This is a genomic window from Nocardia sp. MDA0666 (genome assembly GCF_003023875.1).
GTDB lineage: Bacteria > Actinomycetota > Actinomycetes > Mycobacteriales > Mycobacteriaceae > Nocardia > Nocardia aobensis.
The window spans coordinates 1-57,671 of the sequence record NZ_PYHT01000003.1; the positions used below are offsets into that span (position 1 = coordinate 1).

At 66.1% G+C, this 57,671-nt stretch carries 50 protein-coding genes and 1 tRNA gene (1 of these 51 running past the window's edge); 36 read left to right on the forward strand and 15 right to left on the reverse strand.

What is annotated here, in order from left to right:
• The first annotated feature begins 196 nt into the window (after positions 1-196).
• From ssd to C8258_RS06350, 7 genes are all read left to right on the forward strand, one after another.
• A complete protein-coding gene (gene ssd, locus C8258_RS06320; RefSeq protein ID WP_106954386.1) occupies positions 197-1,282 on the forward strand; it encodes a septum site-determining protein Ssd in 1,086 nt (361 codons plus the stop codon).
• Positions 1,279-2,466 carry a TadA family conjugal transfer-associated ATPase gene (locus tag C8258_RS06325; RefSeq protein WP_106954387.1) on the forward strand — a complete coding sequence of 396 codons (1,188 nt, stop codon included), beginning with the start codon at positions 1,279-1,281 and terminating at the stop codon, positions 2,464-2,466. The genes ssd and C8258_RS06325 overlap by 4 nt, the downstream gene beginning before the upstream one ends.
• Positions 2,467-2,600: 134 nt before the next feature.
• Positions 2,601-3,254 carry a type II secretion system F family protein gene (locus C8258_RS06330; protein ID WP_369974724.1) on the forward strand — a complete coding sequence of 218 codons (654 nt, stop codon included), beginning with the start codon at positions 2,601-2,603 and terminating at the stop codon, positions 3,252-3,254.
• A complete protein-coding gene (locus tag C8258_RS06335; RefSeq protein ID WP_106954389.1) occupies positions 3,251-3,847 on the forward strand; it encodes a type II secretion system F family protein in 597 nt (198 codons plus the stop codon). Before C8258_RS06330 ends, C8258_RS06335 begins: the two co-directional genes overlap by 4 nt.
• 57 nt (positions 3,848-3,904) lie before the next feature.
• The gene (locus tag C8258_RS06340; protein WP_062962155.1) at positions 3,905-4,117 is read left to right on the forward strand and encodes a DUF4244 domain-containing protein; all 213 of its coding nucleotides are present in this window, start codon (positions 3,905-3,907) and stop codon (positions 4,115-4,117) included.
• Positions 4,114-4,461, forward strand: a complete 348-nt coding sequence (locus tag C8258_RS06345; protein ID WP_106954390.1) for a TadE family type IV pilus minor pilin — start codon at positions 4,114-4,116, stop codon at positions 4,459-4,461. Before C8258_RS06340 ends, C8258_RS06345 begins: the two co-directional genes overlap by 4 nt.
• Complete coding sequence (locus C8258_RS06350; RefSeq protein WP_369974713.1) at positions 4,458-4,868, forward strand: Rv3654c family TadE-like protein; 411 nt, start codon at positions 4,458-4,460, stop codon at positions 4,866-4,868. Before C8258_RS06345 ends, C8258_RS06350 begins: the two co-directional genes overlap by 4 nt.
• 354 nt (positions 4,869-5,222) lie before the next feature.
• On the opposite strand, the gene C8258_RS06355 is transcribed toward C8258_RS06350, so the two are convergent.
• Positions 5,223-7,598: a DEAD/DEAH box helicase gene (locus C8258_RS06355; RefSeq protein ID WP_106954391.1), complete on the reverse strand. Its 2,376-nt coding sequence runs from the start codon at positions 7,596-7,598 to the stop codon at positions 5,223-5,225.
• A 435-nt stretch (positions 7,599-8,033) separates the two neighbouring features.
• Here C8258_RS06355 and C8258_RS06360 point away from each other — a divergent pair, with 435 nt between their 5' ends.
• The 5 genes from C8258_RS06360 to C8258_RS06380 all read left to right on the forward strand — a co-directional run bounded on the left by C8258_RS06360 (position 8,034) and on the right by C8258_RS06380 (position 13,621).
• Complete coding sequence (locus C8258_RS06360) at positions 8,034-8,240, forward strand: cold-shock protein (protein ID WP_011206895.1); 207 nt, start codon at positions 8,034-8,036, stop codon at positions 8,238-8,240.
• A gap of 438 nt (positions 8,241-8,678) precedes the next feature.
• Positions 8,679-11,534, forward strand: a complete 2,856-nt coding sequence (gene topA / locus C8258_RS06365) for a type I DNA topoisomerase (protein ID WP_063007037.1) — start codon at positions 8,679-8,681, stop codon at positions 11,532-11,534.
• An 85-nt stretch (positions 11,535-11,619) separates the two neighbouring features.
• Positions 11,620-12,831 (forward strand): DNA polymerase III subunit delta', encoded by a 1,212-nt coding sequence (locus C8258_RS06370; protein WP_106954392.1) that lies wholly within the window; start codon positions 11,620-11,622, stop codon positions 12,829-12,831.
• Positions 12,832-12,930: 99 nt separating this feature from the next.
• On the forward strand, positions 12,931-13,488 hold the full coding sequence (locus C8258_RS06375; RefSeq protein WP_233224912.1) for a YdeI family protein: 558 nt from the start codon (positions 12,931-12,933) through the stop codon (positions 13,486-13,488).
• 57 nt (positions 13,489-13,545) lie between these two features.
• A tRNA-Thr gene (locus C8258_RS06380) sits at positions 13,546-13,621 on the forward strand.
• Between the two features lie 95 nt (positions 13,622-13,716).
• On the opposite strand, the gene xerC is transcribed toward C8258_RS06380, so the two are convergent.
• Positions 13,717-15,015, reverse strand: coding sequence for a tyrosine recombinase XerC (gene xerC / locus C8258_RS06385; RefSeq protein ID WP_233224936.1), 1,299 nt, complete (start codon positions 15,013-15,015; stop codon positions 13,717-13,719).
• 1,026 nt (positions 15,016-16,041) lie between these two features.
• The gene (locus C8258_RS06390; protein WP_158271229.1) at positions 16,042-17,247 is read right to left on the reverse strand and encodes a helix-turn-helix transcriptional regulator; all 1,206 of its coding nucleotides are present in this window, start codon (positions 17,245-17,247) and stop codon (positions 16,042-16,044) included.
• A gap of 393 nt (positions 17,248-17,640) precedes the next feature.
• On the opposite strand from C8258_RS06390, the gene C8258_RS32530 reads away from it, so the two are divergent.
• A complete protein-coding gene (locus C8258_RS32530; protein ID WP_158271231.1) occupies positions 17,641-17,802 on the forward strand; it encodes a hypothetical protein in 162 nt (53 codons plus the stop codon).
• 212 nt (positions 17,803-18,014) lie between these two features.
• Here the strand turns inward: C8258_RS32530 and C8258_RS06395 are convergent, their stop codons facing one another.
• On the reverse strand, positions 18,015-18,902 hold the full coding sequence (locus tag C8258_RS06395; protein WP_233224913.1) for a glycosyltransferase family 2 protein: 888 nt from the start codon (positions 18,900-18,902) through the stop codon (positions 18,015-18,017).
• A gap of 513 nt (positions 18,903-19,415) precedes the next feature.
• Between C8258_RS06395 and C8258_RS06400 the strand changes: the two genes are divergently transcribed.
• On the forward strand, positions 19,416-20,678 hold the full coding sequence (locus C8258_RS06400; RefSeq protein ID WP_233224914.1) for a cytochrome P450: 1,263 nt from the start codon (positions 19,416-19,418) through the stop codon (positions 20,676-20,678).
• Positions 20,679-20,756: 78 nt separating this feature from the next.
• Here C8258_RS06400 and C8258_RS06405 read toward each other — a convergent pair whose 3' ends face one another.
• Together C8258_RS06405 and C8258_RS06410 are read right to left on the reverse strand one after the other, a co-directional pair.
• Positions 20,757-22,271: an NAD(P)/FAD-dependent oxidoreductase gene (locus C8258_RS06405; protein ID WP_106954395.1), complete on the reverse strand. Its 1,515-nt coding sequence runs from the start codon at positions 22,269-22,271 to the stop codon at positions 20,757-20,759.
• Positions 22,272-22,322: 51 nt separating this feature from the next.
• The gene (locus C8258_RS06410) at positions 22,323-23,411 is read right to left on the reverse strand and encodes an alpha/beta fold hydrolase (RefSeq protein ID WP_233224915.1); all 1,089 of its coding nucleotides are present in this window, start codon (positions 23,409-23,411) and stop codon (positions 22,323-22,325) included.
• Positions 23,412-23,687: 276 nt separating this feature from the next.
• Here C8258_RS06410 and C8258_RS06415 point away from each other — a divergent pair, with 276 nt between their 5' ends.
• The 3 genes from C8258_RS06415 to C8258_RS06425 are packed head-to-tail and all read left to right on the forward strand — an operon-like array spanning position 23,688 to position 26,508.
• Positions 23,688-24,686 carry an oxygenase MpaB family protein gene (locus C8258_RS06415; RefSeq protein WP_106954396.1) on the forward strand — a complete coding sequence of 333 codons (999 nt, stop codon included), beginning with the start codon at positions 23,688-23,690 and terminating at the stop codon, positions 24,684-24,686.
• Positions 24,686-25,744, forward strand: a complete 1,059-nt coding sequence (locus tag C8258_RS06420; RefSeq protein ID WP_106954397.1) for an MCE family protein — start codon at positions 24,686-24,688, stop codon at positions 25,742-25,744. The genes C8258_RS06415 and C8258_RS06420 overlap by 1 nt, the downstream gene beginning before the upstream one ends.
• Before the next feature lie 44 nt (positions 25,745-25,788).
• Positions 25,789-26,508, forward strand: a complete 720-nt coding sequence (locus tag C8258_RS06425) for a TetR/AcrR family transcriptional regulator (RefSeq protein WP_146161174.1) — start codon at positions 25,789-25,791, stop codon at positions 26,506-26,508.
• Between the two features lie 181 nt (positions 26,509-26,689).
• On the opposite strand, the gene C8258_RS06430 is transcribed toward C8258_RS06425, so the two are convergent.
• The 3 genes from C8258_RS06430 to C8258_RS06440 all read right to left on the reverse strand — a co-directional run bounded on the left by C8258_RS06430 (position 26,690) and on the right by C8258_RS06440 (position 29,740).
• Positions 26,690-27,385, reverse strand: coding sequence for an alpha/beta hydrolase (locus C8258_RS06430; RefSeq protein ID WP_106954586.1), 696 nt, complete (start codon positions 27,383-27,385; stop codon positions 26,690-26,692).
• A gap of 286 nt (positions 27,386-27,671) precedes the next feature.
• Complete coding sequence (locus C8258_RS06435; protein WP_233224916.1) at positions 27,672-28,367, reverse strand: hypothetical protein; 696 nt, start codon at positions 28,365-28,367, stop codon at positions 27,672-27,674.
• 50 nt (positions 28,368-28,417) lie between these two features.
• The gene (locus C8258_RS06440) at positions 28,418-29,740 is read right to left on the reverse strand and encodes an MFS transporter (RefSeq protein ID WP_106954399.1); all 1,323 of its coding nucleotides are present in this window, start codon (positions 29,738-29,740) and stop codon (positions 28,418-28,420) included.
• Positions 29,741-30,128: 388 nt separating this feature from the next.
• Between C8258_RS06440 and C8258_RS06445 the strand changes: the two genes are divergently transcribed.
• The 11 genes from C8258_RS06445 (at position 30,129) to C8258_RS06495 (ending at position 40,980) form a co-directional block, all read left to right on the forward strand.
• Positions 30,129-30,845, forward strand: a complete 717-nt coding sequence (locus C8258_RS06445; protein ID WP_233224917.1) for a sulfite exporter TauE/SafE family protein — start codon at positions 30,129-30,131, stop codon at positions 30,843-30,845.
• 223 nt (positions 30,846-31,068) lie between these two features.
• Positions 31,069-31,872: an SDR family NAD(P)-dependent oxidoreductase gene (locus tag C8258_RS06450; RefSeq protein ID WP_106954588.1), complete on the forward strand. Its 804-nt coding sequence runs from the start codon at positions 31,069-31,071 to the stop codon at positions 31,870-31,872.
• Positions 31,873-31,906: 34 nt separating this feature from the next.
• Positions 31,907-33,064 (forward strand): acyl-CoA dehydrogenase family protein, encoded by a 1,158-nt coding sequence (locus C8258_RS06455; protein WP_106954401.1) that lies wholly within the window; start codon positions 31,907-31,909, stop codon positions 33,062-33,064.
• Between the two features lie 37 nt (positions 33,065-33,101).
• On the forward strand, positions 33,102-34,265 hold the full coding sequence (locus tag C8258_RS06460) for an acetyl-CoA C-acyltransferase (protein WP_106954402.1): 1,164 nt from the start codon (positions 33,102-33,104) through the stop codon (positions 34,263-34,265).
• 38 nt (positions 34,266-34,303) lie between these two features.
• Positions 34,304-35,494 (forward strand): lipid-transfer protein, encoded by a 1,191-nt coding sequence (locus tag C8258_RS06465; RefSeq protein ID WP_106954403.1) that lies wholly within the window; start codon positions 34,304-34,306, stop codon positions 35,492-35,494.
• Between the two features lie 60 nt (positions 35,495-35,554).
• Positions 35,555-36,457: an SDR family NAD(P)-dependent oxidoreductase gene (locus tag C8258_RS06470; protein ID WP_106954589.1), complete on the forward strand. Its 903-nt coding sequence runs from the start codon at positions 35,555-35,557 to the stop codon at positions 36,455-36,457.
• Positions 36,454-36,876, forward strand: a complete 423-nt coding sequence (locus C8258_RS06475; protein WP_106954404.1) for a MaoC family dehydratase N-terminal domain-containing protein — start codon at positions 36,454-36,456, stop codon at positions 36,874-36,876. The genes C8258_RS06470 and C8258_RS06475 overlap by 4 nt, the downstream gene beginning before the upstream one ends.
• Positions 36,873-37,289, forward strand: coding sequence for a MaoC/PaaZ C-terminal domain-containing protein (locus C8258_RS06480; protein WP_106954405.1), 417 nt, complete (start codon positions 36,873-36,875; stop codon positions 37,287-37,289). Before C8258_RS06475 ends, C8258_RS06480 begins: the two co-directional genes overlap by 4 nt.
• Before the next feature lie 69 nt (positions 37,290-37,358).
• A complete protein-coding gene (locus C8258_RS06485; protein WP_106954406.1) occupies positions 37,359-38,870 on the forward strand; it encodes a long-chain fatty acid--CoA ligase in 1,512 nt (503 codons plus the stop codon).
• Positions 38,871-38,911: 41 nt separating this feature from the next.
• Positions 38,912-40,075 (forward strand): acyl-CoA dehydrogenase family protein, encoded by a 1,164-nt coding sequence (locus C8258_RS06490; protein WP_106954407.1) that lies wholly within the window; start codon positions 38,912-38,914, stop codon positions 40,073-40,075.
• 2 nt (positions 40,076-40,077) lie between these two features.
• On the forward strand, positions 40,078-40,980 hold the full coding sequence (locus tag C8258_RS06495; protein ID WP_106954408.1) for an acyl-CoA thioesterase II: 903 nt from the start codon (positions 40,078-40,080) through the stop codon (positions 40,978-40,980).
• A 29-nt stretch (positions 40,981-41,009) separates the two neighbouring features.
• Here C8258_RS06495 and C8258_RS06500 read toward each other — a convergent pair whose 3' ends face one another.
• On the reverse strand, positions 41,010-42,203 hold the full coding sequence (locus C8258_RS06500) for a TetR/AcrR family transcriptional regulator (protein ID WP_106954409.1): 1,194 nt from the start codon (positions 42,201-42,203) through the stop codon (positions 41,010-41,012).
• A gap of 314 nt (positions 42,204-42,517) precedes the next feature.
• On the opposite strand from C8258_RS06500, the gene C8258_RS06505 reads away from it, so the two are divergent.
• The 5 genes from C8258_RS06505 (at position 42,518) to C8258_RS32825 (ending at position 50,962) form a co-directional block, all read left to right on the forward strand.
• Positions 42,518-44,857 carry an arylsulfatase gene (locus tag C8258_RS06505; RefSeq protein WP_106954410.1) on the forward strand — a complete coding sequence of 780 codons (2,340 nt, stop codon included), beginning with the start codon at positions 42,518-42,520 and terminating at the stop codon, positions 44,855-44,857.
• Positions 44,858-44,950: 93 nt separating this feature from the next.
• Positions 44,951-45,346, forward strand: coding sequence for a hypothetical protein (locus C8258_RS32210; RefSeq protein ID WP_146161175.1), 396 nt, complete (start codon positions 44,951-44,953; stop codon positions 45,344-45,346).
• Positions 45,347-45,508: 162 nt separating this feature from the next.
• On the forward strand, positions 45,509-48,019 hold the full coding sequence (locus tag C8258_RS06510; protein WP_146161176.1) for an FHA domain-containing protein: 2,511 nt from the start codon (positions 45,509-45,511) through the stop codon (positions 48,017-48,019).
• A 215-nt stretch (positions 48,020-48,234) separates the two neighbouring features.
• Complete coding sequence (locus C8258_RS06515) at positions 48,235-50,640, forward strand: serine/threonine-protein kinase (RefSeq protein WP_106954590.1); 2,406 nt, start codon at positions 48,235-48,237, stop codon at positions 50,638-50,640.
• Positions 50,641-50,806: 166 nt separating this feature from the next.
• On the forward strand, positions 50,807-50,962 hold the full coding sequence (locus tag C8258_RS32825; protein ID WP_086006819.1) for a DUF6131 family protein: 156 nt from the start codon (positions 50,807-50,809) through the stop codon (positions 50,960-50,962).
• 96 nt (positions 50,963-51,058) lie between these two features.
• Here C8258_RS32825 and C8258_RS06525 read toward each other — a convergent pair whose 3' ends face one another.
• The 3 genes from C8258_RS06525 to C8258_RS06535 all read right to left on the reverse strand — a co-directional run bounded on the left by C8258_RS06525 (position 51,059) and on the right by C8258_RS06535 (position 54,945).
• Positions 51,059-51,910, reverse strand: coding sequence for an alpha/beta fold hydrolase (locus tag C8258_RS06525; RefSeq protein ID WP_106954412.1), 852 nt, complete (start codon positions 51,908-51,910; stop codon positions 51,059-51,061).
• A 42-nt stretch (positions 51,911-51,952) separates the two neighbouring features.
• A complete protein-coding gene (locus tag C8258_RS06530) occupies positions 51,953-52,810 on the reverse strand; it encodes a cyclopropane mycolic acid synthase family methyltransferase (RefSeq protein WP_106954413.1) in 858 nt (285 codons plus the stop codon).
• 176 nt (positions 52,811-52,986) lie between these two features.
• Positions 52,987-54,945: a heavy metal translocating P-type ATPase gene (locus C8258_RS06535; RefSeq protein ID WP_304598372.1), complete on the reverse strand. Its 1,959-nt coding sequence runs from the start codon at positions 54,943-54,945 to the stop codon at positions 52,987-52,989.
• 94 nt (positions 54,946-55,039) lie between these two features.
• Here C8258_RS06535 and C8258_RS06540 point away from each other — a divergent pair, with 94 nt between their 5' ends.
• Together C8258_RS06540 and C8258_RS06545 are read left to right on the forward strand one after the other, a co-directional pair.
• A complete protein-coding gene (locus tag C8258_RS06540; RefSeq protein ID WP_106954414.1) occupies positions 55,040-55,402 on the forward strand; it encodes a metalloregulator ArsR/SmtB family transcription factor in 363 nt (120 codons plus the stop codon).
• A 266-nt stretch (positions 55,403-55,668) separates the two neighbouring features.
• Positions 55,669-56,013, forward strand: a complete 345-nt coding sequence (locus tag C8258_RS06545) for a YrdB family protein (protein ID WP_106954415.1) — start codon at positions 55,669-55,671, stop codon at positions 56,011-56,013.
• A 61-nt stretch (positions 56,014-56,074) separates the two neighbouring features.
• Here C8258_RS06545 and C8258_RS06550 read toward each other — a convergent pair whose 3' ends face one another.
• Both C8258_RS06550 and C8258_RS06555 read right to left on the reverse strand, forming a co-directional pair.
• The gene (locus tag C8258_RS06550; protein WP_106954416.1) at positions 56,075-56,590 is read right to left on the reverse strand and encodes a L,D-transpeptidase; all 516 of its coding nucleotides are present in this window, start codon (positions 56,588-56,590) and stop codon (positions 56,075-56,077) included.
• Between the two features lie 171 nt (positions 56,591-56,761).
• Entirely contained in the window at positions 56,762-57,550 is a 789-nt protein-coding gene (locus C8258_RS06555; RefSeq protein WP_106954417.1) for an SDR family oxidoreductase, read from the reverse strand.
• Positions 57,551-57,648: 98 nt separating this feature from the next.
• Here C8258_RS06555 and C8258_RS06560 point away from each other — a divergent pair, with 98 nt between their 5' ends.
• Positions 57,649-57,671: the beginning of a TetR family transcriptional regulator gene (locus C8258_RS06560; protein WP_146161177.1), read on the forward strand. Its footprint extends 601 nt past the window's final position; only the first 23 of its 624 coding nucleotides appear in the window; its start codon is at positions 57,649-57,651; its stop codon lies off the right edge, out of view.

A 57,671-nucleotide genomic window follows, 5' to 3' on the forward strand; every position in this document is an offset into this window, starting at 1 on the left:
GGTCTCGTGGGCTCGGAGATGTGTATAAGAGACAGCCGACGGCCCCAGCCTCCTCCCCCCCCGGCTGGGGCCGTCCTCTATTTCCGGACCGTTCAGCTGTTACTCGGCGTGCAGTGTTTATCCACAGCCCGCGAGTTGTCCACATTCGGCGTTCGGACCCTGGTTCGCCCGGCCGAACCGGGTGAGGCTGGCGGACATGAATTCCGTTGCAGCAGTTCCTCCTCCGGCGCTGGTGTCGGTAGGCGACCTCCGGTTGCGCGACGAAGTGCGTCGCATCGCGGCCGCCGCCGACCGCGGCCTGGACGAACGCTCGATGCCCGTCGGCAGGCATGCCTGGGCCGCGGCAGCGCTGGTGATCATCGACCTCGCGGCGGCGCGTACCTGCGCCGACGCCGGATATCCGCGCCGCTCGGGCGTGGTGCTGGTCGGCGCCGGTGAACCGGATCTCGACCATTGGCAGGCCGCCGCGGCGGTCGGCGCCGAGCAGGTCATCGCGCTGCCGGGCAACACCGAGACGCTGATCGAGGCCTTCGCCGCCTTTGCCTGGCGCGATCCCGGCGACGGACTCGTCCTGGCCGTCGTCGGCGCAGGGGGCGGTGCCGGGGCCTCGGTCTTCGCCGCGGCACTGGCCTTGACGGCTGCGGCCCGGCGGTTCCGGCCGCAGATCCTGCTCGTCGACGGCGACCCGCTCGGCGGCGGCATCGATCTGCTGCTGGGTATCGAGTCGGTGCCGGGACTGCGCTGGCCCGACCTCTCCGTCGAGGACGGCCGAGTGGCCGCGCAAGCCCTGCACGACGCACTACCCGCCGCGGCACCGGGACTCGGTGTCCTGGCGTGCAGCAGACCGGCCGGTTCCGGACCGGACGACATCGGCACCGGTGCGGCCCGCGCCGTCGTCGAGGCCGGCCGCGGCGCCGGTGATCTGGTGGTGTGCGATATCTCCGGCAGCAGGGGCCCACATACCGCTCATCTCCTCGACGCCGCCGATCTCGTCGTCTTCGTGGCGCCGGCCCGGTTGCGCGCGGTGGCTGCCGCGGGGGCCGTCGTCGCGGATGTTCGTCGTCGAAATCCCAACCAGGCCTTGGTCGTTCGAGGACCGGCGCCCGGCGGGCTGCGCGGACGAGACATCGCGGAGGCATTGGGGCTGCCGCTGCTGGCCGCCATGCGCGCTCAACCCGGGCTCGCGGGCACTCTGGAACGCGGCGGCCTGACGCTCGGCCGCGGCCCGCTGTTCGCCGGGGCGGAGTCGGTGCTGTCCGCACTGCCGGACGGTGCTCGATGAGCGGCGTGGTGAGCACCGAACTCCTCGACCGGGTGCGGGAGCGACTGGCCGCCCAGCCCGGTGAACACGATCCGGCACGTCTGGCCGCCGCCATCCGAGCCGAAGCCGGCCGCGTCCTCGGCGATACGGACCTGCTGCGCGCACTGCGTCTGCTGCAGACGGAGATGACCGGCGCCGGCGCGCTGGAACCGCTGCTGCATGATGCCCTGGTCTCCGATGTGCTGGTGACCGCACCCGATGCGGTGTGGATCGACCGCGGGAGCGGTCTGGAACGCACCTCGATCCGCTTCCCGGACGAAGCGGCGGTCCGGCGGCTGGCTCAGCGCCTGGCGCTCGCCGCCGGTCGCAGGCTCGACGACGCGCAACCATGGGTCGACGGGCGGTTGCCGGAATACGAGCGAGCGCCCGGCGAGAGCTTCGGAGTCCGGTTGCACGCGGTCCTCGCGCCCATCGCGCAGGGCGGAACGTGTATCTCACTGCGTGTCCTGCGTCCGGTCGGGCACAGCCTGCGCGGGCTGACCACCTCCGGCACGCTGACGCCGGAGTCGGAACGGCTGCTGGAGAAGATCATTCGCGCGCGGCTCGCGTTTCTGGTCGTCGGCGGCACCGGCGCCGGGAAGACCACGCTGCTGTCGGCTCTGCTGGCGCATGTCGACCCCACCGAGCGGATCGTGTGCGTCGAGGATGCCGCCGAACTGTCGCCGCCGCATCCGCATGTCGTCCGGCTGGTCGCGCGCATCGCCAATGTGGAGGGCATAGGTGCCATCACGGTTCGGGACCTGGTCCGGCAGGCGCTGCGAATGCGGCCGGATCGGATCGTCATCGGGGAGGTGCGCGGGGCCGAGGTGGTGGACCTGCTCACCGCGCTGAACACCGGACACGACGGGGGCGCCGGAACGGTCCATGCGAACTCGCCCCGCGAGGTGCCCGCCCGACTGGAAGCCCTTGCGGCACTGGGCGGAATGGGACGTGCGGGGCTGCACAGTCAGCTCGCCGCGGCGGTCCAGGTCGTGCTCGCCATGCGGCGCCGGTCCGACGGCGGGCGAGTCCTGCAGGAAATCGGACTGGTGACCCGTGACGGAGAGGCCGGTGTGCGCATCGAGACCGCCTGGTCGGCGGATGTCGTTGCAACACCGGCGAATACCGCCCTGCATCGGTTGCTGGACGAACGGTCCCGGCAATGACGGTAAGTCTGTTGTGCGGCGCGGGAGCCTTGCTGCTCCTGCCGACCCCGACCCGGCGGCACCGGCTGGGTGCTCTGTATGGACGGCCGACTGAGAAGCGAAATATTCGGAGCCGCTGGATCATTCGCGGCGTGATGGCTTCGGCGGTGGTGGCGGCGGTCGTCTTCGGTCCCGGGGTCGCGGGTGCGGCCGCGGTGTTCGCCACCACGTTGACCGTGCGCGCGAAGAACCGCCGCGAGGAACGCCGCCACGACGGCGAATGCCGGAAACTGCTGGACGGGCTGGAAGTGGTGGTCGGTGAACTGCGCACCGGAGCGCATCCCAGCGCTGCCGCCGCGGTCGCCGCGGCGGAGATCGGCGGAGCCGTCGGAGCGGCCTTCGCGGTGAGTGCCGCCCGGGCCCGGCTCGGTGGCTCGGCCGCGGACGGATTGCGCGGCCGCCCCTGCGCCGTCACAAGCGAACTCGATCGTGTCGCGGACGCCTGGGAGGTGGCGGAGCGGCACGGCCTGGCATTGGCCGAACTGTTGACCGCGGCCCGCGACGACCTGGCCGGGCGGATGCGATTCAGCGACCGCACGACCGCCGCGCTGGCGGGTGCGCGTGCCAGCGCCGCGGTGCTGGCCGGACTTCCGCTCCTGGGCATCGCGCTCGGACAGTTGATGGGCGCGCACCCGCTGCAGGTGCTGATGAGCCGAGGGGTCGGAACCATCGTCTTTCCCGTGGGCGCCGGACTGATCGGCGTGGGATTGCTGTGGGCGGATGCCATCACGCGGCGGGTATCGGTATGAGCGGCCTTCCGATGGCACTGCTCTGTTCCGGTGCCGCGCTGCTGGCCCTTCCGGGCCGGATCACACCGGTCGCCCGCCTCCGCGCGGCCCGCGGAGCATCACCCATGCCGCGGCAGGACCTGCGCCCGGCCGCTGGTGACCCGCTGGCGGTGGCCTCGGCCCTCGATCTGCTCGCCTCGTGTCTGCGGGCGGGTCTGCCGACCGCCACGGCGGCGCGCGCGGTGGCCCCGATCGCCCCGGAACCCTTCGCCTCGGCACTGCGCCGGGCGGCGGATCTGCTGGCGCTGGGCGCGGATCCGGTCACCGCATGGGAGCGAGCGGCCCGGGAAGCGCCCGGGGCGGAGATGTCCGCGCTCGCCCGGCTGGTGCGCCGTTCGGCCCGCTCCGGTGCGGCCCTGACCGGTGCGGTCTCCGAACTCGCCGAGAAGTGCCGCGCGGCGGTCGAGGATGCGGCCGCCGCGCGTGCGGAACGCGCGGGCGTACTCATCAGCGGCCCGCTCGGGCTGTGCTTCCTGCCGGCTTTCGTCTGTCTCGGCATCGTTCCGGTGGTCGCCGGACTGGCCGGTCGAGTACTCGGCGGTGGGTTGTGGTGACCACACGAGAGACTCGGTGCGGATCCGCCGCGCCGACCGTAGAGAAAGGGGAGACCGATGTTGGCGGCAACGCAATCGGTTGTGCGAGAACTACGTTCGCGGCTGATCCAGGTAGCGGTGACCGACGACGGGATGAGTACCGCCGAATACGCCATCGGAACGATCGCCGCGGCGGCGTTCGGGGCGGTGCTCTACACCGTGGTGACCGGCGACTCCATCGTCAACGCGCTGACCAAGATCATCGACAGGGCGCTGAACACCACCGTATGAGGTCGGCCCGCACGAGCGAGCGGGGTGCGGTCACGGTCGAGGCGGCGATCGCGCTGGCGGCGGTGGTCGTGGTCGTCGTGCTCTGCCTGGGAGCGTTGCTGGCGGCGTCGATGCAGATCCGCTGTATCGACGCCGCTCGCGAAGCGGCTCGTCTCACGGCGCGCGGCGCCGAGGCGGAAGCTCTGCCGGCGGCACAGCGGGTGGCACCGCCCGGCGCCGATATCGAGGTGCGTGCGGAGGGCGACCGGATCGTCGCCGTCGTTCGTGCGCGGGCGCCGCTGCTGCCCATGCTGCGGTTACGGGCCGAGGCGTTCGCCGTGCGTGAACCGGGAGAGCCGCGATGACCGCGGACGGACCGGCGCGGGGCGCGATGGCGCCGGCCGCGTGCCGCTGCCGCGGGTGCGACGGGGGCGCCACGGTCACCGCATGTCTGGCGCTCACCGCACTGCTGGTAGTGACGATCGTGATCGTGCAGTTCGCGGCTGTGGTGTGCGCACGCCACCTGGCGCAGAGTGCCGCCGATTCGGCGGCATTGGCCGCAGCGGATGCACTGGATTCCGGCGCCGAGGCGGCCTGTGAACAAGCGGATTCGGTGGTGCGGCGAATGCGGATGCGGCTACGTGCGTGTGCGATCCGGGATTGGGATGTGACGGTAACCATCGACGGTTCGGTGCCGCTCGCTCTTTTGGGCAAGCGATCAGTTGTGGCGGTCGCGCGAGCCGGTCCGGTGAGTGCGGGAAAACGATCATGAATACCGGACGGTTGGTGTGAGAAAGAATGGGTGACCCGAGCCACAGTATGGAGCGGTAAGTATCGTGGATTTCCCATTCGGCCGGCATTCAATTCGGCGGGCCCAATTGTGCAAGCATTCGGCGCTGCGGGATTCCGATAAATGCAGACATGTGAATGCGCACATGGCCGTTATTCGCTAGGGCAATGCGCCGGTTAACATGATCGACTTCCTCTTTATTCAGGCAGCGGGCAGTCGGCGCCGAATCCGGGGCGCGGCCCGTCGGTCCGGGAGGCGTCCACGTCTACCGACGGTGTCCGCATCGTCACGAAACGGATTCGAGCAGGTCATGGCCTGCAATGTTGGGCCCGCGGGTCAGATCGGCGCCTCGTCGGGCAGATCGGAGAGGACGGCCGTCAGCAGGGCGGCCGCGCCTTGCTTGTCCAACGGGGAATTTCCGTTGCCGCATTTCGGGGATTGGACGCACGAGGGGCAGCCCTGTGGGCACGAACAGGAGGCGATGGCCGCGCGGGTGGCCGCCAACCAGGTCCGCAAGCGGGCGAAGCCGCGCTCGGCGAATCCGGCTCCGCCGCGATGGCCGTCGTAGACGAAGACGGTGGGCAGCCCGGTATCGGGGTGCTCGGCGATGGACACGCCGCCCACATCCCACCGGTCACAGCTCGCGACCAGCGGCAACATCCCGATCGCGGCATGCTCGGCGGCGTGCAGGGCGCCGGCCACGCGGCGTGGCTCGATCCCCGCCGCGACCAGCAGTCGGGGCGTGACGGTGTAGAACACGGCCTGGGTCGGCAGCGTCTGCTCGGGCATGTCGAGTTCGATGAGGTCGAGGACCTCTCCGCTGGGAAGGGTGCGCAGATAACCGACCACCTGGCGGGTTACCCGGACTCGGGCCAGTGCGGCGGTGACGCGGCCGTATACCTGCTCGTGCGTGCGCTCGTCGATCGCGACCGAGGTGACCATCCGGGCACTGGTGGTCCAACCGGGCTGCTCGGCGTGGACGAACGCGACTCCGGCCTCGAGGTCCAGTTCGTCGACCACGTAGGTCTCGCCCTGATGTAGATGTACGGCACCGGCGTGCAGCGTCGCGGGCGCCCGCCCGGAATCCGCGCTGCCCAGCAGCCTGCCGCTGGTCGCGTCGACGATCGCGATCTGGGAGCCGATTCCGCCCCGGACATCGACGTCGTCGTGCGGATAGGCGCTCGAGGTGGGATACCAGCGGGCCGGTCCACCGCCGTTCTCCCGGCGCTTGATCAGCCCCTGCGCGGCGAGGTCGGCGGCCATGTCCCGGACGCCGAGGTCGTCCAGCTCGGCGTCGGTCAGGGGGTGTTCGCAGGCCGCGCACAGCAGATGTGGTCCGGCGACGTAGGGATTGTGCGGATCGGTGATGGTCGCCTCGACCGGCTTGTCCAGCAGGGCGTGTGGGTGATGGACGAGATAGGTGTCGAGCGGATCGTCGCGGGCCACCAGCAGCACCAGCGAGCCCTGGGTACGGCGTCCGGCCCGCCCCGCCTGCTGCCAGAACGAGGCGACGGTTCCCGGAAAACCCGCCATCACCACGGCATCCAGCCCGGCGATGTCGACGCCCAGTTCGAGTGCGGTCGTGGTGGCCGCGCCCAGCAGCGACCCGTCCGCCAGGCCGTTCTCCAATTCGCGCCGGTCCTCGGCCAGGTATCCGGCCCGGTAGGCCGCCACGCGCCCGGCCAGCGACGGATCCACCTCGGCCAGCATGCGCTGCACATCGATGGCGACGACCTCGGCGGCCCGGCGGGAGCGAACGAAGGTCAATGTCCGCGCACCCTCGACGACCAGGTCGGTCATGATCCGGGCCGCCTCCGTGGTGGCCGCCCGCCGCACCGGTGCGCCGTTCTCACCGCCGAGGTCGCCGAGCAGCGGAGGCTCCCACAGGGCGACCGTCCGCGCGCCCTGCGGCGAACCGTCATCGGTTACCGCGGTCACCGGCGCACCGATCAGCCGTTCGGCGGCCGCGGCCGGATCCGCGCTGGTCGCCGAGCACAGGACGAAGGTCGGATTCGCGCCGTAATGTGCGGCCAGCCGTCGCAGCCGGCGCAGCACCATCGCGACCTGGGACCCGAATACACCTCGATAGGCGTGGCATTCGTCGACCACCACATAGCGCAGCCGCCGCAGCATCCGAGCCCAGCGCTGGTGGGCCCGCAGGATGCCGATGTGCAGCATGTCGGGATTGGTGAACAACCACCGCGCGTTCGCCCGGACCCACTGCCTGACCTCGGGCGGAGTATCGCCGTCGTAGGTGGCCGGATGGATATCGCGCAGGCTGCCGGCATGGGTGAGCTGCGCGGCCGCGCGGAATTGATCGGCCCCGAGCGCTTTGGTCGGCGATATATACAGAGCGGTCGCTCGCGGATCCCGCCGCAGGTCGGTCAACACCGGCAGCTGATAACCCAGGGATTTGCCCGAGGCCGTCCCGGTGCACACGACGACGTGGGTGCCCTCCGCGGCCAGTTCCGCGGTGCGGATCTGATGTGTCCACGGTGCTTCGACACCGGATTTCCGCAGCGCGTCGACCACTTCCGGGGCGGCCCAGGAAGGCCATCCGCTGGTGCGCGCCGCGCGGGCCGGAAGTTCGGTCACATGGGTGATACGACTTTCCGCATCCGGCACTCCGAAAAGGACACGATTCAGCAACGATCCCCCGTAGCTGATCGTCTCGGTGCGGGCGGCGTCGGGTGTCGGGCCTTTCGGATTCATCGGACCGAGACCGTACGACGCGAAGAAAGTGTGAACCGTGTGTGCCGTGCTCGCCCGAGCTGCCAATTCACTACCGAGTAGCGACCTGCGTCACAGTCTGTTTGCCTGACGCTCGCTCGGTTATCGCTAAGCAAACCTACTTCAAGTTTGGATTTGGGCATTGTGCCCCTCACCTGCACATTCGCAAGATCATCTTTTTTGCAAATTGTCGGTAACTCGGCTGTCGAATTGCGCGCGGACATGGTTCACTAGTTCTCGGTCGCAAGCTTCTGTGTTCGAGGGAACGGATCAAAGGTCCAAACCATCAGCAGGATCGATGTTGCGAACGGTGTGCTTGAAGCTTCCTGCAGGGGGAACAGAGTACAGCGGTCGGAACGGACCCGGTGGACCAACCTAACTTGTCCGCCGTTCCGGTATGGAAAGAGAAGGAACAGAATGGCACAGGGAACTGTGAAGTGGTTCAACGCGGAGAAGGGGTTCGGCTTCATCGCGCCCGAGGACGGCTCCGCTGACGTCTTCGTCCACTACTCCGAGATTCAGGGTTCGGGCTTCCGCACCCTCGAGGAGAACCAGAAGGTCGAATTCGAGGTCGGCCAGGGCACCAAGGGCCCGCAGGCCACCGGAGTTCGCGCGCTCAGCTGAGCGAGTAACCCAACAAGGTCTGATCTCGTCCCTCACCGCGAGCACGCGGTGAGGGACGAGTCATATGCGGGGGAAGTAGACTCGATCGAAAACCGGGGCTTTTCGATCTGATCGAGTTGCCCACAAGGGGGTTTTTCTGCAGTTCGCAGCCATTTCGGTTCGGACGGTACCCACGGGGAAGTGCCGCGCAGAACAGCCGAGACTCCTGGGTCGCGGGTCCGCAGTGCGGACTCCACGACAGCGAAACACGGTATAAACGTCTCTGGCGGGAGACATTCGTCTCTCCCTCTTGCCCCAGCCGCGCGCCGCGCGCCTGCGCCGCGCGGGTCGACAGGAAAGGTGTGTTCGCCGGTGGCAACACGAGACCGCGGTGCATCGCCGACTCCCGATGCGGCTTCCGCCGGGCCCGATGCGGCCGCAGCCGGCCGGGGGCGTCCCCTGCGTCGTCTCGTCATCGTCGAGTCGCCGACCAAGGCCCGCAAGATCGCGCCCTATCTGGGCCGCGGTTATACGGTCGAGGCGTCCGTCGGCCATATCCGGGATCTTCCGCGTGGTGCCGCGGATGTGCCGGCCAAATACAAAGGCCAGTCCTGGGCTCGGCTGGGTGTCGACGTCGACCACGATTTCGAGCCGATCTATGTCGTCAGTCCGGACAAGAAGGCCAAGGTCTCGGAGCTGAAGACGCTGCTGCGCGATGCCGACGAACTCTTTCTGGCCACCGACCCCGACCGCGAGGGCGAGGCCATCGCCTGGCACCTGCTCGAGACGCTGAAGCCGAAGATTCCGGTCCGGCGCATGGTGTTCCACGAAATCACCGAGCCGGCCATTCGCGCCGCCGCGGCCGATACCCGCGAACTCGACAACGACTTGGTCGACGCCCAGGAAACCCGGCGCATCCTCGACCGCCTCTACGGCTACGAGGTCAGCCCCGTGCTGTGGAAGAAGGTCATGCCGCGGCTGTCGGCGGGCCGGGTGCAGTCGGTGGCGACCCGGATCGTCGTGCAGCGCGAGCGGGAGCGCATCGCGTTCCGTTCCGCGGAGTACTGGGACATCGCGGCGAAATTCGACGCCGGCGGCCGGGAGAGCGATGAGGCCAACCCCCGGATCTTCGGTGCGCGGCTGGTCACCGTCGACGGTTCCCGCGTCGCGGGCGGCCGGGATTTCGGATCCGACGGTCAGCTCAAGACTCGCAACGGTGTCACCGTCCTCGACGAGGCCGCGGCACGGCGGCTGGCCGCGGGGCTGGAGAAGGCCGATTTCCAGGTCACCTCGGTCGAGTCCAAGCCGTACACCCGGCGGCCTTATGCCCCCTTCATGACCTCGACGCTGCAGCAGGAGGCCGCGCGCAAACTCCGGTTCGGTTCCGAGCGCACGATGCGCGTGGCGCAGCGGCTGTACGAGAACGGCTACATCACCTATATGCGTACCGACTCCACGACGCTGTCGGAGTCGGCGATCAGCGCGGCGCGCGCGCAGGCGACCCAGCTGTACGGCCCGGAGTTCGTCCATCCGACGCCGCGGCAGTACACCCGCAAGGTCAAGAACGCGCAGGAGGCGCACGAGGCGATCCGGCCCGCCGGTGACACGTTCGCCACTCCGGGCCAGCTGCACGCCCGGCTGGATCAGGACGAATTCCGGCTCTACGAGCTGATCTGGCAGCGCACGGTCGCCTCGCAGATGGCCGACGCGCGCGGCACCACGCTGACGGTCCGGATCACCGGCCGCGCCGGCACCGGCGAGGAATGCGTGTTCTCCGCGTCCGGACGCACCATCACCTTCGCGGGCTTCCTCAAGGCCTATGTGGAAAGTGTCGACGAGGATGCGGGCGGTCAGTCCGACGATGCGGAATCGCGGCTGCCCGCGCTGACCGAGGGCCAGAACGTCAACGCCACCGAGTTGACGCCCGACGGCCACACCACCAACCCGCCCCCGCGCTACAACGAGGCCTCGTTGATCAAGGCGCTCGAGGAACTGGGTATCGGCCGCCCGTCGACCTACGCCTCGATCATCAAGACCATCCTGGACCGCGGCTACGTCTACAAACGCGGTAGTGCGCTGGTGCCGTCCTGGGTGGCGTTCGCGGTGGTCGGGCTGTTGGAGGAGTACTTCGGCCGCCTGGTCGACTTCGACTTCACCGCGGCGATGGAAGACGATCTCGACGCCATCGCCGGCGGTCGCGAGCAGCGCGGAAACTGGCTGACCAGCTTCTACTTCGGTGGTGACCACGGCGCCGAGGGGTCGGTGGCACGCTCCGGCGGTCTGAAGCGGATGGTCGGTGAGCGGCTCGACGATATCGATGCCCGTGAGGTCAACTCGATCAAGATGTTCACCGACGACCAGGACCGCGACATCGTGGTCCGGGTCGGGCGCTTCGGTCCGTATCTGGAGCGCATGGTTCAGAACCCGGACGATCCGGATGGCGATCCGGTTTCCCAGCGCGCCAATCTGCCCGACGATCTGCCGCCGGACGAGTTGACACCCGAGGTCGCGGAGAAGCTGTTCGCGACCCCGCAGGAGGGACGCTCGCTCGGTGTGGATCCCGAAACCGGGCATCGGATCGTGGCCAAGGAGGGCCGCTTCGGGCCGTACGTCACCGAAATCCTGCCCGAGCCCGAGGCCGACCTCGACGCCAAGAAAGGCGCCAAGAAGGCAGCCGCACCCAAACCGCGGACCGGCTCGCTGCTCAAGTCGATGGATCTGTCGACCATCACCCTCGAGGACGCGCTGAAACTGCTGTCGCTGCCTCGGGTGGTCGGCAAGGATCCCGAATCGGGCGACGAGATCACCGCGCAGAACGGCCGCTACGGCCCGTATCTGAAGAAGGGCACGGACTCTCGCTCGCTGGCCACCGAGGACCAGATCTTCACCGTGACCTTGGACGAGGCATTGAAGATCTACGCCGAACCCAAGCGGCGCGGACGCCAGGCGGCGAGTGCGGCGCCGCTGCGGGAGATGGGCAACGATTCCGCCACCGGCAAGCCGATGGTGATCAAGGACGGGCGGTTCGGTCCGTACGTCACCGACGGCGAAACCAATGCCAGCCTGCGCAAGGGCGACGAGGTGGAGTCGATCACCGATGAGCGGGCCTCCGAACTGCTCGCCGATCGCCGGGCCAAGGGACCGGTGAAGAAGGCGGCCAAGAAGACCGCGAAGAAGGCGCCCGCCAAGAAGACCGCGGCGAAGTCGACGGCCAAGAAGACCACCGCGGCCGCGAAGAAGACGACTGCGAAGAAGACGGCGGCCAAGAAGGCGCCCGCGAAGAAGGCCGCGGCGAAGTCGACGGCCGAGTCGTAGCGGGCGGCGTCGTTGCAGGCGCGTCGTCGTAGGCGGCTGCTCGGTGCCGGTCGGCTTGTCGGTGCGGCCGATTAGGGTGTAGCGCGTGGCAGGTGTCTTCGATCGGCTCGTGGGCCAGGACTCGGTCGAGTCCGAGTTGACCGCTGCCGCCGTGGCGGCGCGCACCGGGATCGCGTCCTCGGCGATGACGCACTCCTGGCTGTTCACCGGTCCGCCCGGATCCGGCAGATCCGTTGCGGCACTGTGCTTCGCGGCCGCACTGCAATGTACGGCCGAGGGCATGCCGGGCTGCGGTCACTGCCATGCGTGCACCACCACCATGGCCGGTACCCACGGCGATGTCCGGCGGGTGATCCCGGAGGGGCTGAGCATCGGCACCAAGGAAATGCGGGAGATCGTGCAGATCGCGGCCCGGCGTCCCAGCACCGGGCGGTGGCAGGTGGTGGTGATCGAGGATGCCGACCGATTGACCGAGGCCGCGGGCAACGTGCTGCTGAAGGTGGTCGAGGAGCCGCCCGAGCGGACCGTATTCCTGCTGTGCGCACCGTCGGTGGACCCGGAGGACATCTCGGTCACGCTGCGATCCCGCTGCCGGCATGTCCACCTGGTCACGCCGTCCGTGGACGCCATCGCGCAGGTGCTGCGCGAGCGCGACGGGCTCAGCCCGGACCAGGCGACGTGGGCGGCCTCGGTGAGCGGCGGACATGTTGGCCGCGCCCGCCGGCTCGCGACCGATGAACAGGCCCGCACCCGCCGGACCCGCGCGTTATCGCTGGTCTCGGCGGTCACTCGGCCGGCGGCCGCCTATGCGGCCGGTGACGAACTGGTCAAATCCGCCGAGGAGGAGGCCAAACAGGTCAGCGCGGAACGGGACGAGCGCGAACGCGACGAGTTGGCGACCGCGTTGGGCGCCGGCGGCACCGGGAAGGGCGCCGCCTCGGCGACCCGCGGTTCCGCGGGCGTGCTGAAGGACCTCGAGCGCCGGCAGAAATCCCGCGCGACCCGCACCAGCCGCGACGCCCTCGACCGGGCGCTGATCGATGTCGCGGGCCTGTACCGCGACGCGCTGGCCCTGCGTTTCGGCACCTCCGCCACGAATCCGTCCCCGGCGATCACCCTGACCCACCCCGACCTGTCGGATCAGATCCGCGATCTGGCCGACGAGGTGCGACCCGAGGGGCTGTTGCGTTCCATCGAGGCCGTCCTCGCCTGCCGTGAGGCCCTCGATCTGAACGTCAAGCCCCGCTTCGCCATAGCGGCGATGGTCGCGGGCCTCATCGCGGCCCGCTCCGCCTGATCGACCGGCGCGACCGACCTTTCGGCGATCTCATCGAGAAAAGTGCTCAAAAGATGAGCACTTCAGCGGGCAGGATGGAGTTCGACGAAAGGACGAACCGTGGTGCGAAATCTCCCTGCTGCCAACTGCTTTCCCGATGCCGCTGCCTGGGCCGACTGGCTCGACGGTCACCACACCGACGACGGCGCCTGGCTGATGATCGCCCGCAAGGGCTCGTCCGCACCCCTGATCACCATCGACGAGGCGGCCGAGGTGGCCCTGTGTTACGGCTGGATCGACGGTCACCGGCGCGCTCACGACGACCGCTCGTTCCTGCAGCGCTACTCGCCCCGGCGTCCCGGCAGCACCTGGTCCCAGGTGAACGTCGCGCGAGCCGATGCCCTGATCGCCGCGGGCCGGATGCGCCCACCCGGCCTCCGCGCGGTCGAGGCCGCCCGCGCCGACGGTCGCTGGGACGCCGCTTACGCGCCCCAGCGCTCGGCACCCGTTCCGCCCCAGCTGGCCGAGGCCTTGGCCGCAGATACCGCCACGGCCGATCGCTTCGCCGCTCTGGACCGAACGGCCCGCTACCGACTGGTCCTACCTCTGCTGAAGGCCAGGACCCCGACCACCAAGGCCCGCCGCCTGGCCGAGATCATGGCGACGCTGCAGCGATGACCTGCCGTTTTCGTGTTCGGTCACCGAAGACGATAGACTCGCACCGCCGAAAGGCACGCCGCCTTAGCTCAGTCGGTAGAGCGCTTCACTCGTAATGAAAAGGTCGGGGGTTCGATTCCCCCAGGCGGCTCCATAGTTTCTGGTAGAGCCGGTTTCCGGCTCCCGTAATTCGGACCCCGAGAGCCGAAGTCACAACTAATTCCCAACTAATTCGGCTGACGTCGCAGGTCAACGCGTTCCGCCGACAGCGCGATCGAGAGCATCGGCAGCAGCCTGGTGGGCACGTCCGCGCGCCATATAGCGCCGTTGGGTCATGGCCGGATCGACGTGCATCAGGACGTCCGCAGTGACCCGTGCCGATAATCCGGCATCGTCGAGGATGGTGGCCACGGCGCCACGGAAACTGTGGGCGGTGACATCGTCGGGGATGCCGAGTGCGTCCCGGACCCGTTGCCACTCGTGTCCGACGTTCTGTGGATCGCGCAGCGTCCACACTGCCGAGGGGAAGACGAGGTCGAGCACCTCCGCCGCGGGATCGGGCGGGGAAGCCAGTTTGCGGGCCGCCAGGGCGGCTCTACGGCCCTTCAACATCTCGACTGCGAACTCGGGCAACGCGATGATTCCCCGGCGGTTCTTGGGGTCGTCGTCCTTCTCGATGCGCTGAAGACCCTTACCTGTGATGCGAATAACTTTCCCGCTCGTCCGAAGTGTTCGGCGTTCGAGGTCGATGTCTGTCCACAGCAGGCCGAGGATTTGGCTACGGCGCAGGCCTGTTGCCGCGAGCAAGGTGACCCAGTCGGCGAGGTCGGCTACTTCGCAGTAGTCGGCGACGGTAGGCGGGGTGTAAGACTTCACCGGTGTCTGGCGGGTGCGTTCAGCCTTCGAAAGCTTTCGGGGACAGGGGAGTTCGGATGTGCGCACGGCGGTGAGGATGAAGCGCAGTTCCTCGACGGTGATGTCTCGGGCTCCACCGGTGCGCCCCTTGGCCTCGATGTTCTTGGCGAGTTGTGACTCGCGAACCGGGTTGACGCTCAGTGCGCCCTTGCGGACGGCGTAGCGGAACATGCCCGACAGCACGTTGCGGCCGGTGCGCATGGTGCCGGGGCCTTTGGCGGTTCCCAAATCTTTGAGGAATGCCTCGATTGATGGGGTCGTGACTTCGAGGAGTCGACGTTCGCCGAATGCGCCGTTGAACTTTTCGGCAACGTCGTCGTATCGGTCGAGAGTGGTGTCGGCTCGATCCTGTTCTACGAGGTAGTCGCGGTAGAGCTGCCAGAGTTGGCGGACGGTGGTCGACTCCGACAGTTCTCCGCCGATATCGACGCGGATCGCCGCAGCGGCCGCCAAGACTGCATCCAAGGCGCGGGCTCCGTTGCGATCGGGGATCACTCGGCCGCGCGTGTCGAGCCTCAGCGGCGATGTGCGTGTGATATCGCGGCGACGACCGGATGCATCCCTGACGAGAATTCGTGCGTGCCAATGTCCCGGGGCGATTGGCGTGAGTGTGGGTGTGCCGGGAACTCCGATCGGTCGTGGCGGCCGGCCGCGGCTCACAGCCCGGCCGCCGGTCGTCTCAGGTGTCGGTTTGTGCGTCCAATGCTCGGTCCAAGGCGTCGAGGTCCCAACGGAAGTCGCTTCCTACTCGCTTCGGCTTCGGTAGCCAGGGGTATTTGTCGCGGTTTCTGTTCCAGCGCCGCAGCACTTCCGGGTGTACATGGATGTGTTCAGCAGCTGCTTTGGTCGTCACCCAGCGTCGAACCGGCGGCGTGGGCGGGCGCGAATCAGCTGACATTACGGTCGCCCGACAATCAAGATCGGTTTCCGTGCTGACTGTTTGCTGAGAAGGGTGATCCGGCGCGGGTATGCGCGGCGTGGTCGCTGGGCATCGGAGAGGCGTCGGATCACCGCCTGCTTGCACGTGACGCACCCTGGTTTACGGTCCGCCGCATCTGAGCCGATGCGTGACCAGCCTGGCGCGGTGATGAAAAGCAACCAGTCAAACTGCGGAGCAATGGGTTCGACTCGCGTTGAGCGCACCGTCGGACCTCGCGATCCCGAGCGGGATACGGCGGTCCTCGATATGCGTTTGTGGGACATTGCACATCCTAGAATCTGAGAGTGCCGTCCCTCGCGGTTCCTTCATTGCATGTCCGGAACGCATGGTTGTCAAGGTTCGAATCGTCTCGGAATCTCGAGATGGTCCATCCCCAGCATCTGCGCGGCGTTCCGAGGTGACCTGCCTGTTGAATCCGGGATTCGGACGCCAACCCGCTGTGGGGAGCGAGAGCAGTCCGCGTTCTCCTCGGGGAGTACCGGCATGACGGGATGCAGGGTCAATGACGCGGTGTGCCAGGGGGTACCCCTGAGATTCCTTCGTTCGGCGCCGTGAAGCGCGGCTCCAGCACCGGCAAGGCCGGTGTCGGGCTCACCTGGGCGGTCCCGGTGTCGGGCATCAAAACTGGGTCTTCAACCCACCGGAATAGCGGTTATTGTGCATACAGATAGCAGCCAAGTACGTAAAAAGCGCTGCCTAGCAACGCCTTCCGTGTGTCATCACACCGAGACGACGCCGACCCTCTTGGCCAGCTTGCCCAGCTCTCCAGTGGCCAGGTCTCTGCGTGCCTCCCTCAGCATCGCGCCCACCAGCTCACGGACCGGGGACAGCCCACGGACATGCTGGGGTGCGGCGTGCTCGCCTCTGAGCAGGGCGTGGAGGGCCGAGCGGTGATCACGCTTCATGGCATAGGCCCTGCCCACCTCTACAAAGTACTGCGCGTGCCGGACTCCATTCGGCAGCTGGGTGGGGTCCAGGGTCTCCGCGATCCGCAGGGCCACCCCAGGCTCGCGCCTCTCCACTGCTGAACTCAGTTGCCAGAGCGCAACATTGGCGGGACCGAAGGTCCGGTTGCGGGCAGTGCTGTGGCCTGGCTGGGCATCATTCAGCCTGCTGGCCAGCTCCGCCGCCTCCTCCAGGTGAGGCTGTGCATCACCTCCGGCCAGGGTCTCCGCGAAGCCTGCCTGAAGCCTGGCCATGCCCACGGTCTCCAGCTCCCCACGCGTGGCCGCCTCAGGTGTCAGTCTGTCCGCTGTCCCGCTGGCGACCGAGAGGGATGCTGCCAGCGCGCCGGGGCGGGCTGCGAGAACCTGGGACTTCAGGAACTGCGCTGCGGCGACCGGCGCCAGTGAATCGGCATGGGAGGCAGCCCTTTCCGACTCCTGCACGGCAGTCCAGGCCAGTGCGTCATGGCCGCGCTGACGGAGGGCTGAGGAGACACCATAGGCGGCAGTGGCCAGCAGGTCCCATGCCTGAGTGCTGCCGCTCTCGGTGAGCCGGTAAGCATCTGTCAGCAGGTCGGGCAGGAGGGGCCCGAGGGTGGCGTAATCCCCGGCGTGCCGCAGCTGGGATGCCTGCACCACCGCTGTGGTCAGCTCCTTCAGAGTCCTGGGCCGCCTGGTGTCGGTGATGTTCCCTTGGGTCCACAACGCGGTCTCGATGGCAGGCACTGCCCGGTGGAAAGCACTGGTGGAAGGGTCGATTCGGTCATCGCTGCCCGTCAGGTCTCCCAGGGTGCAGCCCAGTGCCTGGGCCAGGGCCAGCATGGTGCGGCGCGAATCCACTGGCCTGAGCCCAGCCTCGTACTTGGCCAGCACTGACCTGCTCAGCCCTGCCCGGTCTGCCAGCACCTGCTGAGTGATGCCCCGACGTGCGCGTATCTGGCGCACTCGCTGACCGATGTAGGTCTCCTCGTCGTCGGTCATGCCGCCTACCTGCGCTTTCCCTGTCGAGTTCCCACGCCTTAAGTGCATTCTCCCCAAATGTTCCCTCAGGGAACAGGGTTCCGCCTCTCCAAGGCCAAGCTCCAGTGCAAGCCCCACCGCCGGGTGTCGATGTCCCCGGCGGTGGGTGCGACCCAAAAGGCCGGCTGAAGGGGGCGCGGTGGTGGACCCGGTGGAAGCACCTGGGCGGTATCTCCAGCACGAGGACGGTTCCTGGTCCTTCGTCGGGGACGACGGCTGGCCGGTCGCGCCAGGGGAATACCGGGCAGAGTTGAGCGCCGACACGGAGGTGCCTGCCATCCCAGCCACCGCACCCACCGTGGTGGACATCGAGCCCCTGAGCGTCCGGGACGTGGAGCAGAGGGAGTTGGAGCAGTGAGTGGGTGGATGTTCATCGGCTGGCTGGTCGTGGTGGGCCTGCCCCTGGCAGTCCTCGTGGCCGTGATCCTCTGGCCTGCGCGGATTCCCGAGGACCGCACCGTGGAGGGCATCCGGCAGCGGATCGAGGATGAGGACAAGCCCCGCCACCTCCCGTAGCTACCTGACGGAGAACATGCTGGCGGCATAGGCCAGCGGGGATGCCCAGCAGCAGCGTGACAGGGGCGACCCAGGTTTTCCAACGGTTCGGCACCTGCACGGACTCCAGCGGAGCTGACAGCCGAAACACGTTTCGCTACAACAGGTTACGACCCCGGCTACGTCAAAAGCACCCGCATCCTCGACGTGGGTCTGGACGAGCAGCCGTCCGTCTAGCGGCCCTTCATTCGCTGCAGCAGCGCGGTCCGCGCCACCGCCGCCGTCCCACGCACGACAAGCCCCGCCGCGACCAGCGGTGCGAACACGATCCAGGGTGAGCCTTGGTGGTAGTCGCAATAGAACCGCAGGGCGCTGCGGTGGTGGGAGCGAACCTTCCGGAACGGCGCGGACCGCATGCTGCCGCCCTCGCGGTGACGGATCTCAACCCTAGGGTCGAGCACGACGCGCCACCCGCCGCGGTGCATGTCGAGGGCCATCTTGGTTTCCTCGAAGTAGAGGAAGTAGCGGTCGTCGAACCCACCTACTGCTTCGAACGCTTCGCGACGAAACAGCATGCAGCACCCCGAAATCCAGTCCACGTCACTGACTTCGGTGACCGGGGCGCCGAAGTAGCGGCGCGTCGCTGGGTTGTTCGGCCAGATACCGCCCAGCAGGGCGTGTGCGATACCGACGGCCAGCGACGGGAAACGGCGCCCGCTGGGGTACGGTTCGCCGTCCAGGCGCAGGATGCGGGGGCCGATCATGCCGATCCCGTCATCGGCCTTCGCCGTCTCGATGAGCGCCGCGATCGACCCAGGTGTCAGTTTTGTGTCGGGGTTGGCGACCAGGATCCACTCCGCGGCGGTTGCCGCTGCGCCCTGATTGATCGCCGCTGCCAGCCCGACATTGCGGGTGTTGCGGATGACTCGGCCGCCGAACTCTTCGACGATTTGGGCGCTGCGGTCGGTGGAGAGATTGTCGACGGCCACCGCATCCACGGCGTAGGGCTCCACCGCAGCGGACAGGGTCTCCAGGAATCCGGGAAGATCATCTGCACTCTGGTAGGTGACCAGGGCCAAGCCGACAGTCTTGTCATCCGAGCTGGGCATGCCGGCGAACATATCACCCCGCCATCGACACGCCGGTGCGTGAAATCCCCATGCTGGTTCACGCGCTGAGCTGATCTGGGGACCTATTTCGCTGGGAGGTGCGAGCTACGGGCCGAGGTCGGCAGTGGGTGCGGGAGTCGATCTCGCGCCCAACGATGGCTCATGACAGGGATGCTCACCCTTCGGCGCGGTGTCGAAGTTGAGGTTTTCCGGGGTCATCTGACAGTCCGGAGTCCACTGCCGCATCGATGGCGGAATCCGCCGAGAAATAGCCTTTGACGTCGGGTCCGCCCGGACGAAAGCTGCGCATCGGCCGTGCGGCGTGTTATCGGACTCAGGCTTTCGGAGGTGCGGGACACAGACGCAACCTTTGTTGCTCGACTCCCAGCGCACTCTTTCGCAATCCATCCCGGCAGTGTATGAATTGGTCTGACCACTAGTGGTCAGACCAGTTTGGAGGTTCGTATGTCCTCGGCGTTGACCAGCTCGTTTCCCCAGGTCCCCTTGGTCAGTGCATTGAGCAGCGTGAACGCACTGATCCGGCCCGGGCGCACGCAGGAGGTCTTTCGGCGGTTCGGGGACCGTTTCAGCTACCGCTTTCCCGGCTTTCCGGAGATCGTCGTCACCAAGAATGGTGGTGACCTGCGCGAGGTCTTCCTCGATCGGGACAAGTCCTGGTCGTGGGGCGCGTTCTTGCGGCGATTCTCACCTCACGATGTGCTCTTCGGAGATTCCTACATCTTTTTCGACCATGCCGGTCACCAGCGGGAGCGGCGGGCCATCTCCGCGCCGTTCAACGGCAAGGCGGTCAAGTCGTACCAACAGAAGATGGTCGATGTGGTGGACCGGAACATCGACCGCTGGCCCGTCGAGACGCCAGTCTCTTTCTTCGCACTCAGCCACCGGCTCGCATCCGACGTGATGGCCGCCGTGGTCTTCGGGGTCACTGACCCGCACCGGATGACAGCCCTCGACCGAGCCCTGTCGCGTTACTTCTCGGTAGTCAACGGTGCGCAGTTCGAGGGGCTCGCGGCGCTGGGACTGTTGACCGGCGGCAAAATCATCCGGCATCCCCGGCTGTCATCGGTCGAAGGGGCGATCGACCGGATCATCCTGCAGGAGATCGCTGAGCGCCGTCAGCGTGGCTCGATCGACGAGAGCGATGTGCTGGGCCGCTATCTGGCCGAACCCAACGGCGCGTACTCCGCCCGTGATGACGAGGCGCTGGCGGCCAGCGCCCGCAAACTCATGTTCGCCGGCTACGAGACAACGGCGGCAACCCTGGCCTGGGCCGGCGCTTTTCTGTCACGGAACCCGGAGATTCTCGCCGAACTCGAGGAAACCATCGACCGCGACGACGACGAATTCCTCGAGGCGGTCGTCAACGAGGTCATGCGGCTGCGCCCAGCCGTTCCCTTGACCGGACGGCGCGCCGTACGCGATACCAAGCTGGGTGAAACTCGCATCCCCGCCGGCACGGCGCTGCTCATCCCCATCCTCGGTATACACGAGAGCGCCGACCACCAGGCGGATCCGCTCGTGTTTCGTCCCCACCGCTTCTACTTCGGTCATCAACAACCAACCGCAACCACGCTATTGCCCTTCGGCGGTGGTGTGCACAAATGCCTGGGCGGACAATTCGCACACTTCGAACTGAAGGTGCTGTTGCGTACCTTCTTACGAACGCGCACCTTCGCTGCCCAGAACACTCCGATCCCACCTCCGCGGCTACGCACCGAACTGATGGTGCCCCGTGACGGCGCGCAGGTGGTACTCCGAAAGCGCTGACGGCAACGACCGGAGCCTCCCTAGCTGAATCGCGTCCTCGCGCTTCGATTCCTGCACAGGAGCTACGAAGTCATACGCTCACCGGGATCGCCGGTCGGCGACCTGATCAGCGGGCCGGATTCGAAACTCGCTCACGGGTCGGTCGAAGGTGAGGATTCCGTCGGTGATGTCTTCTTTCAGTAGGCGGGTGCGGTCTCGGTAGTAGCTGTTGATGACCTGCCACGGTCCGTGGGTGCCTTGGCGCGGCATCATGCTGTCGCCGCGCTGGATGTAGCCGGAGGTGAGGCTTTCGCCCATCACTGAGTGCTCGCCGATGTCAGAGATTTGGGCCCGGGCCGAGAACGAGGTGTGGTTGTTGTCGCGCATGGTGTTGAGCACTCGGCAGAAGTACTCGGCGGCCAGGTCGGCTTTGAGGGTCCACGACGCGTTGGTGTATCCGAGAACGATGATGTGGTTCGGCACGCCGGAGATCACGACGCCTTTGTAGAGTGCCGTGGTTGCCAGGTCCACCTTCGTGCCGTCCACAAGGATGTCGGCACCACCGGCGACCTGGATGTTGAGACCAGTGGCGGTGACGACGATATCGGCGTCGATGTCGCGGCCGGAGGAGGTGCGTATACCGGCGGGGGTGAAGGTGGCGATGGTGTCGGTGACTATGTCGGCTCTGCCGGTCCGAAGGACTTCGAACAGGTCGCCGTCGGGGATCACGCACAGGCGTTGGTCCCATGGGTTGTAGTCCGGAGTGAAATGGCGCATGTCGATCTTATTGCCGACCTGAAGCTTGATCTGGCTGCGGATCAGTATTTTGGCCACTGTCGGAAATCTGCGCGAGAGTTCGAAGCTGGCTCGCTGCAAGGCGATGTTCCGGGTCCGCCCGAGTCGGTAGGCGAGCTTGTGCGGTACGCGTGCCTTGCCGAGCACACGCGCGACGGGGTCCTCGGCGGGGAGGGTCTGGATGTAGGTGGGGGAGCGCTGCAGCATGGTGATGTGGGCTGCTTTGTCGGCCATGGCCGGGACAAGTGTGATGGCGGTAGCGCCGGAACCGATAACCACCACCTTCTTGCCCTCGTAGTCCAGGTCTTGCGGCCAGTGCTGCGGGTGCACGATCTGTCCGCGAAAGTTGTTCTCGCCGGGGAAGTTCGGTCGGAATCCTCGGTCGTAGTCGTAGTATCCTGTGGCGCCGACCAGGAATCGCGCGGTCCAGGTCTCGGTGATACCGGTGTCTTCGACCAGAGCCTCGACCGTCCACAGGGCTGTAGCGCTGTCGAATTCCGCGCGAATACCTTTGCGGCCGAACATGATGTGGTCGGTGACGCCGTATTCGCGGGCGGTGTCCTCGACGTACTCGCGGATCCCGGCTCCGTCGGAGAGCACCTTGGTGCCGTTCCACGGGCGAAAGCCGTAGCCGAAGGTCAGCATGTCGGAGTCGGAGCGGATACCGGGATAGCGGAACAGGTCCCACGTGCCGCCGATGGCATACCTGCGTTCGAGGATCGCGAACGAGCGGCCGGTCTTTTCGCGGACGAGGTGACAAGCCACGCCGATCCCCGAAATTCCCGCGCCGATGATCAGTACGTCGACGTGTCGGATCATGGGTTCTCTCACTTCTGTTCTATCGCAGGGGCTGGTGAAGTGGTGGCCGAGTCACCATGCGGCCGCCTCGGTTCGGCCGGCCCGGGAGTGGCCCGCCGACAGCATGATTCGGTGCAGAACGGCATTGAAGGCGGCGGTGTCCTCGACATTGCTGAGGTGTCCGTGTGGCAGTAGGTGAAACTCGGCAAGTTGCCCGGTGCGGCGCAGGATTTCGACGATGGGCCGTGACATCCGGTGTGGCAGGAGCCGGTCCTGAGCGCTGGCGAGCACGCTCGTGGGCACGGTCAGGTTGGCGGTCCCTTCGGACAGATCCATGTCCGCCATCGCTGCGGCGTGGCGGCCGCGGGCCAGGGGTGGGCAGGAGCGGATGATGCCGATCGCGAAGTCGACTTCGTCGGCGGTCGCCTCGGGCGTGAGGATGCGGTGGCGGAACATCTGTTTCGTCGCCCAGCCTGCGGGAATCGGTAGCGGGGTGAACAGCAGCGACTCGTGTACTACTGGTGGGATCCGCACGGGTCCACCGCGAAATGTCACGGGGCGCCGGCCGACACTGAGCGGCTTGTTCATCACCGGCATCAGGTCCGTTCCGCTGCGGATGTCGCGGGTGGCGGTGTTGGCCAGCAGCACAGCGGCGGCTCGCTCGCCGACCTGCTCGGGATAGTGCTTGGCCCAGGCTTGGATGGTGAGTCCACCCATACTGTGTCCGGCCAGGACGGCCTTCTCTGCCGGGCGCAGCGACGCATTCAGGACGGCGGCGAGATCGTCGGCGAGGGTGTGCTCGCTGGGGATCGCGGTGCCGAGGGTGGATTCGCCGTGTCCGCGCTGGTCGTAGGCGACGACGCGGTAGTCGTCGGAAAAGGCGGTGAGCTGGGGATTCCAGTATTCGATGCTGCAGGCCCAGCCATGGACCAGGACCACAGTCGGCGCGAGGTCAGGGCCGTAGACGAGCACCCGCAGAGTGGCGCCGTCGACTGTGGTCACCGGGACGACGCGGGGTTCGGCCGCGGGCGCGTTCAGTTTCGCCGTCTCGAAATTTCGCTTGCGCAGTTGCGCTCGCATCCTCGCCGACCTCGCGCCGATCCGCGCGAGGTACGGGCTGGGCAGTCTTGCCGTACGGGTCATCATCGACTTCGTCAGCATGGCGGCCTCCTCGTCTCGGCCTGTCGAGCGCATCGCGGGGTCTGGATCCGGTAGCCCCGGCCACAGCAGTTTCCGCAGAGTTATCAGCGGTCAAAGAGAGAATCGTTGCGTTTCTCTTGTTGTGAGAGTACGGTAAGTTTCTGGTTTTGCAAGCCGTTGCCGTCGGAGTCTCGGGCGGCCTGGGTGACTGTTGACAGATGAAAAACGACATGTAATCTCTAAAAGTCAGAAACGCCATGTTTGTGAAAATGGTTGCAGGTATCGGAAGGTCCCCTCGTGAGCAATGTCGCTGACCAGCAATTCCACCTGACACTTCCCGACGAACGCCTCGACGACGGCCTTTTCGGGCCCGGATCGGTGTCGTGGAAGGTGTGGTCGCATCCGGCGGTGATTCCCGGCGTGATGCGCTCGTTCGTCCTGGACATGGTCGCCAGCACCCAGGGGGCCGCAGCGCTGGAAGAGCACAGCCGCTACCGGGAGGATCCGCTCGGACGGCTCAACCGGACGATGTACTACTTCCTCACGATCGTGTTCGCCGACACCGCCACCGTGGCCGCGGCCAACCGGCGGCTGGACCGGCTCCATGCCCGGATCGTCGGCACCGAACCGATGAGCGGCGCGGCGTATTCGGCGATGGACCCGTATCTGCGGCTGGGTAACCACATGCTGTCGTGGCACTCGGTGTTCTACGCCTACGACCGCCTGGTCGGCGGCCTCACGCCTGCGGAGGAAGATCGGTACTTCGCCGAAGCTGTCATCGCATTCGAGACGCTCGGCATCGACCACGACGAGATCCGTGCCTCGGCCCGCAGGCACGGGATACCGGAAGATCAACTGCCCGAAGACGAGCCGGACACTCGGGCGGCCTACCGACAGCTGTGGGCGGCCTCGCGACACCTGATCTGCGTCAACGAGCAAACCCGCAACGCGCTGGATGCGATCCTTCACCCCCGCGCCCTCGACGGAGACCTGAAGAAGGCGGCACTCTTCCGCGTCTATCCTGCCCTGGCTCGCACGGGAATTGCTCTGATACCGCGCGAGATTCGCCATATCACCGGCTTGGCCACCTCGCCGATGGTGGATGCCGCGGTGCTCACCTCGGCACGGACCATAACCAGCGCCCTGCAGCGAACCGGCACCTATCCCGCCCTGCTACGGATGCTGTGCCCGCAAGGCTACGAAATCCAGACTCGCGCAATGAAGTCGGCGCTCAACGGTGTACAGCCTCGGCGCCCCGCCGACCGCGGGGCGGTTTCTCCCCGTGCGCAAGTCTGATGCGTCTCGCCAAACCGGTACTCGGGTTCGGCGTCTTCGCGGTGACGGCCGTTCTGGTGACAGTTGTCATCTGGAATACGCTGGGGCGCAGCGTCACCGGCCCGGCCGACACCTACACCGCGCTGTTCACCGATGTGCAGGGTTTGCGGCCCGGAGACGACGTGCGGATCGCAGGGGTTCGCGTCGGCAAAGTGGAGTCGATCGCACTGCAACGCAACGACCGGACGAATCACTACGTAGCGAAAGTCACTGTCATCGTGCAACGTGATCAGACGTTGTACGACGACACCAAGGCACTTGTCCGCTATCAGAACCTCATCGGCCAGCGCTACATCGCCTTCGCCCCGCAGACCGGCGGAGGCACGGGGCCGGGAACGCACACCGCGTTGGCGAATCACGCGACTATTCCGATCGAGCGGACCGAGCCGTCTTTCGATATTTCGTTACTACTCAACGGGTTTCAACCACTGTTTCAAACGCTGCAACCGGAGCAGATCAACGATCTGTCCAACACGCTGATCCAGGCGCTGCAGGGCGACGGTGTCTCGTTGAGCGCCTTCATCACCCAGGCAGCGGAACTGGCCGGCGATTTCCAGCGCCGCGATACGGTCCTGTCCGACGTCATCACCAACCTGTCAGCGGTGATGTCCGGCCTCGCCGAGCGCGGAGGCGAACTGGAAACGCTGGTGACCCAAACCCGCGCACTCATCGGCGGGCTCTCTGCGCAAGGACAGTCGTTGCAGTCCTCGACCCGGCAGATCGCTACCGCCACATCGGCCCTCGTCGGCATGTTCCGGCAGGTTCAGCCGAAATTCGTGCTCGCGCAGACGGCGACCTTCGACGCTCTGACCGTCCTGCTCGCCAACGGCGACAGACTGGACAAGGCTGCCGTCGACCTGACGGCGGTCGCCGGCGATTGGGGGCGGGCGACCCAGGACGGCGCGTACGCCACCGGCTACATCTGCAGTCTCGATGTATCCCTGTACGGCGTGCTCTTGCCTCGTGGCATGTTCAGTGAGATCGGTGGCACCGGCCACGCGGCGGTGTGCCGTCCCTGAACTAGCGGCTGATCGAATATGGCGCCGACACTAGGGTGATCGGTATGAGCAGGTCCGACACCCCGTTGCACCCGGACACAGCCGCGACCGTACTGCAGTTGCTTAACGGCGGCCCGGCACAACCGTTGCCGCGCCACCGTCACACCCTGTCCCGCGAGGACGTCCGCGAGACCCAGCGCGCGCGCATCCTGGCGGCCGCGATCGAACTGTTCGCCGAACCCGGCTACGCGCCGACCGCGGTTCAGGACATCACCAAGCGCGCGGGTGTATCGCGCAAAACCTTTTATGAGCTCTACGAAACCAAAGAAGATGTCTTCGTCGACGCGTACCAGGTCGTCACCGTGCTCGCACGAGAAATCGAAGCCGTCGATGCGGAACTTCTGAACTACGACCTCGATACTCTCGACGAAACCATCCGACGTTATCTACTGCTCATGGCCTTCGCGCCGGTCGCGACTCGGATGTTCTTCCTCGAAGCCCTCGGGGTCGGCCCGCGCGTGCGCGCACGTCGCAATCAAGCGATCGAGGAATTCGTCACGCTCGTCGCGCCCTCGCTGCAGGAGCTGCGCGCGCGGAACGAACCGGCGCTGGCGCCACTTTCGGTCGAACACTGCCGCATCTTCGTTGCGGCCGCCATCGAACTCATCACCCAATATCTTGCCGACCACGAACCGGCGACTCTGGCAGAGCTGACACCGCAGATCACCCAGGCCGTCTACGCAATCGTGGTCCCCAACCACACCCGAAACCCCACGCAGACATAATCGTTCACTGTCGGCCTGAGTCGGAGTGTGGCGCAGGGGGCTTGCGCCGTCGATGACTCGATCATCGGCCGGTGGACCGAAGGCCTGTTCGCCCCGACATCGAGCCGGGGCGAACAGGCCCGTCACGACGTCGACGGGGCGGCTCAGACCTGCGTTGACGTCTGCCTTGTGCCGCTCGGAGTCAGGAGCTCACGGCGTCGGCGGCTTCTTCGATGAGGTCGGTCACGGGGCCGGATTGTGAGGCGAGAGAGGCGTGGCTTGCCGGGAGTTCGATGATGCGGCGGGGGTCCATCCGGGCGGCCATGCGGCGTTCGTTCTCGGGGTTGATCATGCGATCTTCGGTGGAGATCTGGTACCAGCTGGGTTTGGTTTTCCACGCGGGTGCGGTGATGGTGTCACCGAAGGTGGATGCGAGGGGCGCTTTCTGGGTGACGGCCATGACGAGCGCTTCTTCGGCGGTGAGGTCCTGGGCGAAGCTGTCGTGAAATTTGTCGGGCTTGATCCACAAGTAGCCGTCGGAGTCGGGAGCGATGTTGTCGAAGGCCGCAGGTGGGTTTTGCTGGCTGATCGCGCCGGGGCTTTCACCGGCGTCGGGTGCGAAGGCGGCGATGTAAACCAGTCCGGCGACGTTGGGCAGGTCACCGGCCTCGGTAATGACCGCCCCGCCGTAGGAGTGTCCGACGAGCAGCACGGGGCCGTCGATCTGTTTCACCATCTTGCGGGTGCGCTCGGCGTCTTCGGCGAGGGAAGTGAGTGGGTTCTCCACCGCGTGCAGATCGGTGTAGCCGCGTTTGTTCAGTTCGACGATGACCTTCGCCCAGTGGGCGGCGCCGCCCCAAAAGCCGTGGACCAGAACGATTGCCGGCTTGTCGGACATAGAGATTTCCTTCCGTTCGATCGACATCATGGGTTGACATCGAACTCGGTCACCCGCCATCGCGGCGGGATCCGGAATTCGATACCGTGCGCGGCACGCACGGTGCCTTGCGCCGAAATCCGACGGGCGCTGCGCGACATGACACTCAGGACGACAGTCATGGGCGCAAAGAACGATCTGACAGTGCATATAGAGAAACAGATTGATTCTTGTTAGTCAAGCGCCACCACTGTTTGCTGAGCCCGCCACCAGGTCGATGCCTCGTGACGGGCCGGGACGGCAACAGCTACTTCGCCGGGAACGGTTCGTTGATCGTGGTGAAGTACTGGATCACCGCCGCGATGGTTGCGGGTGCTCCGACTACGAGGGCCCCGCCGACCGCGCCGAGCGGAGCGAGTGCTGCGGCTCCGATGAGACAGCCGGCCACTGGCCCGGCGCCGAACATCATCGCGATGGGACTGGTGGCGACTGCCAGCGTCGCACCACCGAGCAGACATCCGATGACGCCCGCGCCGACCGCGCCGGTGATGCTACCGGCGGCGCCGGCGGCCGTGATGGTGCCGACCATCCGTGAGAAGGCTGCGGCCTCACGGTCGTAGGGAGTCTTCCACGGAGCTTGATTCTGGAACGGCAACGCTACCGGGCGGGCGTGGGCGCGTTCGGGGTCGAGCGAAGGAATCAGGCGGGCGGTTCGTCCGTCGATGTGGGCGTCGATCGGGAAGGCGATGTCGTCGACATTGAATTCCAGTGGAATTCCGGCCAGAACGCTACCGTCGGCTGCCTGGATTTGAAACTGGCCGTGATCGACGACGAGCCGGCCGCTGTCGATGCTGACGATGGCCGTGCCGCCTTCGTTGTGCGCGGTGTAGTGCACTTGCTGTGCGGTGGGCGATGGTGTCGGCGCGGGTTGGGCGTGCGCGGTTGCGGTGGCAAGTGTGCTCATGGCGATCGCGGCGGCCGCGGCGAAACTCTTCGACTTCACTTCCGATTTCCTGCTTTCTCTTCAGGGAGGGGTGGGGTTCTGGGGAGGTCTCATGTGTGGGCGCTGATGCGCATGCGGTCGCGATCGGGACGGGCGAACAACGCCAACGTGATTCCGGCGAGAACGAGCATCGTGGCGCCGATTCCGAACGCGAGGTGATAGCCGTCGGCGGGCTCGGTTGCGGCGCCGACGAGGTGTCCGGTGACGAACGGTGCGATGATTCCGGCAGAGGTCTCGACGCCGAAGAGCACGCCGAGCACGGCACCTCGCTGGCGCGTCGGGCTGATCTCAGCCACCGCGGCCGAAGCGGCGCTCAAACATGGTGCGCCCGTTGCGAATGCGAGCACCAGTACGACGAGCTGAAGTGCGCCGCCGGCGGCCAGGGTGAAGGTGAGAACGAACAGACCCGACAGCGTGACCGCGACCGCGGCGACGCCGCATCGCGCCCACCGGGTACCGACGCCGGCGGAAACCAGCGCGCGCGACACCATGCCTTGCAGAATCATCGCGAGTCCGCCGGCGGCGCCGGTGACCGCGATCAGTGTTCCGGTTTGCGCTGTACTCAACCCGATGACGGTTTCGACGTAGGAGGGGACCCAGGAGATCAGCAGAGAGGTCGTCCAGTAGGCGGCAAAGCAGGCGAAGGCGAACGACAGCCAGGTGCCGCTGCCGAGCAGAGTTCGGTACGACACGGTCGGACGGGGATCCTCTACTGCGGCCACTGTCGTGCCGGTCACCGCACTATGGGGCCCTTCGCGACCTACGAGGAGCCAACACGCAGCCCATGCCAGGCCGGTCAGTGCCAGCACTCCGAAGGCCCAGCGCCAGCCCCAATGGGAAATGACGAGTGAGAGCAGCGGTGCGGCAACCATCAGACCGAGTGCGCTACCGGCCATCACGAATGAGTTCGGGACGTCCCGCCGATGGTTCGGAAACCAGCTCATCATCGCGTGCAGGGCTGTGGGGGTGGCCGGACCCTCGGCGACGCCGAGGATTACGCGCGATACGACGATCACTCCGAGTGAGGTGGTCACGGCCAACGGAACTTGCACTACCGACCAAAGCAGCGCCATGGCCAGCAGCATCCAGGTGGTTTTCACTCGCACGAGGAGAAAGCCGCCGACCACGGTGGAGACGCTGAACAGGAAGAAGAAAGAACTCGCGGCCAACCCGTACTGCTCGGGGGTCAGCCCGAGATCCTTCATCATCGGCTTGGCGGCCAGCCCCAGAACCGTCTTGTCGGCCCAGTTGATGATCATGAAGATCATCAGCATCGCTGTGATCAACCACGCCTGCCTCGGCACCGTGACGGTCGAAGTCGACTTGTGCGAGCGCGGTGTGGCGGTTGGATCCGACACTTGTTGAGGGGTCATGTGTACTCCGTAGCGCGCAGGAATCGGCGTCGCGCGATTCGTCTCTGGCTATGACTGGCTATTCACCATTGCGTTGTCGCGAAGGCGCAGGAGCGCGAAGACATCGGGGAAGCCGCCGGTTCGAAGCGTGGCTGTGATGTGCGACTCATCGACTGTATACCGGCTCTAAGTGGATGTACACCCATACAAGTGAATTTCCAATAATCACTTCCATCTTCCTGTGGAGCCATCAGGCTCAGCGCCGGAGCTGCGATCCAATGGTGGCAGCGGATGGAGATTGTCGGTTATCCAATATTCACTTATACGGCAGTGTGTTGCCGCCGGTCAGCGACCGCAGGCGGTGGGCGGCACCGGTGAAGCTCAGGAGATCCTTCGGATGACAACTCTCATGGCGGGTGTGGTCTGTCTCGCCTTCGCGGCGGTCGTCGGCGGCGCAACGGGGTTCGGAACAGCGCTCGTGGCGACCCCGCTCATGTTGCTGGTCGGCATGGATGTGGCAACCGTGGTGGTGGTGAACCTCGTGGCCGGTCTCATCACGAGGGTTGTGGTCGCGGTGCGGATGCGGCAGCACATGGACCGACGACGCGTTCGGATGCTGTGCCTGGGCAGTATTCCCGGTGCGCTCGCCGGTGCTCTGCTGGTGGCATACCTGCCGGAAGATCTGCTCAAGCCGGCTGCCGGAGTGGCCATCATGGCGTGCGGCGTCTGGTTGGCCCTGCCGCGGCGGGCGGAACCACGGGAGCTGAGTGTCACCGCGCAGGCGGCAACGGGAGCTGTCGGCGGCTTCCTGACTTCGACGACATCACTAGGGGGGCCACCGCCGGTGCTGCTTCTGCAGCAAGCGCGCGTGCCACCCTCGACGTTCATTGCCGATCTGGCCGGCTATTTCGTTGTGACCAACAGCTTTTCGCTAGTCGTTCTGCTGCTCAACGGTGCCGCTCCGAGTCGGCTTCCGCTGCTCGTCGTGCCGGCCTTCGTAGCCGCGGCGTCCCTGGGCAACTCGGTCGGATTGCGGCTCGCGCGCCTGATGCCGGCGGCGGTGTTTCGCGCCGTCGTCATTGCTCTGGTCATTGCCGCCGGGGCGGCCACCCTGGTTCCGGCGTGAGCACGCCATCGCCTGTGTGAATGTTGTGAAACCATACGTATGGCCACAATTTGCCGTCTAGAGGGTTGACAACCTGCGCAGTTGCGTTTAAAAGTGAATAGTGAATAACCACCGATCGGAAGTCATGGCGCTCTAGTGGGGGCCGTCGAACGCGGCCCAGGCGGCCGGCGTGACCACCGAAACCTCTCCGCCGCAGTGCGAATCGCTTCAGAAGGGCAACGTCATGGGAAATCTCGAGGGCAGGGTCGCCATCGTCTCCGGATCGGGGAGGGGGATCGGCCGGGAGGTCGCGCTGAAACTCGCACGAGAAGGTGCCGCCGTGGTCGTCAACGACCTCGACCCCGGCCCGGCGACGCAGACCGCCCATGAGATCACCGCGGCCGGTGGCAGCGCGGTCGTATGCGCGGGCTCGGTAGCCGACCCCGGATTCGCCGGACGATTCATCGATACCGCTGTCGAGGCCTTCGGCGGCCTGGACATCATCGTCAACAACGCCGGATACACCTGGGACTCGGTCGTTCAGAAAATGACCGACGAACAGTGGCAGACGATCCTCGACGTCAACCTCACGGCGCCGTTCCGGATCTTGCGTGCGGCGCAGCCCTACATCAAGGCGAACCCGACCGACTACCACCGCAAGGTGGTGAACATCTCCTCGGTCTCCGGCGTCTTCGGCAACGCGGGCCAGGCCAATTACGGTGCGGCCAAGGCTGGGGTGATCGGTTTGACCAAGACGGTGGCCAAGGAATGGGGACGTTACCGCGTCAACGTCAACGCCGTCGCGTTCGGCTTGATCATCACTCGGATGACCGAGGTGACCGCAGATGCGAACGCCACCTTGAACATCGACGGCCGTGACATCCGCGTCGGTGTCAATCCGGACCGGATGGCGATGGCCGCCACCATGATTCCGTTCGGGCGCGGCGGCCGGCCGTCGGAGGCGGCCGGGGCCGTGTATCTGCTGTGTACCCCGGAATCGGACTACATCAACAGTCAGTGCCTGGTCGTCGACGCCGGGCGCGTCTGACTCATTCCCTCATCATCACGCAGGAGTTCACATCATGAAGCGCACCGTTTACACCGACGAGCACGAAGCCTTCCGCGAGACGATTCGTACGTTCATCGCCAAAGAGGTCACGCCGCACTACGAGGAGTGGGAGCGGGCGAATCAGGTTCCCCGCGATCTGTTCGTCAAACTCGCCGAACTCGGTGCCACCGGATTCGACATTCCCGAGCAGTACGGCGGCGCCGGGCCGACGAGCTTCAAATTCCAGGCTGTCATGCAGGAGGAAACAGCCAGAGCCGCAGTCGGTTTCGGGCATTACAACGTCAGCATCGGCATCGTGCTGCCCTACCTGCTCCGGCTGGCGAACGCCGAGCAGAAGCAGCGCTGGCTACCGGGGATCGCTACGGGCGAAACGATGCTGTGTATCGCCATGACCGAACCGGGTACCGGTTCCGATCTGGCCGGCATCACAACGACCGCTCGCCTTTCGCCGGACGGCAGCCACTACATCCTCAACGGTGCGAAGACCTTCATCACCGGGGCGAGAAACTCCGAACTGTGCGTCGTCGCGGCTCGCACCGCGCCGTCGACGCCGGAGAACCGCCGCTTCGGGCTCTCGCTCCTGGTGGTGCCCACGGACAGTCCGGGATTCGAATTCGGTCGCAAGCTCGACAAGATCGGCATGAAAACGTCTGATACGAATGAAATTTCGTTCACCGACGTCGTGGTGCCGGTCGAGAATCTGCTCGGCGAGCAGGATATGGGCTTCTCCTACCTGGGGCAGAACTTGCCCCGGGAGCGCCTGTCGATCGGCGTCGGTCAGACCGCCGCCGCCTCGGCGGCCGTGGCCTTCGCCAAAGATTACGTCGAGCAGCGACGCGTATTCGGCAAACCGGTCGCCTCCTTCCAGAACACCAAATTCGTTCTCGCCGAGTGCGCTACCGAGGTGGCCGCTGCTCAGGCGCTGGTCGACAAGGGGCTCGAGCTGGACGAAGCCGGGGAATTGACGCCGGCCGATGCCGCACGAATCAAACTGTTCTGCACCGAGACGGCGGGACGAGTGATCGACAAATGCCTGCAGCTGCACGGCGGCTACGGCTACATCCTCGAATATCCGATCGCCCGCCTCTACGCCGATACCCGGGTCTCGCGCATCTACGGGGGCACCAGCGAGGTCATGAAGACCATCGTCGCCAAAGACTTGGGCCTGTGAGCTCGAGCGCCGGACCTACTCGGACACAGGAGTTTTCATGCGTGATGCGGTAATCGTCGACGCTGTGCGCACACCGGTCGGCAAGCGCAACGGGGCGTTGTCCACGATGCATGCGGTCGACCTGTCAGCCCATGTGCTCGGCGCGTTGGCCGAACGCGTCGGGCTCGATCACGCCATCGTCGACGACGTCATCTGGGGATGCGTGGGCACTCTCGGTATGCAAGCCGGCTGCATCGCACGCTCTGCCGTGCTCGCCGCGGGCTGGCCCGAGCATGTTCCCGGGGTCACCGTCGACCGGCAGTGCGGGTCCTCGCAGCAAGCGGTCCATCAGGCGGCCGCCGGAGTGATCTCGGGGCAGTACGACGTAGCGATCGCCGGTGGGGTCGAAATGATGAGCGTCGTGCCGCTCGGCGCTGCCGCACGCTCCGGAGACTTCGGGCCGATCCATGGCTCGAAAGTGTTGGGGCGCTACGGGATCGAGCGATTCGACCAGGGGCGCGGCGCGCAGATGATCGCTGACGAATACGGCATCGGGCGCACCGAAATGGATCAGCACGGCCTGGATTCGCACGCCCGCGCCGCAGCGGCCTCGGACGCCGGGCGCTTCGCCGGCCAGATCACCCCGGTATCCATCGCGGGCCCGGACGGCGCCGTGCGCACCGTCACTGCCGACGAGGGCATCCGTCGCGGCGGAACCCTGGAGCGACTGGCCGAGCTGCCGGTGGCCTTCGACGGCACCCAGATCACGGCGGGAAACGCCTCGCAGGTATCCGACGGTTCGGCGGCGCTGCTGGTCACCACTACCGATATCGCCCGGGCGCACGGTTGGACACCGATGGCACGCGTTCACACCGCGGTCGTGACCGGTACCGACCCGGTGAGCATCCTCAAGGGCCCGATTCCGGCAACGGCGTCGGCGCTGAAGAAGTCCGGACTCACCCTCGACGAGATCGGCACCTTCGAGATCAACGAAGCCTTCGCGGCGGTCACGCTCGCGTGGCTGCGTGAGACGGGCGCCGACTATACGCGGATGAATCCACTCGGCGGCTCGATGGCGATCGGTCATCCCGTCGGCGGATCCGGAGCCCGCCTGATGACGACCATGGTGCACCACATGCGCGACGAAGGCATTCGGTACGGGCTGCAGTCGATGTGTGAGGGCGGCGGCATGGCCAACGCCACCATTCTCGAACTGCTCTGAGCGACAACAGATCACAGCAATCACACGAAGGAGCAATCATGAGCCGCAGAGTCCTCGTCGCCGGAGTGGGGATGGTTCCGTTCACCAAACCCGGCCGCAGTGAGCACTACTTCGACATGGGAGCCAAGGCCATCTCGGCGGCTCTCGCGGATGCGGGCCTGAGCTACGAATCCGTCGGGCAGGCCTACGCGGGCTACGTCTACGGCGACTCGACCAGCGGCCAACGCGCCGTGTACTCGGTCGGCATGACTGGCATTCCGATCGTCAACGTCAACAACAACTGCGCCACCGGCTCGTCGGCGCTGTGGCTGGCTCGTCAGGCCGTCGCGACCGGCGCGGTCGAATGCGCACTGGCGGTGGGCTTCGAACAGATGCGCCCGGGCGCCCTGCTCAACCAGTGGAGCGACCGTCCGGCCCCGATGGCCCGGCACGCGGAGGTGCTCGAACGCACTTACGGCATCGACAGCGACAACCCGTCCATGGCGATGCAGTACTTCGGTGCGGCGACCCAGGAGTACTGCAAGCGCTACGGCGTCTCGCCCGAACTGTTCGCGAAGATTTCGGTCAAGTCGCGCAAGCATGCCGCCAACAACCCGTATGCGGTATTTCGCGACCCGATCACCGAGCAGGAGGTGCTCGACTCGCCGGCACTGTACGGCGGCCTGACCCGCCTGCAGGCCTGCCCGCCGACCTGCGGCGCCGGGGCGGCCATCGTGTGCAGCGAGGACTTCGCCCGTCGCAACGGAATCGCGCCGCAGGTGGCGATCGCCGCGCAAACGCTGGTGACCGATCTGCCGAACGTCTTCACCGACGACGACATGCTCGAGATCGTCGGTGCGGGCATCACCCGCAGCGCTGCCCGCGAGGTCTATGAACAGGCCGGGGTCGACCCTCGCGATATCCGCGTCGTCGAACTGCACGACTGCTTCAGCATCAACGAGGTGCTCTGCTACGAGTCCCTCGGACTGGTCGACGAGGGAGGATCGGAGCAGTTCATCCTCGCCGGTGACAACACCTACGGCGGCCGCGTCGTGGTCAACCCGAGCGGTGGCTTGTTGTCGAAGGGCCATCCGCTCGGAGCTACCGGACTGGCCCAGTGCGCCGAACTCGTGTGGCAGCTGCGCGGCACCGCGCAGGCACGTCAGGTCGAGGGCGCCACCGTCGCGCTGCAGCACAATCTCGGCCTCGGTGGCGCCGGTGTCGTAACCCTCTACGAGAAGCTCGCCTGATCGGCGATCTCACTACTGATCCGCGTGCGTGAGGCACGAAATATCAAAGGAGACAACAACATGAGTGTATTGGACGGACGTGTGGTCGCCGTGACGGGTGCCGGCGGCGGACTGGGGCGCGAACACGCCTTGTTGATGGCGGCCGAAGGGGCGCACGTCGTGGTCAACGACCTGCGCGGAGCTCAGCAGGTCGCCGATGAGATCACCGCGGCCGGTGGTTCCGCGACCGCCGTGGAGGGCTCGATCGCGGAGCTCGCGGTCGGCGAGAAACTCGTCGACGCGGCGGTGGATACCTTCGGCAACCTGCACGCCGTGGTCAACAATGCGGGGATCATCCGCGACGCGATGCTGTGGAACATGACCGAGGAGGAGTTCGATTCGGTTGTCGCGGTCCATTTGAAAGGGACCTTCTCGGCCACCCGCGCTGCTGCCCGCTACTGGCGGGCGCAGTCCAAGGCCGGTGTCGTGGAATCTCGCACGATCGTGAACACGAGTTCGGGTTCGGGACTGCATGGCAATTACGGCCAGTGGAATTACTCCGCGGCCAAAGCTGGTCTGGCCATCCAGGCGGTCAACGCGGCCCGCGAACTCGAGCGTTTCGGTGTCAAGGCCAACGCCATCGCGCCGGTGGCGCGCACCGAGCCGGTCAAGGTGACCCCCGGTATCAAGGATTTGGTCGGCGAGCCGGTGGATCCCGACGTCTTCGACCGTTACAACCCGGCCAACTGCTCACCCCTGGTGGCGTACCTGTCCAGCGCGGAATGCGCGTTCAATGGCCAGGTCTTCGCGGTCTACGGCGGCTACGTGGGTCTCTACAGCGGTTACTCGATCGCTCACGAGATCCGGGAGAACCGTCAGTGGGAGGTCGGGGAACTGGCGGAACTTCTCGGAGCCGAGTCGTTTCCGAAGGCGGTCGACACCCGGCGGGCGGGCATTCCGAAGGTCGAAGGAGAAACCAAGTGAGCTACGAATTTCCGCTCGACTACAGCAAGGTCCAGGAATTCGCCCGGGCCGTGCACGCCGATCCCGACGCTCATGCCGGCAAGGATGCACTCATCCCGCCGACGATGCTCACCAGCGGCCGGATGATCTGGGAGCCGGCCGAGCAGTCCGGCTTCGCCAAGCTGGGCTTCGATCGCCGCCGAATCCTGCACGGCGAGGAGGAGTACGTCTTTCACGGGCCCCTGCCTCGATCCGGCCAGACACTGACCGCAGAGACACGAGTCGGCGATCGGTTCGAAAAGCCGGGTAAGCGTGGCGGCGTGATGACCTTCGCCAAGATGATCACCGAGTTCCGGGACGAAACCGGGCGCCTGGTCGCCACGCAGAACAGCACGATCATTCAAACCGGCACCTCCGGTAGTTCCGAGGAGAGCAAATGACGACCACCAGCACACCCCTCACGATCGGGCAACAGGCGCCGGCGCGCACCTACGGCCCGCTGACCCGTACCGATTTCGTCAAGTATCAAGGTGCTTCGGGGGATTTCCATCCGCTGCATCACGATGAGCTCTTCGCTCGCGACACCGGTTTCCCGACCGTGTTCTCGGTCGGCATGCTCCAGGCCGGATTGCTCGTGTCTTTCGTGACCGACTGGCTTGGCCTGGCGAACCTGCGTCGATTCAAGGTACGGTTCGCCGAAAAGGTTTGGCCCGCAGACACACTCACGTGCGCTGCCACGGTGGCCGACATCTACGAGGCCGACGACGGCCGCAGAATCCGCATCGAGATGACATGTACCCGGCAGACCGGTGAGCACGCGCTCGTCGGGGACGCGGAATTCCTGCTCGACTGAATCGGTGCGGGGTGCGAATCGAGCACCCCGCACCCCGCCCCGCCCACCTTCCCGAGGAGCTCCCGAACAATGCACCTGACGCACTTGTTGCACAAGGCGGTGCAGCAGCAGCCGCGGCGGCCGTTGACCGTGTACGAGCATCGTGAACGGACTGCGTCCGAGATCGCCGACCGTGTCGCACGTCTCGCGGGAGCGCTGCGGGGACGAGGGATCGGCCACGGCGACAGGGTGGCGATCCTGTCGTTCAATTCGGACCGCTACTTCGAGGCCCTCATGGCTGTCTGGTGGTTGGGCGGGGTCGCGACATTGCTGAACTGTCGCTGGTCCGAAGCCGAGGTGGCCGACGCGATCGCCGTTTCCGGAAGCGCGTGCCTCCTGGTCGACGACCAGTGCCTTTCGCCGGCAACGAATCTGGTGGATACGCTGACCGTCGTCCATATGGGGGAGGGAGCGGCACCGGCGGGGATGTTGGGCTTCGAGGACCTGATCGCTACCGGTCCTGCGGTCGCCGACGTGCGCGCCTACAGCGACGATCTGGCCGTTCTGATCTACACGGGTGGGACGACGGGTACGCCCAAGGCGACCATGCATTCGCACCGTAGCCTCTCGGCGTCGATGCTGGGAGGCATGGGCTACACCCGCGGATGCGAGCCCGGCGGCGCCACGATGGTGATGGCTCCGCTGTTCCACATCGCGGCACTGCTCGGGATGCTCGCCCAAGCCGTGGTGGGTGGCACGCTGGTATTCGTCCAGCGCTTCGACCCCGCCGAAGTGCTCCGACTGCTCGCACAGCATCGGATCACGACAATGACCGCCGTGCCCAGCATGCTTCAAATACTCTGCGACGACCCACATCTGGAGGAATCGAACGCCGCAGGTGTGCGGACGATCGTGTACGGCGCGGCACCGATGCCAGCTTCGATTCTGTTCACCGCGATGGCCGCTTTCCCGAACGCGCAATTCGTTCAGGGCTACGGTATGACCGAAACCGGTGTCATCGCGTCGCTGATCGGCGCGGACCATCGGGCCGGCGGCCCGCGGCTTCGATCGGTAGGACGCGCGAATCTGCATGCCGAGATTCGTATCGTCGACGACGACGGCAACGAAGTCGCCTGCGGAACCGTCGGCGAGATCGTGACCCGGGGCGAGCACGTGATGCTCGGGTATTGGAATCAGCCGGAGGAGACCGCGGCCGCACTGCGCGGCGGGTGGATGCATACCGGTGACCTCGGCTATATGGACGACGAGGGCTTCATCTACGTCGTCGATCGCGCTAAGGACATGATCATCAGCGGTGGTGAGAACGTCTACTCTGCCGAGGTCGAAAACGCCCTCTGCCACCACCCGGCTGTGCTGCGGTGCGCTGTCATCGGTGTTCCGGATTCGCGGTGGGGCGAACGCGTGCATGCGGTGGTCGTCCTCCGGCCGGGGGTGACATCGACCGCCGCCGAGCTACGCGAATTCGTGAAGGGGCGCATCGCCGGTTTCAAGGCGCCGCGCACCGTCGAATTCGTCGAGACCCTCGCGACCACAGCCACGGGCAAGACGGACAAGCGGGCCCTTCGCAATCTCCACAGTTAGCCACGCCCGCCGCAACCTGCGGGCCCGAGGAGGCAGAACCGATGCAGCGCACCATTTTCGACCACACGCACGAGGATTTCCGGGCGATGATCCGAGAGTTCCTGAAGCGGGAGGTGGTTCCACGATTCCCGGCTTGGGAGGCTCAGGGGTATGCGCCCAGAGAGTTCTACCGAGAACTCGGCCGACTGGGAATCATGGGCTTCGATATTCCCGAACAGTACGGTGGAACCGGTCCGACCAGCTACCGGTATTTGATGGTCATCGGCGAGGAGGCCGCCCTGGCCGGGATCTCCCTCGGTAACTACCAGGTCACCGCCGGCATCGTGCTGCCCTATCTGCTGGCGCTCGCAAACGAGGAGCAGAAGCAACGATGGCTGCCCGCGTGTGCCGCCGGTGAGGCGGTGCTGGCCGTGGCCATGACCGAGCCCGGCACCGGATCGGATCTCGCCGCGATTCGCACGACGGCGAAGCTCTCCGTCGATCAGACACATTATGTGCTCAACGGCGCGAAAACATTCATTACCAACGCTTCTCAGGCCACCCACATGGTGGTGGCCGCACGGACCGGCGACCCCGGCCCGGAACGCCGGGGTGGGTTGTCGCTGTTCGTCGTCGATACCGCCACCCTTGGGTTCCGGGTCGGACGCAGACTGGACAAGATCGGCCTGAAATTCAGTGACACATGTGAGGTGTCGTTCACCGACGTGCGTGTCCCGGTGGGCGATCTGCTCGGTGAACAGGGGCAGGCGTTCGCCTACCTCGGCAAGAATCTGCCTCGTGAACGACTCGCGATGGCCGCCGGTGGCTGCGCGACTGCGGCGGCTGCCATCGAGTACACCCTCGCGTACACCCGTGACCGTCGCGCCTTCGGCCGGCCGGTGGCGGAGTTCCAGAACACCAAGTTCGTGCTGGCCGAATGCGCCGCCGAGCTCGCCGCCGCTCAAGCCATGGTCGACCATGCGGTCGTCCTCGAAGACGTCGGCGAGCTCACCGCTGTTGATGCCGCGACCTGCAAACTGTTCTGCACCGAAATGGCGGGCAAGGTCATCGACCGATGCCTGCAACTACACGGCGGATACGGCTATATCCGAGAATATCCGATCGCCCGGCTGTACGCCGACACCCGAGTGTCGCGAATTTACGGGGGCACCAGCGAAGTGATGAAGACGATCATCGCCAAATCGCTGGGGACGGTGGCGAAGTGAGCATGATGGATGCCCTGCATCTCGAGGGCGGAACGCACGGGACGGGGCAGGGCGGTGAATACCGCGGAATCTGTTGTGCGGGAGGAACGGGCCGAGCCTACGGCGGACATCTCGTGGCGCAGGCCTTGCTGGCCGCGTCCCGCACCGTGGACGCCGGCCGGTCGGTACATTCGCTGCACGCGTACTTCTTGGAGCGAGGCAGACCCGAAGAGGAAATCCGCTATCAGGTCCACGCGTTGCGAAACGGTGGCAGCTACGCGCTACGGCAGGTGACCGCTCATCAAGGCGGCAACCGATTGCTCATCGTCACAGCATCTTTCAAACGAATCGAGGGTGGTGTGGACCGCCACACCGCGATGCCGGCGGTCCCCGCTCCGGAGTCGTTGTCCGAGTGCGGGGAAGCCGCACAACGGTTTTGGTCCGGTATCGCCCCCACATCGCTCATTCGTGACGTCGTGCGGGTGCGCCCGGTCCCCAGCGACGAGACGATCGATGCGGCGGGCGCGCAGCAGGGCGCCCGAAACCGGCGCATGTGGTTTCGAGTTCCCGGCGCCATACCGGAGGACCCGGCAGTGCATGCCGCCGCTCTCGCCTTCTGTTCCGATCTCACCGTCGCGCGTACCGCCGCGCTCGGACATCTGAGCACTACCGGCGGAACACCGTCGCAGCGACTGTTTCTCACGTCGTTGGACCACGCGATCTGGTTTCATCGTCCGTGCCGGGTCGACGACTGGCTGCTGTTCGTTCACCGCAGCCGAACCTCCGGTGACGGACGCGGCTTGACCGAGGGCGAAGTGTGGACCCGAGACGGCACCCTCATAGCGACCATCGCTCAGGAAGTGTTGCTTCGTGAACGCCGCGGTGCGCCCTGCGGCGCGGCGCCTCTGGTCGCGAATACAGTCTGAGCCTCGCCGCCCCGGCAGGTCCGAGGTCGCTATCCAGCCGTGGCGGCCGCCGTTCCTGCCGCACCGGGAACTTCGGTGGGGTCGAACAACATGGCCATCGAGATCTCGGCCAACCGTTCGGCGAGATCGGTTCGCCGCCGCAGTCGAGGCGTCCGTGCGGCATTGGCCACCATCGTCAGCACGGCACTGATCGTGATCCGTGCTTCGGTGGGATCGATGCCGGGCCGGACGCCAGCCACGGCCCGAGTCCACAGATGCAGGTAGTCACGCTGTTCCTGGGTGCAGATCTTGCGGGTGTTCTCGGGTAGCTCGTTCAATTCACTGGCCATCAAGCCCACCAGATTGCCGTTCTCGAGCGCGACGTCGATATGCGCTCGCACCAGCCTGTCCAGCATGTCGCGTGCATCGGTGACGCCGGCCAGGGCCTGTCGGACCACCATCGCCCGACGATCGAAGCCTCTCGTCATCGCGGCGACCAGTAGATCGATCTTGGCGTCGAAATAGTTGTAGACGTTGGGGCCGGTGGTTCCGCACGCTTCGCCGATGTCCTCGGTCAGGACGGTCTGGTAGCCGCGTTCGTCGAACAGGCGGATCGCCGCCGCCAGCAGTTGTTCTCGGCGGGAGACCGGGATTTCGAAGCCATCCGTGGCCGGCTGTTCGTCCGTCTCGCTCGTACCGAGGGGGGTGTGAGCGACCCGGGTGGACAGCGTCGACAGCAGTGCTTCCATACGACGGCGGGGCAAGACGATTCGGTGGGCCGAGGTGCTGCTGAGCGTTGCGAGAACAGAGAATCCGATCAGCTCGCAATCCGCTGTGGTCAGTTCGGGGCGAGCCGCCGCGATCAAGTCTGCGACTCGTGAGGTGATGCCCCGCAGTCGCTCGCGCAGTTCAGTGCGCTGCTCCGCATCCAGGTACCGCGCTTCGCGCTGCCACAGCAGGGGCAGGCCCCGGCGCTCTGCCGAGCCGGCGGCCAGCGTCGCAAGCAGCTCCGGCAGATCTGCGACACCGTCGACCGATTCCTGCAACGATTCGAGACCGGTGAGCACGGCGGCGTACAAGAGCTCATTCTTGTTGCGGAAGTGCCGATACAGAGCCGAGGCGCCGATGTCGACCTTGGTGGTGACGTCCGCGACCGACACGTTGTGGTAGCCGCGCTCGCGGAACAGTTCGCTCGCGGCCTCGACGATCTGCTCTTTGCGGTTGCGGGGCCTGCGGCCGGCCACGGTCGATCTCCTTACGACGACGTCATTCCTGCAACATGATATTCCATTATAGAAAATTCACTCCTTGACCCATCACTGCAGCAAGCAGCAGTTGGCCGACGTGCGCGATCGGTTATCGGAGGTATCAGATAGCCGGCTTCGGCGATACTTGAGGTGCGGTCGGCGACTGGCTGCGGGTCAGTCGCAGATCGGGACGGCTCGGCCGCGGATGCGTCCGATTCTTTCTGCGAATCGCCCGTTTCGCATGAGCTCGGACGCGCGCGTCGTGTGCGAGCTTTGCATCGGAGTATCGATTACCCGAGACAGGAGCGGTCATGGCGGCGGAGTTTGCGGGCAAGATCGAGCGCGATGTACGTGATTCGGTTCCGGACTGGACGCCGTTCGTCGAACCGCGGGCGCCCGAAGGTGCGCCGAATGTGTTGTATGTCGTCTGGGACGATATGGGCTTCGGGTCCTGGGATCTCTACGGCGGCTCGATCGAGATGCCTGCGATGCGCCGTATTGCCGAGCGGGGCGTTCAGTTCACGCAATTCCACACCACCGCGTTGTGCTCACCCACCCGGGCGAGTCTGCTGACCGGCCGCAACGCCACCAGCAACGGCATGGCGGTGGTCGGGGAAATCTCCGATGGGTTCCCGAATATGTCCTGCTACATCCCGCCGGAGAACGGATTCATCTCCGAGGTGCTGCGTGAGCGCGGCTACAACACGATGGCGGTCGGTAAGTGGCATCTGTCCCCGGCGTCGGAGATGTCGATGGGCGCCTCGAAACGCACCTGGCCCCTGGCGCGGGGCTTCGACCGCTTCTACGGCTTTCTCGGCGGGCTCACCGATCAGTGGTATCCGGATCTGTGGTACGACAACCATCAGATCGACCCTCCCGCCGCGCCGGCGCAGGGATATCACCTCTCGGCGGACCTGGCCGACCGTGCCATGGAATTCATCGCCGATTCGCTGGCCACCGCCCCGAACAAACCGTGGATGATGTATTTCTGCCCGGGTGCTTGTCACGCTCCGCACCATGTTTTCCGGGAATGGGCCGACAAGTACAAGGGCGTGTTCGACGACGGTTACGAGCATTGCCGTGAGAGGGTGCTGGAGCGGCAGAAAGAACTCGGACTGCTCCCGCCGGGCACCGTGCTCCCCGATATCAATCCGCTCGCGCAGGCGACCAGTGCGGAGGGATTGCCTTGGCCTGCTTCCGATCTCGTGATTCCGTGGCACGAACTGAGCGAGGGGGAACGGAGGCTGTTCGCGCGGCAGGCCGAGGTGTACGCCGGTTTTGCGTCCTATACCGACCATCAGATCGGGCGCCTGCTCGATTATCTGGAACAGATCGGGCAGCTGGACAACACCGTGATCGTCGCCCTGTCGGACAACGGTTGTTCCGCGGAGGGCGGCCCACAAGGATCTGTAAACGAAAATCGTTGGTACAACCAGATTCCGGAGAACGTCGAGGAGAACCTCGCCAAGCTCGGCGAACTGGGCACCGAAACCACGCATCCGCATTTTTCCAACGGCTGGGCCATGGCCTTCAACACCCCGTTCAAGCTCTACAAAATGAATGCAGCGTGGGAAGGTGGTACCGCCGACCCTCTGCTGGTTTCCTGGCCGTCGGGTCTGCCGGCACGGGGAACGATGTGCGACAAGTACATTCACGCCATCGATATCGTCCCGACGCTGTACGACCTGCTGGGCGTCACCGCGCCGGATACGGTGCGATCGGTACCGCAGTCACGGCTCGAGGGCGAGTCGATGGCCGCAATACTGCGTGATCCGGCCTCTCCGTCGCCCAAGCACACGCAGTTCTATTCCATGATGGGCACGCGTGCCATATGGCGAGACGGCTGGCAGGCCAATACGGTTCACGCACCTGCCCCGAACGGGTGGGGCCATTTCGATCGAGATACCTGGTGTTTGTACCACTTGGACGTCGACCGCAACCAGATGCGCGACCTGGCCGACGAGCAGCCGCACCTGCTGGCCGAACTGATCGCGCTGTGGGAACAGCAGGCAGAGCAATACAACGGCTACCCACTCGACGACCGCACGGGGATGGAGATCGCGAACCTCGAGCGCCCCTCCATCGCCGACGACACCGGCCGGATCACCCTGTTCCCCGGCGGGTCGGAAGTGCCCGAGCGCTCGTTCGTGATGATCGGCCGATCTTTCGCGATCACGGCGTCTCTCGATATCCAGGGGGAGGGTTGCGCCGGAGTGATTTTCGCCGGCGGCGGACGATTCGGCGGGCATTCATTGTTCGTGAAGGATCACCGTCTGCATTATGTGTACAACTGGCTCGGTGAAAAGGAGCAGCACCTGGTTTCCGATCGCGTTCTGGCCACCGGGCCGGTGCGAGTCGGCGTCGAATTCGTCAAGACCGGCGTGGAGGGGCATTCGCCCACGGGAACCGCGCAGCTCTACATCGGCGGTGACGTGGTCGCCAAGGCCGACATCATGATTCAGCCGATGTTCTTCTCCCTGTCGGGCGAGGGCATGAATGTCGGACGCGACCGCGGTCAGCCGGTATCGAGTGAATACCGATCACCGTTCGAGCTCACTGGCGCTCGCCTCGATCGGGTGGTCATCCAAACCGGTGACGACATCGGCATCGACCTGCAAGTGGCCACCGAGGCGGCCTATCGCCGAGATTGACCGTTTGCGGCTTCCTCGGCGACGGGAAGGCGCTGAAGACGAGTAACGCCCTTCGGCGCTCGCCGTGTGCGGCATCCAGTCTCGTCTTGACGAATGAGAATCACTGCGTACCCTGAAAGTGAGAATCAATCTGTTTCTGAAATGGGAGTCGGCAACGTGGCTGCATCTGAGACCAGCGCCAAAAGCCGCCGGGTAGTAGGGCGTGGGGTGCGCAAACCTCCGGGGCCACCTGTAGTGCAAGGTCTGGCTTCCTTTTTCGGGGCCGTCTACGGCGCCGGCTACATAGTCGGTGGAGATCGCGCCGGATATGCGATGGTGCGGCGATATGGCCAGCTCATGTCGGTGCCCGTACTGGGGTTCGGAGATGTCGTGGTGGTGTCGGATCCGGAACTGGTAAGACGTGTTTTCACGGCGAAACAATGGGAATATTCAGCTTCGATATTTTGTTCGGGTTCGATCGAATTGGTATTACCGAGCCCGTCACGGTGATTTCCGCGGCTGGTTCGGTCGGGGGTCGGTGCAGCGGCTGCACTGCCTCGTCAGCGGCTGCCGGGTGGTGGTGGCTCTCCACTCGCAGGTCGTTCTCGCTGGTCAGCGCGGGTTAGGGCGGCGCGAGAATGGAGCAGAGCAGATACTGCCAGGGAATTCCCGGTGGCCGGTTTTGCGGTGGCAGGGCGTTTCAAGTCGTATACTCCCGTTATGGCGGATGATCAGTCCTCCACAGAATTTCCCGAGGCGCCCGTTCTTGTGGTGCAGACGCGAGAGCGCGTCTATCGGCTGCACGCGGGAGGTTCATACAATGTCGGCCGCGATCTGGCCGCCGACATCGTGGTGACCGATCCGCGGGTATCTTCCGTGCACGCCGTCTTGGAGCGCGGGTCGGACGGTTGGGAAATCGAGGACGCGCACAGCCTCAACGGCACCTTTTTCGACGGTCAGCGCGTCGATCGGATGCTGATCGATCATGACGAGACGTTCCAGCTCGGTCACGCCGTGAACGGCGAGCAGTTGGCCTGTTCGGTGGAGGGGGAAAAAGGACAGCACAGACGCGAGTCGTCCGGCGATATCGGCGGCGACACGATGCTCGTCCCCGATCCCGGCTACCAGCTCGACGATGAAGCCACCATGACGACGTTCCATCCGGGGGGGCGCCCCCGGCAGGTTGCGCCGTCGCCTCCGGCGGCTCGCCCCAGCGCGGTCGTCCCGATCGTCTCGGACACACTCCGGATCGGGCGGGCCTCCGACAACGACATCGTCGTGCCCGACCTCATGGTCTCCCGTCATCACGCCGAACTGCGAGTGACCGGCGCAGGCCGGTATCGGGTCGTCGACCTCGACAGCCACAACGGCACCTACGTCAACGGCGCCCGGGTCGATTCGGCGGACCTGTCCGAATCCGACTTGATCGGCATGGGGCATACCACCTACCGGCTGATCGGCGACGAACTGCGGGAGTACGTCGACACCGGTGACGTGTCGGTGTCGGTACAGAACCTCATCGTGCGGACATCGGAAGGCAAGGTTCTCCTCGACGAGGTGAGCTTCCCGATTCCGCAGCGCTCGCTCGTCGGGGTCATCGGACCCAGTGGAGCGGGCAAATCGACGTTGCTCGGCGCGGTGACCGGGTTGCGTCCGGCGACAGAGGGGACGGTTCGTTACGACGGACGCGACCTCTACACCGACTACGACGAACTCCGCCACCGCATCGGACTGGTTCCGCAAGAAGACATCCTGCACAGCCAACTTCCGACGCGGCGCGCGCTACTGTACGCGGCCGAACTCCGCTTCCCCGGTGACACGCGCCCCGAGGAGCGCGGGCAGCGGGTCGATGAGGTCCTCGCCGAGCTCGGCTTGGCCCGGCATGCCGACACCCGCATCGATAGGCTCTCCGGTGGCCAGCGCAAACGGGTGAGCGTCGCACTGGAGTTGCTGACCAAACCGTCTCTGCTGTTCCTCGACGAGCCGACCTCCGGCCTCGACCCGGGCCTGGACAAGACGGTCATGGATATGCTGTCCGAACTGGCACACGACGGACGCACCGTGATCGTCGTCACCCATAGTGTCGCGAACCTCGATTCCTGCGACCGCCTCCTCGTGCTGGTACCCGGCGGTCGGCTGGCCTATTACGGACCGCCCGCGGAGGGGTTGCAGCAGTTCGGGCAGCGCAGTTGGGCCGAGGTGTTTCAGTCCTTCGATCGCGAGGAGGACCGCGACTGGGCTGCTGAATTCCGGGAATCGCCACGCTTCGAGCAGTACGTGGAGGTCGGGCCGACCGACGAAGTCGGTCCGGCGGACGTACACGCACCGGCACCCCCGCCCGCGTCGCAGTCCAAGCTCAGCCAGCTCAGTACGGTGTGCCGGCGATACCTGGCGGTCATCGCCTCGGACCGAAGTTACCTGGCGCTGCTCGGCGTGATGCCGCTGATTCTCGGTGGCTTGATCGCCGCGGTGCCGTCGGGCGAGGGTTTCGCCGGGGCGCCCGGAACCAACACCGATGCCCCCACCAAGCTCATGATCTTGATATTCGGTGCCTGTTTCATCGGCACCGGCAACTCGATTCGCGAGATCGTCAAGGAGCAGACGATCTACCGCAGAGAACGCGCGGCCGGACTGTCCGCAGGGGTCTACCTGATGTCGAAGCTCCTGGTCTTGGGCGTGATCACCATCCTGCAGGCGGCGGTGCTGTTCTTGATCGGCACCATCGGGGTGAGCATGCCGGCGAAAGGCGTATTCACCTCGGTCCCGCTGGAGTTGATCCTGGCGATGGCGATACTCGGCATCGCCTCGCTGGCGTTGGGCTTGCTGGTCTCGGTGTCGGTCAACACCTCGGAGAAGACGCTGCCACTGCTGATTGTGCTGTCCATGGCGCAACTGGTGTTCACCGGCGGTTTGGTACGGCTGCCCGGCACCCCTGTGCTGGAACAGCTGGCCTACCTGTCGCCGTCCCGCTGGGGCTACGCTGCGGCAGCGGCCACCCTCGACCTGGACACCTTGTCGCCGCACAACGGCGCACCCGACCCGTTGTGGCGACATACCCTGGGCACGTGGCTGCTCGACATGGGAGTCGTCGCAGGCCTGGGGGCCGTCTTCCTCGCGCTGGCCGGATACCGGCTGTATCAGCTGCGTCCACGGCGGCGCGGCGCCCGCCCCGCGCGGATTTGACGCCGGCAAAACCGATTACGGCACGACCTCGAAGACGTCGCCCGGATCGACGTAGCCATAGCAGGCCTTGGCGCACCGGGGGTCGACCGGATGCAGCCCGTGCGATTTCTCCTCGATCGGACCGCCTCTCGGGGATGATGGTGTTGGGTGTGGAGGATCGCATCCATCGCTTCACCGACCGGCCAGTGCACGGTTCGGATTCGACAGGAGCGGATATGACCGACGGCTCCGGCTCAGACAGCGGCTTCGGACGATCCACGGCCGGACTCGAATCCGGCGCGGTGGCCGCCTTCGCAGCCGCGTGGGAATCGGCTGCCCCCGCCCCGGCCATCAGCGATTACCTGCCCGACGCAGAGACCTTGCGCTTGGGCGCGTTGATCGAACTGATCCGCGTCGACCTGCGGCAGCGCTGGCTGCGCCGGCCCGCGCTCACGCCGTCCGGCGGACCCGAGCCGCCGCCCCGCAAGCGGCTGCGGAACTACTGCGCGGAATTCGCCGAGCTGTCGCCGGACCGCGTTCCGGCGAGCCTGGTCTATGAGGAGTTCGTGATCCGCCGGCACAGCGGCGAGCGGGTCGATCCACGCGAATATCTGCGCGAATATCCCGCGCAAGCGCCCGAGCTGAGCGAGTTGCTCAATGCCGACGACCAGGATCGGAGCACTCAACGCGCCGGTGCGGACCCGACTGCCATCGCCTCGACCATGGTCGCCCCCGAAGGCACCCGCACCACGGGCGACCTGTTCGCCGAACAGGAGACGACGGGATCGCAGGTCGCTCGGCTGGACAGCATCCGGGTAGGCGATTGCATCGACGATTTCGATCTGCTCACCGGGCTGGGTAGCGGAGCCTTCGCGCGGGTGTTCCTGGCCCGGCAGCGCTCGTTGCAGCGGCTGGTGGCGGTGAAGATCTCCGCCGACCGCGGCACCGAACCGCAGACGCTGGCCCAGCTCGACCACGACTACATCGTCCGGATCTTCGACCAGCGGCTGCTGGGCGAACCGGACCCGCACGGCGATTCCCGCAGCCGCCGACTCCGGCTGCTGTACATGCAGTTCCTGCCCGGTGGCACCCTGCTGGGTGTGTTGCACCGGGTCCGGTCCACCCCTGCCGACCAGCGCAGCGGTCGGTTGCTGCTGGCCGCGGTCGACGCCGCGATGGAGGAGAAGGGTGAGATCCGCCCGACCGATTCCAGCGTGCGCGCCGAGATCGCGGCGCTGTCGTGGCCGGAAACCGTCGCCTGGCTGGGCCGCCGGCTCGCCGAGGCGCTGGCCTACGCCGACGAGCACGGCGTGCTGCATCGCGATGTCAAACCGGCGAACGTGCTGCTCACCGCGGAGGCGGTGCCGAAACTCGCCGATTTCAACATCAGTTTCAGCCGCGAGGTGGCCGGCGCCAATCCGGTGGCGTACTTCGGTGGGTCGCTGTCGTACATGTCGCCGGAACAGTTGGAGGCCTGCCATCCCGGCTACCACCGTTCCGCCGACGATCTGGATACCCGTTCCGACATCTACTCGCTGGGTGTGGTGCTGTGGGAGCTGCTGACCGGTGCCAAGCCGTTCGACGACAGCACCGCGGGTGAGCGCAGCGACTCCACCGCGCTCGGGGCGATGCTCGCACGTCGTCGTACTGGTGTGGATTCGGCTGCGCTGCAACGGGTTCCGCCCGATTGCCCGGCGGCACTGTGCAGGGTTTTGCTGACCTGCCTGGCGCCCACGCGGGACAAGCGGTGGTCCAACGGCAACGAACTGGCCCAGCAATTCGAACTGTGCCTGGACGCGCGGGCCCGCGAACTGGTGGATCCGGCACCCACCAGCTGGCGTTTCCGGGCGCGGAGGTGGCTGGTGCCGCTGGTGGTGCTGGCCTTCGGCGCCCCGAATGTGCTTGCGGCCGTGTACAATACGGTGCACAATCGAACCCTGATCATCGACCGGATGAGTGGGTCCGCCCAACAGACATGGTGGATTTTCACCAGCACGGTGAACGCGGTCTTCTTCCCGGTGGGCGTCGTGATCGTGCTGTATTTGTCGCGCTATCTACTCGCCGTTCCGCGCGGTATGCGGCGCGGACGCGAATATGACTCCCGGATACTCGCCCGCGCCAGATCCGATGCCCTGCTGTTCGGTGATCGGTGTGTGGTGGTGGCGTTCTCGCTCTGGAGCCTGTCGGCGATTCTGTTCCCGCTCGTGCTGCACTTCGCGACCCACGAGCTCACCGGACAGGAGATGGTGCACTTCGTGGGCGGGCTGCTGGTGTGCGGCGCGATGGCGGTGGCATATCCGTTCTTCCTGGTGACGTTCTACATGGTCCGCTGCGTCTACCCGCTGTTTCTCCGGCACGGCGACATCAGCCGCGAGGATGCGGGGCAGCTGCGCCGGCTCGATCGCCGCTGCAACGGATATCTCGCGGTGGCGGCGTCGGTGCCACTGCTGGCGGTGGCCGGGGTGACATTCCTGCCGCTGAGCGATACTCCGAAGATCATCGTCGCGGTGCGGGTGTTGTGCGTGGGGTCCATCATCGCCTTCGTGGTCGCCTATGTGCTGTTCCGGGCGCTCGAGGCCGATCTGCGCGCACTGGAGCGAGTGGTGGATCCTCAACATCAGGAGGCGGCCGGTCGACGGTGAGTTTCCGAAACTCGCCGACTTCTCGACGCTCCGATCAGCGAATCGTCCCCGCAATGAAGGGAGTTCGTTTCACTCCCGGATATGCGGGTATCGGATGGTTCGAGCCACCGCTGATCGCAGCCGGTCGCCGGATCGGTGCGAGGTGAGCGAAAGTGAGGAGATTGCTGTGATCACTCTCGGGGTTGTCCTTCTGGTTCTCGGTTTCCTGCTCGGGATTCCGATCCTGTGGACTCTGGGCATCATCGCGCTGGTCGTGGGGGCTGCGCTGGCTCTGCTGGGTGCGCTGGGACGCCCGGTGGCCGGCCGCGCGCACTACTACTGACGCGCTCGGCCGCCGCGGGCTGCGCGCGGCAGCGGCATGAAGACGCGACCGCCCCGGAAGCCGATTTCCGGGGCGGTTTCGCATATGTCGCGGATGTCAGCGCAGCAGGAATTCCATGGTGATCCGCTCGAATGCCTCCTTGGCCTCGATCATCACCCAGTGCCCGCAGTTCGGGAAGATGTGCAGTTCGGCGCCGGGAATCAGGCGCATCGGGATCATCGGCATATCGGGTGGGCACTGGCGGTCGTCGCGGCCCCAGGTCAGCAAGGTGGGACACTGCACCGTTCCCAGCATCGACCAGTACGGCGGCACTCCGGAGGTGGCCATCATCTGCTGTTGCGCGGCGAACGCCCGGGAACCGTACATCGCCGCGAGCGTCTTGTGCGAGTCCGGATCCTTCGCGGTTTCCCAGCGCTCCTCGATGCGTTCTTCGGTGATCAAGCTGCGGTCGTAGACCATGCATTCCAGCCAGCGCACCAGTTTCTCGCGACTCGGCGCGTCGGCGAATTCCTGCAGCAGTCGCGTGCCCTCGCTCGGGTTCTGGCTGAAGATGTTGGGCCCCACACCGCCGATGGTGACCAACTTGCGCACGCGCGCAGGATGTTTCATCGCCACGTTGACGCCGACCACCCCGCCCATCGAGTTGCCGATCATCGCGGCGGACTCGATGCCCAGCGCATCCATGAATCGGACGACCGACGACCCCGCGGTCAGCACGGGATGCCCGTCGACGGGATCGCTCACCCCGAATCCCGGGAACTCCAGCACGTAGCAGTGGAACCGCTCCGCGAACGCGCCGAGGTTGCCCCGGTAGTTCCGCCATCCGCTGACGCCGATCCCGGAGCCGTGCAGCAGCAGCAGCGGCGGACCGTTCCCGGCCTCGTGGTATCGCAGCACGCCCTTGTCCGTCGCGATCTCCCGCGCGGTTCCCTCGTAACTCACATCCATGCCGCCACACTAGAACACGTTCCAGTTCGGTGGCGGCGTCCGTCACGCCAGCAGGACGTGCTGGCGGACGTCGATGTAGCCGTCGCGGAAGAGGTCGGCGCAGCCGGTCAGGTAGCGGATGTAGCGGTCGTAGACGGCCGGGGAGGTCAGGGCGACGGCTTCGGGGCGGTGGTCGCGGAGGGCCTGTGCCCAGAGGTCGAGGGTGTGGGCGTAGTGCGGCTGCAGCGATTGGACGTCGTGCAGGGTGAAGCCGGCCTGTTCGGCGTATTCGCCGATCCACTGCGGCTGCGGAAGTTGTCCGCCGGGGAAGATCTCGTCGAGGACGAACTTGCTGAACGCCAGATATTCGTGGGTGAGGGGGATGCCCATCTCGCGGAGCTGGTGGCGGTGGAAGCCGATGATGGTGTGCAGCATCATGCGGCCGTCCGGGGGCAGCAGGTGGTGGCAGCGCTCGAAGAACGCGTCGTAGCGTTCGCGCCGGAAATGTTCGAAGGCTCCGATCGAGACGATCCGGTCGACCGGATGGTCGAATTCCTCCCAGCCGCGCAGATGCACCTCACCGGTGCCGGGCGGCAGCCGGTCCAGCAGCTCCCGCACGTGCTCGTACTGGTTGCGGCTCAGCGTCAGGCCGATCACGCGCACGTCGTATTTCTCGACGGCGCGCAGCATGGTCGAACCCCAGCCGCAGCCGATGTCGAGCAGGGTCATCCCCGGATGCAGATCGCATTTGCCGAGCGACAGGTCGATCTTGGCGAGCTGTGCCTGTTCCAGGGTGAGGTCCGGTTCACGGAAGTACGCGCAACTGTAGGTGCGCGTGGGATCCAGGAAGAGGGCGAAGAAATCGTCGGACAGGTCGTAGTGGGCCTGCACGTCGGCGTAGAACGGTGACAGATCGGTCATGGTGACCTCTGATTGTCGGTTTCGGGAAACGTCCTGCCTCTGATACGAGGTACCCCGGCGGTGGGTTCGACCCGGCCGCCGCACGATGCGCGCTCGACCAGTATGCGCCTCTCGTCACGGCGAAGGGACGCGATCGACGGATCGGCCGAGGTCCGGGCACGTGGCCGCCGAAACCGTCAGTCGCTCCCGCGCGCCGTCCCGCTTCCCCACGCGCTGCGCCGAAGCAGGCGCAGACCGTTGAGTCCGACGATGACCGTGGAACCCTCGTGTCCGGCGACGCCCAGCGGTAGCGGGAGGTGGCCGACGAGATCCCAGGTGATCAGGACGGCGATGAAGGTCGCGGCGATGACCAGATTGGCGACCACGGTGCGGCGCGCGCGGCGCGACAGGGCGATGACTGCGGGCACGGTGGTCAGATCGTCGCGGATGACGACCGCGTCGGCGGTGTGCAGGGTGAGGTCGGATCCGTTGCCGCCCATGGCGATTCCGGCATGCGCGGCGGCGAGCGCGGGTGCGTCGTTGATGCCGTCGCCCACGGCGGTGACCCGGTCGCCCGCGGCTTCCAGTTCTTCGATCGCGGCGACCTTACCTTCCGGCAACAGCTCAGCCCGCACATCGGTGAGTCCGAGCCGGCCGGCGAGCCGCCGGGCGGCGGCGAGGTTGTCGCCGGTGAGCAGAACCGGTGCGGCTCCGGTGATTTCGGTGAGCGCGCCGACGGCATCGGCCGCTTCGGGGCGCGTCTGATCGGTGATGCCGAGAATTGCGATCGACCGGTGCTCGCGCCGCACGATCACAGCGGTATGCCCCGCGCCTTGTATCTCCGCTACGACGGACGCAGCGTCCTTGTCGATCGAATCCAGCAGTGCGGCAGTCGATCCCACCTCGATGAGGTGACCGTCGACGGTGGCGGTGACACCGCGCCCGGGTTGCGCGCTGAAATGGTCGACGGGCGGCAGGGCGAGTCCGCGTTCATGACAGGCGCGGACGACCGCGGTGGCCAGCGGGTGCTCGCTGGAGTATTCCGCGCCCGCGGCCCAGCGCAGGACTTCCTCGGCCGTGCACGGGCAATCGGGCAGCACCCGGATATCGGTGAGTTCCGGGACGCCGCGGGTGAGCGTGCCGGTTTTGTCGAAAGCCACCCGGGTGGTGCTGCCCAGCCGTTCCATCACGACCGCGGATTTCACCAGGACGCCGTGCCGACCGGCGTTGGCGATCGCGGCGAGCAGGGGCGGCATGGTGGACAGCACCACCGCACACGGTGAGGCGACGATCATGAACGTCATGGCCCGAAGCAGCGAATCGCGCAGCGCCGCACCGAAGATCAACGGCACGGCGAACACCGCGAGTGTTACCGCGACCATGCCCACCGAATAGCGCTGCTCGATCTTCTCGATGAACAGCTGCGCGCGCGCCTTGGTCCGGCCGGCCTGTTCGACCAGGGTGGCGATCCGGGCCACCACCGAATCCTCGGCCCGGCGCCCGACCCGCACGCGCAGGACCCCGGTGCCGTTCGAGGTTCCGGCGAACACCTCGTCACCGGGTGTTTTGTCCACCGGCATGGGCTCGCCGGTGATGGTTGCCTGGTCGACCTCGCTCGCCCCCGCCACGACCGTGCCGTCGGCCGCGATGCGATCTCCGGGACGGACCAGGATCACATCGCCCACCTCCAGATCCGCTGCCCTGACGGTCGTTTCGATGCCGTCGTCGATCCGGGTGGCGGTATCGGGTGCCAGATCGAGCAGGCCGCGCACCGAATCCTCGGTGCGCGCGGTCGCGAACGCCTCCAGTGCGCCCGAGGTGGCGAAGATGACGATCAGCAGTGCGCCGTCGGTGATCTGCCCGATCGCGGCCGCGCCGATCGCGGCCACCACCATCAGCAGGTCGACGTCCAGTGTCCTTTCGCGCAGGGCACGCACGCCGGCCAGGGCGGGTTCCCAGCCGCCGGTGAGATAGCAGGCCAGATAGAGCGACCACCACACCTCGGGAGGTGTGTGCAGGAGCCGGGCCATCGAGCCGGCCGCGAAGAGCAGGAGAGCCGCTGCGGCCCAACGAATTTCGGGAAGTGCGAACAGCCGCGTCCGCCGCGCGGGTATCGCCGTGAGCGCGGCGGGACGCGTGGCGGCCGGTGCGGACACGAAGAACCTCCGAAGGTCGGGAGCGGGCAACCCGAGAATAACAGAACACGTGAAGAGGTCTTCATGTATACCTGGTCGGCTAAACTCCACGGTTATGGGACATGGGGTCGAGGGCCGCGATCGGCCGATTGCCCGGCTGGACAGTGAGTCCGCCGCGCATGTGGCGACCACCCTGCAGGCCCTGGCCACGCCGAGCCGGCTGCTGATCCTCAGTGAATTGCGCCAGGGGCCGCGGCCGGTCTCCGAACTCGCCGAGGCGGTGGGGATGGAGCAGTCCGCGGTCTCTCATCAGCTCCGTCTGCTGCGCAACCTCGGCCTCGTCATCGGAACTCGCGCCGGTCGCAGCATCGTCTACAGCCTCTACGACACCCACGTCGCGCAATTGCTGGACGAGGCGGTGTATCACAGCGAGCACCTGCGTCTCGGCCTGTCCGATCGACCGCGAACGGCCGGCTGAGTACGTTTCCTGGGCACTTCACGGGACTTTCGGTCCTGCGGCGCGTCGGTGTCTCCGTTTTGTCAGCACCGGCGGGAACCGGCCTGCGGGTGGCGTCGGTAAGTGCCGGCCATTTTCGCGGATGTCGACTCGATTCGTCCGATATCGCGCCGGTAGCGCGGCCCTTCCGTGCGCGATCCATCTCCGTTCCGGTTGACAACACCTCGGCCCTCGCGCACACTGCTCTTATTAGAGAGCGCTGCTCTCGAGAAAATGAGAGGGCAGTCATGCAGGAACTGTGGAAGTGGGCCAACCTGACCGTCGCGTTCGCCGTGGAGCTCGGCGCGCTGGCGGTGCTGGGACTGTGGGGGTGGCGTGCCGGTGACAGCACCGTGGTGAAAGTAGTTCTGGCGCTGGGCATCCCGCTGGCCGCCGCGGTGGTGTGGGGAATGTTCGCGGCGCCGAAGGCGAGTTTCGATATTCCGCTGCTCGCGGTGATCACCAAGGTCGTCGTGTTCGGTGGCGCCGCGGCCGCGCTGTGGGGACTGGGCCATCGGGTGGCGGCGGTCGTCTTCGCGGGCGTCGTGATCGCGAATCTACTGGCGATCAAGCTGGGCCACCTGAATTCGTAGCCCCGGATTCGTAGCCCTGAATTCGTAGCGCGCCGGCCCGGAGTCGGGCCGGCGCCCACGTTCACGGCACGACTTCGAAGACGTCACCCGGATTGACGTAGTCGTAGAAGGCCTTGGCCCCCTCGGGGGTCATCCGGATGCAGCCGTGGGACTGCTCCTCGATGGGCCCGATATGGGTGGCGATATCGCCGTTGAAGAAGACCGCCCACCGCATTTCGGCGTTGTGCATGGTGCTCCAGTGGTACGGCTCCTTGAACGCGACGTGGAAGGTGCCCGGCGGTGTCTCGTACCCGGGCCGCCCGTGCGAGATGGGGGTCGGGCCGTAGACCACGCGGCCGTTGTCCATCAGCCAGCCCTCATTGGTCGACAGGCGCAGGCAGGCGCGTGCGGCGGCCGAACACGGAGCCGAGATCTGGCCGGGCGGGGAAGGAACGAGTTGCGGAACGCCGGGGATGTCGGGGCCGCCGGGCCACACCGGATCGGCGCCCGCGGGCACCGTGACAGCGAATCCGGCGGCCGCGATCGCGGTCGCGGCCGCCGCTCGGATCGTCCATCGGGTGATGCTCGAGCAGTTCATATGCGTCCGACCTCTCTACCCGGCCCGCTGTCCGGCCGAGCCGGGCGGCGGGCACTTCGTCGACAAGCTGGGACGGCACCGTCAGCGATCGATGTGTGCTCGATCACGATGCATAGTTGATCATTGTGACCCGCCGCGGGCCCCGATGGTGCGGAAGAATCCGCCTTGTTATCACAAATCGGGCAGGCCGAGTTTCAGGTTGGGTGCGGCGATACCGCCGTCGATCTCGAGAATCTTGCCGGTGAGATAACTGCCCGCGGGGGAGCACAGGTAGACGATGCCGGCCGCGATATCGGTCGGATCGCCCAGCCGATGCAGCGGCGTATCGGCCTCCATCTTCGCCTTGACCTCGGGATTCTGTGCCACGACCTCGAGTGCGGAGGTCAGCACCGAGCCGACCGCGATGCCGTTGACCCGGATTCGCGGCGACAGATCCGCGGCAGCCAGCCGGGTCCAGTGTGCGAGCGCCGCCTTGGCCGTGCCGTAGGCGAGGAAGCCGCGCCCGGGCGCCCGGCCCATCATCGAGGAGATGTTGACCACCGAGCCGCCCTCGCCGGCGAGCATGTGCGGGACCGACGCGCGGGTGAGGGCGTGCGCGGTGGAGACGTTGAAGCGGAAGGCCTCCTCGAGGAATTCCGGCGAGGTGGTCAGGAAGGTGTTCGGCATGGTGCCGCCGACATTGTTGACCACGATGTCGATGCGGCCGAATTCGGTGGCGGCGGCGTCGGCCAGTGCCGTGACGGCGTCGAGATCCGACAGATCGCAGGCCACGGCGAGGGCACGCCGCCCCGTCGCCCGGATCTGCTCGGCGACCTCGTCCAGTTGCGACTGCGTGCGCGCGGCGATCGCCACATCGGCGCCCGCCTCGGCCAGGGCGAGGGCGGTGGCGGCGCCGATACCGCGGCCCGCGCCGGTGACGACGGCGGCGCGGCCGTCGAGTCGGAATTTGTCCAGGATCATCGCTAGTCCTCTCATTGTGGTCCTCGCAGTGTTAAGAATTAGCTCTTAACTGTCAAGGACTAGTGCTCAATCCCCTGGTAGGACGTATCGTGCTCAGCGTGGAAGCAGTGAGTGCCCGGGA

Bases quoted from the DNA above. Each gene is read 5' to 3' on its own strand.
- C8258_RS06335 (WP_106954389.1), top strand. From the start codon at position 3,251: ATGAGCGGCCTTCCGATGGCACTGCTCTGTTCCGGTGCCGCGCTGCTG.
- C8258_RS06420 (WP_106954397.1), top strand. From the start codon at position 24,686: ATGCGTCTCGCCAAACCGGTACTCGGGTTCGGCGTCTTCGCGGTGACG.
- C8258_RS06430 (WP_106954586.1), bottom strand. From the start codon at position 27,385: ATGTCCGACAAGCCGGCAATCGTTCTGGTCCACGGCTTTTGGGGCGGC.
- C8258_RS06325 (WP_106954387.1), top strand. From the start codon at position 1,279: ATGAGCGGCGTGGTGAGCACCGAACTCCTCGACCGGGTGCGGGAGCGA.
- C8258_RS06490 (WP_106954407.1), top strand. From the start codon at position 38,912: ATGCAGCGCACCATTTTCGACCACACGCACGAGGATTTCCGGGCGATG.
- C8258_RS06425 (WP_146161174.1), top strand. From the start codon at position 25,789: ATGAGCAGGTCCGACACCCCGTTGCACCCGGACACAGCCGCGACCGTA.
- C8258_RS06410 (WP_233224915.1), bottom strand. From the start codon at position 23,411: ATGCTGACGAAGTCGATGATGACCCGTACGGCAAGACTGCCCAGCCCG.
- C8258_RS06440 (WP_106954399.1), bottom strand. From the start codon at position 29,740: ATGACCCCTCAACAAGTGTCGGATCCAACCGCCACACCGCGCTCGCAC.
- C8258_RS06350 (WP_369974713.1), top strand. From the start codon at position 4,458: ATGACCGCGGACGGACCGGCGCGGGGCGCGATGGCGCCGGCCGCGTGC.
- C8258_RS06530 (WP_106954413.1), bottom strand. From the start codon at position 52,810: ATGACCGATCTGTCACCGTTCTACGCCGACGTGCAGGCCCACTACGAC.
- C8258_RS06450 (WP_106954588.1), top strand. From the start codon at position 31,069: ATGGGAAATCTCGAGGGCAGGGTCGCCATCGTCTCCGGATCGGGGAGG.
- C8258_RS06340 (WP_062962155.1), top strand. From the start codon at position 3,905: ATGTTGGCGGCAACGCAATCGGTTGTGCGAGAACTACGTTCGCGGCTG.
- C8258_RS06395 (WP_233224913.1), bottom strand. From the start codon at position 18,902: ATGTTCGCCGGCATGCCCAGCTCGGATGACAAGACTGTCGGCTTGGCC.
- C8258_RS06460 (WP_106954402.1), top strand. From the start codon at position 33,102: ATGCGTGATGCGGTAATCGTCGACGCTGTGCGCACACCGGTCGGCAAG.
- C8258_RS06330 (WP_369974724.1), top strand. From the start codon at position 2,601: ATGGCTTCGGCGGTGGTGGCGGCGGTCGTCTTCGGTCCCGGGGTCGCG.
- C8258_RS06465 (WP_106954403.1), top strand. From the start codon at position 34,304: ATGAGCCGCAGAGTCCTCGTCGCCGGAGTGGGGATGGTTCCGTTCACC.
- C8258_RS06345 (WP_106954390.1), top strand. From the start codon at position 4,114: ATGAGGTCGGCCCGCACGAGCGAGCGGGGTGCGGTCACGGTCGAGGCG.
- C8258_RS06550 (WP_106954416.1), bottom strand. From the start codon at position 56,590: ATGAACTGCTCGAGCATCACCCGATGGACGATCCGAGCGGCGGCCGCG.
- C8258_RS06525 (WP_106954412.1), bottom strand. From the start codon at position 51,910: ATGGATGTGAGTTACGAGGGAACCGCGCGGGAGATCGCGACGGACAAG.
- C8258_RS06505 (WP_106954410.1), top strand. From the start codon at position 42,518: ATGGCGGCGGAGTTTGCGGGCAAGATCGAGCGCGATGTACGTGATTCG.
- C8258_RS06480 (WP_106954405.1), top strand. From the start codon at position 36,873: ATGACGACCACCAGCACACCCCTCACGATCGGGCAACAGGCGCCGGCG.
- C8258_RS06445 (WP_233224917.1), top strand. From the start codon at position 30,129: ATGGCGGGTGTGGTCTGTCTCGCCTTCGCGGCGGTCGTCGGCGGCGCA.
- C8258_RS06495 (WP_106954408.1), top strand. From the start codon at position 40,078: ATGATGGATGCCCTGCATCTCGAGGGCGGAACGCACGGGACGGGGCAG.
- C8258_RS32210 (WP_146161175.1), top strand. From the start codon at position 44,951: ATGAGAATCACTGCGTACCCTGAAAGTGAGAATCAATCTGTTTCTGAA.
- C8258_RS06555 (WP_106954417.1), bottom strand. From the start codon at position 57,550: ATGATCCTGGACAAATTCCGACTCGACGGCCGCGCCGCCGTCGTCACC.
- C8258_RS06390 (WP_158271229.1), bottom strand. From the start codon at position 17,247: ATGACCGACGACGAGGAGACCTACATCGGTCAGCGAGTGCGCCAGATA.
- C8258_RS06485 (WP_106954406.1), top strand. From the start codon at position 37,359: ATGCACCTGACGCACTTGTTGCACAAGGCGGTGCAGCAGCAGCCGCGG.
- C8258_RS06515 (WP_106954590.1), top strand. From the start codon at position 48,235: ATGACCGACGGCTCCGGCTCAGACAGCGGCTTCGGACGATCCACGGCC.
- C8258_RS06540 (WP_106954414.1), top strand. From the start codon at position 55,040: ATGGGACATGGGGTCGAGGGCCGCGATCGGCCGATTGCCCGGCTGGAC.
- C8258_RS06455 (WP_106954401.1), top strand. From the start codon at position 31,907: ATGAAGCGCACCGTTTACACCGACGAGCACGAAGCCTTCCGCGAGACG.
- C8258_RS06545 (WP_106954415.1), top strand. From the start codon at position 55,669: ATGCAGGAACTGTGGAAGTGGGCCAACCTGACCGTCGCGTTCGCCGTG.
- C8258_RS06355 (WP_106954391.1), bottom strand. From the start codon at position 7,598: ATGAATCCGAAAGGCCCGACACCCGACGCCGCCCGCACCGAGACGATC.
- C8258_RS06405 (WP_106954395.1), bottom strand. From the start codon at position 22,271: ATGATCCGACACGTCGACGTACTGATCATCGGCGCGGGAATTTCGGGG.
- ssd (WP_106954386.1), top strand. From the start codon at position 197: ATGAATTCCGTTGCAGCAGTTCCTCCTCCGGCGCTGGTGTCGGTAGGC.
- C8258_RS06470 (WP_106954589.1), top strand. From the start codon at position 35,555: ATGAGTGTATTGGACGGACGTGTGGTCGCCGTGACGGGTGCCGGCGGC.
- C8258_RS06360 (WP_011206895.1), top strand. From the start codon at position 8,034: ATGGCACAGGGAACTGTGAAGTGGTTCAACGCGGAGAAGGGGTTCGGC.